We start from the raw sequence: 55463 nt of genomic DNA, 5'->3' as shown, positions 1-55463 counted from the left end.
CGGGCGGCACGCAGACCGTGCCGATCACCGGCTCGGGGCGCTACGTGCGCGTCGACTGCACGGCGCGCGCCACACAGTACGGCGACTCGCTCTGGGAGTTCCAGGTCTACGGCTCCTGATCACGCGTCGCCGCATCGCGGCGCCGCCCGGCCCCGGCCACCGCACCGCCGGGACCGGGCGAACGCACCGTTGACATGGCCACCACCAAGTCTTACCTTCCGCGAATGCTGAATACGGTGTTGCGGCAAGCGCGCGGCCTCACCAGGGACCAGCGCAACGCGTTCATCGCCGCCTATCTGGGCTGGTCGATGGATGCCTTCGACTACTTCCTCGTCGTGCTCGTCTACAGCGAGATCGCGGACGACTTCCACGTCTCGCTGACCGACATGGCCTTCCTGACCACCGTCACGCTGATCATGCGGCCGGTAGGAGCCTTCCTCTTCGGCCTGTGGGCCGACAAGCGCGGCAGAAGAACGCCCCTGATGGTCGACGTGCTGTTCTACTCCGTCGTCGGCTTCGCCTGCGCGTTCGCGCCCAACTACGCGGTGCTGCTGGTGCTGCGCCTGCTGTACGGCATCGGCATGGGCGGCGAATGGGGCCTCGGCGCGGCGCTCGCGCTGGAGAAGATACCCACGGAGAAGCGCGGCTTCTGGTCCGGCATGCTGCAGGGCGGCTACTCCTTCGGCTACCTGCTGGCCGCGCTCGCCTTCCTGTTCATCCAGCCCACCTTCGGCTGGCGCGGCCTGTTCGCGTTCAGCCTGATCCCGGCGATGGTCGCGCTGTTCGTACGGAGCAGGGTCGGCGAGAGCGAGGCATGGCAGGAGTCGGCGAAGCGCAACACCACTCCGGCGCGGAAGATCTTCCGCAACCCGGTGGTCCTGAAGCGGTTCGTCTACCTGGTCCTGCTGATGACGGCGTTCAACCTGATGTCGCACGGAACCCAGGACGTCTACCCGACCTTCATCAAGAAGGGCCTCGGGATGACGCCCGACACGGCCATCGTCATCGCGCTCATCTACAACGTGGGCGCGATGATCGGCGGGCCGCTGCTCGGCGCGTACTCGGAGCGGTTCGGGCGGCGCAGGATGATCGTGTTCGCGGGCATCGCCGCGCTGCCGCTCGTGCCGTTCTTCGCGCTGTCGCGCACGGCGGGCCTGCTCGCGCTGAGTTCCTTCCTGATGCAGGTGTGCGTGCAGGGCGCGTGGGGTGTCATCCCCGCGCACCTCAACGAGCTCAGCCCCGACGCGATCCGCGGCTTCTACCCGGGCGTGACCTACCAGTTGGGCAACTGCATCGCCGCCCTGAACCTGCCGCTGCAGGAGTCGCTCGCCGGCCACTACAGCTACTCGACGGCCCTGATGGTGACGGTGGCACCGACGCTCGTCCTGATGGTGGTGCTCACCCTGCTCGGCACGGAGGCACGGGGGCGGCGCTTCGGCGCGGACGACCCACCGGACGCCGCGCCGTCCGCGCCACCCGCGACGGGAGGCGCCCCGGCCCCTTCGAGCGCGTGAGCACCGGTCGAGTGCATCACCACACCGGCGCGCCCCCGCGGTTCCACGTGAAACATCGTTGAGCCCTCAGGGGCGCGCCGGCGGGTCGAGCAGCTCCAGCGCCTCCTCCCAGCGGAACTCCGGCTCGCAGGAGCCGATCCGTACGCCCATCGACCGCAGCCGGTCCAGGCTCTCCCGGTACGCGGGGTGCGCCGCCTGCGCGCTGTTGAGGCAGGGCAGGGCGGCGATCGGTACGCCCATGCCGTAGGCCTCGCAGAGGATGCCGACGGCGAGCGTGTCGGACATCCCCGTGGCCCACTTGTTGATCGTGTTGAACGTGGCGGGCGCGACCGCGATCGCGTCCGGCGGCGGCAGCGGTCGCGGATCGCCCGGCTTTCGCCAGGCGGAGCGGATGGGGTAGCCGGTACGCGCCTCCACGGCCGCCTGATCGATGAACCCGAGCCCCTGGGGCGTGGCGACGACCCCGACGTCCCAACCGGACTCCTGGGCCGCGGCGATCAGCCGCCCCACCTGCCCGGCGACGCCCGCCGCGCACACGACCACGTAGAGGAAACGCTTCCGCTCCCTCGGCTCCCCGCCCATCACAACGACCCGCTTCCTTCACCGCTGTACCTCGGCCCGTCGTGCCCCGGCCGTACCCCGGCCGTACCCCGCCGCCTGCCGAATACATCGCACCACGGCGCGGCGCGGAACACCGGGCGCGGTCCGGCGGTTCGATGAGGCATGGCAACTCTGGCACTCATCGGCAGTGGACACATCGGCAAGACCCTGGCGCGACTCGCCGTGGACGGCGGGCTCGACGTGGTGCTCAGCAACTCGCGAGGGCCCGCGACCCTGGCCGATCTGGCGGCGGAGCTCGGCCCGCGCGCCAGGGCGGCGACCGCGGCCGAGGCAGCCGGGGCCGGCGACTGGGTCGTCGTGACCATCCCGTTGGTCGCGTACACGCAGGTGGAGAGCGAACCACTCGCGGGCAGGACCGTCATCGACACGATGAACTACTACCCGGACCGCGACGGGCAGTTCGAGGCCCTCGACGACGGAACCACGACGAGCAGCGAGCTCCTCCAGCAGCATCTGGGCGCGTCGGCGCATGTGGTCAAGGCGTTCAACAACATCTTCTTCCGCCACCTCGCGGCGCTGGGCAGGCCGGCGGGCGCCGCCGACCGCACCGCGCTCCCGATCGCCGGTGACGACGCGGACGCCAAGCGCCATGCGACGGAACTGCTCGGGATCCTCGGATACGACGCGGTGGACGCGGGCCCGCTGGCCAGGGGCCGGCAGTTCCAGCCGGGGACGCCCGCGTACGGGGCGCCGTACGCGAAGGACAAGGAAGCGCCCTTCGCGCAGCAGGACGCGGGCCCTGCCCCGGCGGCGCTGGTACGGGAGTTCCTGGCGCGGGCCGGGGCCTGACCGCGCGGCCGGCTACGCCACGTCCGCCGCCTCGACCGCATCGGCGCCCGCGCCGGCCTCTCCCGAGGGCGGCGCTTCGGCCGCGACGGCCGCGATGCCCAGCGGTGACGGCAGCCGGACCCGCGCCGCGGCCGTGCCCGCGCCGGTGAGCGTCGGCGGGAGCCAGCGCGGCTCGGGACGGTCCTCCAACAGGTCCGACTCCCTGTACCGGTGGCAGCCCTCGTGCCAGGCGAGGATGCCGGACAGCCAGTTCTCCAGCTCCTTGACGTAGCCGTCGAGCGCCGCGCGCGCGTCCGCGTCGAGGTCGAAGTCGTCGCGGACGACCGGCAGCTCGTTGGCCACCAGGTGCTGGAACTGGCGCATCCTGCCGTGCATCAGGTCCACCACGATGCGCAGCCCCGTCGGGTAGTCGCAGCGGAAGAAGTTCTGCACGACGAGGACGCCGTTGTGCACCTCGCCCTCGAACTCGATCTCCTTCTGGTACGAGAAGACGTCGTTGAGCAGGCACGCGTAGTCCTGCGCCGCGTTCTGCAGCGCCTGTACCGGGCCGCTGTCGAGCACCTCGGGCGGGATCGTGTCGCCGAGGCCGATCCGGCACAGGCTCATCGTCATGTCGGAGCCGAAGGTCCTGCGCCGCATCTCGATGTAGTCGACGGGGTCGGGCACGCGGTTCTGCGTCTGGTTGGCGAGCTCCCACAGCCAGCTGTCGATCATGTCGTCGACGGCCTTGCGGAACGCGTGACGCCCGTGGTCGTCCATCGGGCCCGCCGTCCGTCTCCACAGGTCGGCGAGGCCGCGCTCCAGCGCGTTGCCCGGCGGCGCGGTTTCGCCCGCGTCCAGCGGCATGAACAGCCGCAGGCGCTCGTTGCACGCCTTGGCCCCCGCCACGTCGCGTGCCGTGCCGAAGACGACGGGGTAGTAGTCGTCCCCGTACGTGCCCCACGTCAGCCAGTCGGACGTCAGGTCGAGGCCCTCGGGCGTCGCGTCCGGGTGGATGCCGGCGGCGCACAGGGGCAGGTCGATGCGGCGCAGCCGCCGCTCGTCCCACACGCCCGAGTTCGGCACGCCGGGCTGCTCGGTCAGGATGCCCATCCGGTGCGCCCACTCCACGACGTGCTCGCGCGAGGCGTCCAGGTGGGGGCTGAGGCTCGCCCCGAACGGCATCCCGAGATCCGGCACCACGGACGGGCCGACCTTCTGGAACGGCACATGGGCGTGGCTGCGCAGGCGCGCCTCGCCACCCGCCGTGAGCGACTTGAGGTAGTCGGACGCGGCCGTGCCGAGCCCTGCGGGCGTCATCGCGAACCGCGCCCCGTAAAGACCGGCGAGGCCGCCACCGGGCAGCGGCGGGTACGCGTCCTTCGGGCCGCCGCCGTTCATGTAGCGGCTGGAGCGCATGTGCCACTCATGGCCCCCGGCCTGCCAGTCCTGGAGGCCCTTGACGTACGCGAGGGTGTCGGCGACGCCCTTCGGACTCGTGGACCTCTCGGCGAAGAGGGGCCCCAGTTCCGTCAGGGCCGTGTTGTCGAACTGCTGGAGGCGTGACGTCAGCAGGTCGTTCACCGCGTCGGCCGCCTCCTGGGTCGTGCAGCCGAGGAACGTCTCCAGGACGAGGACGCCGTTGCTCAGCTCGCCCTCCTCCTCGACCTCGCGCTGGTACGAGAACAGGTCGTTGCGCAGGTGGACGCCGTCGGAGAACGTGTCGCGAAGCACCAGCAGCGGCCGTGTGGAGGCCAGCTCGGCGGGGATCTCGGCGCCGGCCGCGTACTCCACGATCCCCGCGGACCAGGGCGCGCCGCCGACCTTGCGCCGCATCTCGATGTACTCGACCGGGTTCGACACCCGCTCTGCGTCGATGTTGGACAGCTCCCAGAGGGACTCGTTGAGCAGGTTCTCCGTGCTCTTCGCGAACCGCCGGCGCCAGTCCATCGACATGCTGGGGACCGTGCGGGCCCACAGGTCGGCGAGGCCCGCCTCCACGGGGTTCGTCGGCTCGGGGAACCCGTCGGCCAGGTCCATCGGCATGAACGCCGGCATCCGGTCGAGGTACGCCTTGCCGCCCTCGCGGTTCCTGTCGCGTTTGAACGCCTCGAGGAAGTGGTCGTCGAAGAAGAAGACCCACACGTACCAGTCCGTCACGAGCGACAGCGCCGGGCCGTCGCAGTCGGGATGGGTGTAGGCGCACAGCAGCCCGTAGTCGTGGGCCTCCAGGTCCTTCTGCTCCCAGATGCCGGAGCCTTCCAGCATCCCCATGTCCCTGGCCCAGTGCCTGGTGTGCTCCCTCGCCTCCTCCAGGTGCGGGTTGAGTCGGGCCGGATACGGCATGTAGAAATCCGGCAGTTCAAAAGGCTGTGTCACGGGCGAGCGGCCTTTCCCGAGGATTCCCGGAGGTCAGGTCCCGGGAATTCCTCGAATTCCCGGGTCGGCTGAGCACTACCCGCACCCGCTGTCCGCCATCCGCCCTACAAAACAGTCATATGAACACATCGAACTCCCGCGTTCTCCGCGCCGTGCGGCGTCCGGAGTGCCCCGGAGTGCCCGGAGGATTACCGGAGGGCTGGGTTCCGTTATTTTCTCCTATCCATTAGGCGGCATATGTCACCATTGCTCACTGGCGCGATGGCTGCGCCGTGTGCCGCTTGCCCGGTAGGCTTTCCGTGTGATCTTCAAGCGCATCGGAAACGGGCGGCCGTACCCCGACCACGGCCGGGAATCCACCCGGCAGTGGGCGGACGTCGCGCCGCGCCCGGTCCGCCTCGACCAGCTCGTGACCACCAAGGGCCAGCTGGATCTGGAGACGCTGCTCGCCGAGGACTCCACGTTCTACGGCGACCTCTTCGCCCACGTCGTGAAGTGGCAGGGCGACCTCTATCTGGAGGACGGCCTGCACCGCGCGGTGCGCGCCGCGCTCCAGCAGCGCCAGGTCCTGCACGCCCGCGTGCTGGAGCTCGAAGCGGGCTGACGGCGCGTCCGCGGGGGCGGCCGCTGGTCCTTTCGGGGTCATTGACCACTCCACCCGAGCGATCCGTTGATCGTTTAGTAGGAAACACCCACCGCGCGCACTACGCTGCGCACATGAGCATGCTCACTCCCCCTGGGCTCGGCGGGAAGTACCGCATCACGGGCGACAAGTACCCACGCATGCGCCGTCCCCGCCGCCGTGGCCGGGTCGTGTTCGCCGTCGTCACGGCCGTGGTCGTGCTGGGGCTCGTGGGGTGGGGGACGCAGCAGCTGATCCACGTGTTCTCCGGCGACGCGAGCAAGGCGGTCGCGGCGAAGAAGCCGGACTGCGCGCGCCCCGCCACGGCGGCGAAGACGCTGCCGAAGCCGGCGCAGATCACCGTCAACGTCTACAACGCGACGACGCGCAGCGGCCTCGCCCAGCGGACCGCAGACGCGCTCAAGAAGCGCGGCTTCGTGGTCGGCAAGGTGGGCAACGCGTCGGCGCAGTACGACAAGAAGGTGGCGGGTCCCGCCGTCCTGCTGGGCGCGCCGTCGGCGGCCAACGGCACGTTCAAGGTCCTCGGCACCCAGATCAAGGGCGCCGCGCCCAAGACCGACACCAGGACGGGCAAGGACGTCGACCTCATCATCGGCACGGGCTTCACGGCCCTGACGGCGCAGAAGGTCGCGGACACGGAACTGGCCTCGCTGTCGAAGCCGGCCGCCAAGCCCGGCTGCCCCTCGGCCGGCAAGCGCGCGGCGAAGACCGGCGCGAAGGCGGAGTCGGGCCCCGCCTCGCACGGCTGAGCCACCGGCCGAAGGCGCGCCCGCGCACACCCGCGCACCCCCGCCGGCCGGCCGGGGCCCGTGCGGCTCAGGCCGAGCCGTACAGGCGGTCGCCCGCGTCGCCCAGGCCGGGCACGATGTAGCCGTGCTCGTCCAGGCGCTCGTCGACGGCGGCGGCCACCACCGTCACCGGCGCGCCCGCGAGCTCGCGCTCCATCGTCTCGACGCCCTCGGGCGCCGCGAGCAGCACGACGGCGGTCACGTCGTCGGCGCCGCGCCCGATCAGCTCGCGGATCGCGGCGACCAGCGTGCCGCCCGTGGCCAGCATGGGGTCGAGCACGTAGACCTGGCGGCCGGAGAGGTCGGACGGCAGGCGGTTCGCGTACGTGGATGCCTGCAGCGTCTCCTCGTCGCGGACCATCCCGATGAACCCGACCTCGGCCGTGGGCAGCAGCCGGACCATGCCGTCGAGCATGCCGATGCCGGCGCGCAGGATCGGCACGACGAGGGGCCGCGGGTACGACAGCTTCACGCCGGTCGTCGCCGTCACGGGCGTCTCGATGTCGACCTGCTCGGTGCGTACGTCCCTGGTCGCCTCGTAGGCGAGCAGGGTGACCAGCTCGTCGGCGAGGCGCCGGAAGGTGGCCGAGTCGGTGCGCCGATCGCGCAGGGTGGTCAGTTTGTGCGCGACCAGTGGATGGTCGACGACGTGGATCCGCATGCCGAAAAGCGTAACCGGAGGCCAAGGCGTCACGCGTCGGCATCATCCACCCCGGCACGGGAACACGTACGGCAGCGATCCCCGCCGCGTACGCAGGAGGTGGCGCCGATGTCCGAGCAGGACGACCGCCGCCAGAGCGGCGCCGACGGCCCCGGCGCGGACGGCCCCGGCGCGTTCCGCCCCGACGCGGACGGCCCCGGCGCGCCGGAGACGGACGCCGAGAGGCGCCGCAGGCGCGCCCGCTTCCTGCGCGAACTCGCGGAGGCCAAGGCCCTGCGCGAGCGGGTGCGCCCGCAGCACGCGCGCGCGGAGAGGCTGCGCAGGCACTTGCGGATGCGTTCCTTCCGCTGGTAGCCCCGGGCAACCGCTACCACTGCGGCGCGCTGCCGCCGAACGGCCGCCGCCGCGTGGCGAACGGGCGGCCAATAAAACGCGCGCACGACGCAACGGCCGAAGACCTCTCGCGGAGCGCCGGTTTCTGCCACGATTCCGGGTGGGCGGGCAAGCGCAGCACGCCGCCCGATCGTCACACCTCTATCCAGTGGGAGAGTCACGGTGTACTTCGCCGCACTGCTCGCGCGCACCGAAGACGGGTGGGAAGCGAGCGATACAGACCTCGACGACGTGGAAACCCTCTCGGACCTGACGGATCTGGCCCGTGAGGCATCGGTGGACGAGGACACGGTCCTCCTGTTCATCGAGCAGGAGGACGCCTGGTTCGGCATCATCCGCGTGGAGGGCGAGGACGACCCGCGCGTCTACGTCTCCGACGCGGCGGCCGCCGCGCGCTCCTCGTACGGGGAGATCCTCGTCGACGAAGTGGTCGGCGGCGACGAGGACGACGCCGCGACCGACCTCGACACGCTCGACCTCGACGGCACCGAGGACGGCGAACCCGAACCCGAAACGGACGACGAGACGGAGGACACGGGCGACGCCCTCGCGGGCCCCGGCCCGGGCGACCACCCGGCAGGGCCCGTCGGGGACCGCGACATCCTCACCGACCTCGGGGTGGCGGAGCCGCAGCTCCTCGCGGTGGAGACCGACGCCATGGCCGAGATCGCCGACGCGCTCGGCGCCTCCGACGTCCTGGAGGCCGTGCGCTAGTGGAGCCACGCGGACCGGACGGACCGGAAAGACCCGGCGTCCCGGCCGATCCGGTGCGCGACCCGTGGGTCACGTGGATGCGCCGCGCCCTCGACGAGGCGGCGGGTGCGGCGCTGACCGGTGACGTGCCGGTCGGCGCCGTCGTCCTGTCCCCCGCCGGGACGGTGCTCGCCACCGGCCGCAACGAACGCGAGGCGACCGGCGACCCGACAGCACACGCGGAGGTGCTCGCCCTCCGCGCCGCCGCCGCGCGCGCCGGCGCGTGGCGGCTGACCGGCTGCACGCTCGTCGTCACGCTCGAACCCTGCACGATGTGCGCGGGCGCGCTGGTCCAGGCGCGCGTGGACCGCGTGGTCTACGGCGCGCGCGACGAGAAGGCGGGCGCCGCCGGCTCGCTGTGGGACGTGGTGCGCGACCGCCGCCTCAACCACCGTCCCGAGGTGATCGGGGGCGTCCTGGCCGACGAGTGCGCGGCCGGGCTCCGCGCCTTCTTCGCCCTGCGCAGGACCACGGAGGTACCCGCCCCAGGTACGGCCGCGGATACGGCCCCGGATACGGATTTCTGACCACGGCCCCACGTGGGCTAGGATCTCTCCCGGTAGCGTGTCCGAGCGGCCGAAGGAGCTCGCCTCGAAAGCGAGTGTGGGGAAACTCACCGAGGGTTCAAATCCCTCCGCTACCGCAGGTGGGCGAAGGGCCCGGTCCTCAAGGACCGGGCCCTTCGTGCTGCTCCCACTCGCGCGGCTCTGGGAGAGTGAACCTCGCGACCGAAAGATGTAGTGACCAACAGGAAGCCCGTGGACAGCAGTCAGAGCACCGAAGGCAGCTCCGGGACGAGCGACGTTCCGGCCATACCGGCGGCGGCGGCCGGCGCGCCGGTGGCGGAGCCGTCCCGCGACCGCCGCGGCTGGCGCCGCTTCGCGATGGACACCCGGCCGCTGCGCCATCCGCCGTTCCGCCGGCTCTGGTCCTCGACGATCGTCACGGCGGTCGGCAGCCAGCTCACGGCCGTGGCGGTGCCGAAGCAGATATTCGACATCACCGGATCCTCCGCGTGGGTCGGCTACGCCAGCCTCGCCGGGCTCGTGCCGCTGGTCGTCTTCGCGCTGTGGGGCGGCGCCATCGCGGACAGCATGGACCGCCGCAAGCTGCTGCTGATCACCAACTGCGGCATCGCCGGCACCTCGTTGCTCTTCTGGGCGCAGGCCATCGCGGGTCTCGACTCGGTCGTGGTGCTGATGGCCCTGCTCGCGCTGCAGCAGGCCTTCTTCGGCCTGAACTCGCCGGCGAGGACCGCGTCGATCGCCCGGCTCGTCCCGGCCGGCGAGCTGCCCGCCGCCAACGCACTCAATTCGACCGTCATGCAGACGGGCCTGGTGGCCGGGCCGCTGCTCGCGGGCTCGCTCATACCGGTCATCGGCCTGCCCGAGCTGTACCTCATCGACGCGGCCGCCCTGTGCGCCACGGTGTGGGCCGTCTTCCGGCTGCCCTCGCTGCCGCCGCTCGACGGTTCGGCCACGAGGCGGGCGGGGTGGCGGCAGATCGCCGAGGGCTTCCACTACATGTCGCAGCGCCGGGTGCTGCTGCTGTCCTTCCTCGCGGACATCATCGCCATGGTCTTCGGCATGCCGCGCGCCCTGTTCCCGCAGCTGGCCTCCCAGACGTTCGCGCCCTACGGGCAAGGTCTCGCCCTCGGCCTGCTGTACGCGGCGATCCCGATCGGCGCGGTGGTCGGCGGCCTGTTCTCCGGCACCTTCTCGCGGGCCAGGCGGCACGGCCTGATGGTCGTCGGCGCGGTCGTGGCCTGGGGCCTCGCGGTGGCCGGGAGCGGGCTGAGCGGCAACCTGTGGATCGCGGTGGCGCTCCTGGCCGTCGCCGGCGTCGCGGACATGGTCTCCATGGTGTTCCGCGGCGCCATCCTGCTGTCCGCGGCGACCGACGAGATGCGCGGCCGCATGCAGGGCGTCTTCACGGTCGTGGTGGCGGGCGGGCCGCGCCTGGCCGACGTGCTGCACGGCACGTCGGGCTCGGCGCTCGGGCCGCGGGCGACGGTCGCGGGCGGCGGCCTGCTGGTCGTCTTGATCATGCTCGCCCTCGCGGCCGCGGTGCCGGAGCTGCGCCGTTACCGGATCTGAGGCGTCCGCGAAACCGTGGTCGATCATTCCTCTGCGCCGAGCCAGGCGAGCGCGGCGACCGTCAGCGCCGTGATGCCGGTGTCGAGGGTCGGCTGGATGACGGGCGCGAAGGACGGGGAGTGGTTGACCGGGACGTCCTGGGCGACCGTGCCGCGCTCGGCGGCCGCGCGGTAGGTGTCCGGGTCGACGCCGCCGATGCCCCAGTAGGCGAAGGGCGCGCCGAACGCCTCGGGGATGCGGCTGAAGTCCTCGCTCGCCGTCTGCAGGCCGAAAGTGTGCGCGTCGTCGCCGAAGTGGTCGCGGAACGCGCGGTCGACGCGGTCGGCGACCTCGTCGTCGTTGACCGTCGGCGGGAACGCGTTGAGCCGCTCGACGAGCGGCTCGCGCGGCGCGTTCGACGCCTTCGCCTCGGCGTCGACGCAGCGGCGCACGGCGTCGAGCACCTGCTTGCGCGTGGCGTCGTCGTACGTGCGGACGTTGAGTTCCATGACCGCGGTGTCCGGGATGACGTTGGGGCTCTCGCCTGCCCTGATGCTGCCGACGGTGAGCACGGCGGGCGTGGTCGCGGCCGGTTCGCGCGAGACGATCGTCTGCAGGCGCACCACGCACATGGCCGCAAGCACCACCGGGTCCACGCCTGCCTGCGGCATCGACCCGTGGGCCCCGCGCCCGAGGCCTTCCCCGCCGGACCCGCCCGTCCTCGGGGTGGCACGGACATCGCCCGAATGCCCGGGAAACGCGCCGGACGGAGGGCGCGAGGTCAGCGGTGCTCGGCCGCACCCTCCGAGGCGCCGTCGGCCGCGCCCTCCGAGGCGACGAAAGCGCGGATGGCGTCGAGGACCTGCCCCGGCTGCTCGATCTGCGGGAAGTGCCCGGCCTCGGGCACCGGCCGGAACGTCGCGCGGGGGAACGCGTCGGCGAGGGCACGCTCGTACGCGAGCGGGACGATCCCGTCCTGCTCGCCGGCGAGCACGAGCACCGGGACGGTGACCCGGTGCAGGCGGCCCGCGAGCTTCGGGTCGTAGCAGAACGGGTCGCCCGCATAGAGCGCGAGGGTGCGCTGGTTGGCGGCCATGGCGGCCTTGCGCTCCTCGCTCAGGGCAGCGGGGTCGAGGCGGTACTCGGGGTTGTGGAAGGCCAGTTCGCCGGCCTTGGCAGGGCCGAGCCGCGCGGGGTCCGCGATCTCCAGTGGAGGCTCGGGCGTGATGCCGGTGGCGCCGAGCAGGACGAGCGAGCCGATCCGGCGGTGGTTGTCGCGCGTGCCCATCTCGGCTGCCAGCCAGCCGCCGACGGAGTTGCCCGCGACCACGACGGAGCTCAGGCCGAGCACGTCGAGCAGGTCCAGGTAGGCCACGGCCAGGTCGGCGATGGTGTCGGTCGGCTCGGGCCGCGGCGTGCCGTCGAAGCCCGGGTGGGTCGGAACGGCGACGTAGCCGTGGACGGACAGCGCGGCCGCCAGGCCGGCGACCGAGCCAGGACCGGCCCCGCCGTGCAGCACGAGGGCGCCCGTGCTCGCGGCGGTGGCGTCGCCGTACTCGTCGACAGTGACGGTGACGCCGCCGGGGAGGCTGATCGTGCGGGTGGTGGGGGTGGACGGGGCGGGCGCGTGGACGGTCATGTTCGCGGGTTCCCTTGCGGCCTTCGTGAGAGCTGACTCTCACGAGGGTAGGCAGTCAACTCTCTTCATGCAAGTGAGCTCTCACAAAGGATCCGAACCGCCGCGTCAGGCGTCGCCGCCGGGGGCGAACTCGCCGGCCAGGGCGGTGTCGTAGCGGGCCATCACCTCGCCGACGCCCTCCGCGGTCGCGGCGCGGCCGTCGGCGATCGCGTCCCGCAGGTCGCGGAAGTATCCGACGTAGAAGTCGGGGGTGAAGGTGTTGATCATGACGAGCGGCTCGTCGCCGGGGTTGGCGAAGCCGTGCGGCACGCCCGGTGGCACCATCGCGAGCGCGCCGGGCGGCGCGTCGTACGCGGTGGGCCCGACGGTGAACCTGGCCGTCCCCGACACGACGTAGAATCCCTCGTCGTGGCGCGCATGGCGGTGCTGCGCGGGACCCTCCGCATGCGGGGCCAGCGTGATCTCGACGATCCCGAGTCGGTGCGCCGTGGCGCTCCCGTCCTCGATGACGCGGATCCTGGCCGCTCCGAGTTCGACCACCTCGCCGTCGCCGGGACCGACGACCTGGACATCACTCATGGTTCTGCTCCTTGCTCGACCTCGACGCGGCACACACCCATCCAGTCATGCAAGTAGACTCTCATGATGGGAGCGCACTTGCTACGATGGTTCCATGCAGAACGGCGAACCGAGGGCCGAGCGCACGACGACCGGCCGCAGCAACCAGAAACTGCGCACGCGCACCGCGATCCTGGGCGCCGCCGCCGATCTGATGCGCACCGGCGGCGAGGTGAGCATGCCCGCGGTCGCCAAGGCCGCCCTGGTGTCCGAGGCCACCGCCTACCGCTACTTCCCCGACCTGCCGAGCCTGCTGAGCGAGGCCATGTCAGGGCAGTGGCCCACCCCGGCTCAGGCCCTGGAGGCGGTGGCCGGGTCCACGGACCCCGTCGCCCGCGTCGCCGCCGCCACCGAGCACCTGCTGCGCCACGTGCTGAGCGTGCAGGGCGCGACCCGTGCCATGATCGCGGCCACCATCGCCAGGCCCGAGGCCGCCTCCGCCCGGCCGGGCCTGCGATTCGGCCTGATCGACCACGCGCTCGAACCGCTCGCCCGCACCCTCGGCGCCGACGACCCCGCCGCGCTGGAGCAGCTGAAGAAGGACCTCGCCGTCGTCGTCAGCGCCGAGGCGCTCTTCACCCTGACCGACCTGTGCGGCCTGGACGCCGAGGACGCCGTCGCCAGCGCGGTGCACACGGCCACGACGCTCACCCGCGCGGCGCTGCCCGCGGTACGACGTCACGTCGGCGAGTAGCGGCTCGTCGTCGACGACCAGCGGCGCACGCCGTCGACCAGCCGGCGCGTCTCGCGCAGGTACCAGCCGGCCTCCGGGTGGTGTGCCGCGAGCCGGCTGCGCAGGATGTCGCTGCGCAGGCTCAGCCGGTCGATCTCGGCGCGCACGGTGGAGATCGCCGCGTCCCTGCTCATGCGCTGCTCGCGCCGCAGGACCGTGATCATGTTGAACGGCGCGCACCGCGGCTCCTCGTCGAACGGTGCGCACTGCCGTTCCTCGCGCTCCAGCGAGTAAAGGTCGTTGACGAGCGTCGCCGTGTCCGCGATGTGGGCGCGCAGCAGCCGCAGTTCGGGCTCGGCGTGCACCTCCTCGGGGAGCGGGTTGCCGCGTACCCACTCCAGCATGTTCGTGAACGGGTAGAGGCAGCTCGCGTGGCGCCGCAGCAGTACCGCCTGGCGCACCGTCGGCGTGGTCGCCGCCGCGCGGTGCCCGGTCTCGGTGACGAACGTGGTCAGGCAGCGGGCCCAGTCGCGTGCCGCACGGCGCGACCAGGCCACCGGCATGGCCGCCCGCTGCCTGTGCCACAGGTCGCGCCAGGCCGCGGGGAGGTCGGCCACCCCGGCGGGTACCGGGTCGCCGGCCGGCGGCGCGGGGTCCATGGCGTCGAGGAAGGAGCGGATCAGCCCGCGGGCCGCCGCCGGGTCGCGGCCCGCCGGCCCGTCGAAGTGGTCGTCGATGATGGTGAACCAGCCCAGCATGTCGACGAGCAGGCTCAGCCCCTCGTGGCCCGCCTGCGGGTAGGCGTCCGCGATCAGGGCGGGCAGCGCGTACGAGTGGTGGCGCTCCAGCGCGTCCTCGGGCACGAGGCAGTAGCGCAGGAGCCAGGCGGTGTGGGCGTCCGTCACCGCGCCCTGCGGGGCGCCTGCCGTCATCACAGGTCCACCGCCGCGTCCGCGTCGGTGCGCGGGGCGAATGCCATGGCCAGGCCCTGCGCCTGGACCGTGGTCCACACGACCTCCCTGGCCTCGCGGCCCGGCACCGGGACGAGGCGCAGGGTACGCAGGATCGTCGCCGCGGCCACCCCGAGCTCCGCCCATGCCAGGTTCTCGCCGACGCACTTGTGCTTGCCCGCGCCGAACGGCATGGCCGCACGCCGCGCCGCCGCCCCCGCCGGCCCCTCCGCGTCCCAGCGGCCGGGGTCGAAGGTGTGCGGGTCGGGGAAGAAGTCCGGGTGGCGGTGGAGGGCCGTGAGGCTGAAGAGGAGCTCGGTGCCGGCCGGTACGCGGTAAGGGCCGAGCGTGACGTCCCTGCTCGCGGTGCGCATGAGGAACGCGTTGGGTGTGTGCAGGCGCACCACCTCGCGCAGGGTGTTCGCGGTGTAGGGCAGGTGGTCGAACATCTCCGGCGTGAGGGCGTCGGACGCGGCGCCTGCGACCGGGCCGAGCCGGCCGTCCAGTTCGGCGACGACGCGCGCCAGGACGTCCGGGTGGCGCGCGAGCTCGTGGAGCAGCCACGTCATGGTCGTCGAGACCGTCTCCGTGCCCGCACCGAACATCGTGATGGCCTCGGCCCGTACGTCGTCCTCGGTGAGGGGAGCGCCCGTCGCCGGGTCGACGGCCGCACGCAGCAGGGACAGCAGGGTGGGCTCCCGGCCGTCGTCCTCCCCTTCGCGGGCCCCCTCGCGGACCCCTTCGCCGAGCCCTTCGCGGCGCTCGCCCACCGCCCTGTCCACGACCTGGTGGATGACGCGGACCGCCTCGTCGAAGCGGCGGTTGACCGGCAGCGGCAGGCGCACGAACGCCGGGTGGGGCGCCAGGGAGTGCACGATCTGGCCCTTGACCAGGTCGGGCAGCGCGCGGTGGAACGCCGCGGCGAGGTCGTCGTCGAGACGGGCGCCGAAGAGGGTGCGGGTCACGACGTCGAGCGCGAGGTGGTTCATCTCCCGCTCCACGTCGACGAGCCGTCCGTCGCCCCAACCGGCGATACGTTCTTTCACCACGCTCTGGATGATGGGCACGTAGTCGGCGACACGCGCCTTGGTGAACGCCGCGCCCATGCTGCGGCGGCGGTCGCGGTGCGCCTGGCCGTCGGACATCAGCAGGCCGTCGCCGAACGCGTCCTTGAGGGTCTGCTGCACCGCGCCGCGCGGCGCGTCGTGCGCGAGGGCGACCAGCAGTTCGTGGACGAGTGCGGGCGCCGTGACGACGCGGACGCGGCGCGGGCCGAGCCGGGTCTCGACCACGCCGCCGACGCGGGACAGCGACTCCATGAACCCGAGGGGGTCGCGCAGCAGCGGCACCACATGGCCCAGTCCAGGCACCCCGCCGGGGGCCCGGGGGGTGGGCGCCGTCGGACGGGTGCGGTCCGAACGGCCGTCGGAGTGAGGAGCCAGCGTGGCCACGTCATCAACCTTCCGTGGGCGAGGGGCGGTTCCTGCCGGCGACCGGCAGACAGGACGCCAGCATCTCACGCTTCGCTTATGAAAATTGACTGAGCGTAGTCGTTTCGCGGATCTGCCTCGACCCGAAACGCCCCCGCGCGGAAATCACCCGGACAGACGGTGGACGTCCGGTATGCGGCCACCCTCAATCACCGGCGATCGGCATTCGTATGGTTAAACTCACGGCTACTGCACATGGCCCAACGGAACAGCCGGCGGGGAGGGTGAGGCCGATGGCGACCGCACGGAAGGTCATCCTCTATGCGATTGTCATCTTCATCCTCTATACGATCATCACGTCCCCGGCCAGGGCGGCCGACCTGGTGCAAGTAGGGTTCGAGGGGATATCCAGCGCCGCGCAGGGTGTCGGGCAGTTCTTCACCCAGCTGATCCAGTAGCCCAGGGGCCCTCGGCGCGGCATGTCGTCCCCCCGGGAGTGTGTACGCCGTGATCCGCCATCTGGTCCTGTTCAAGCTCAACGAGGGCGTCTCCCACGACGACCCGCGCGTCGCCGCAGGCGTGGCGGCGTTCACCGCGCTCGGCGGACGGGTGCCCGAGGTCGAGTCGTGGGAGTTCGCACGGAACCTCAGCGACCGGTCGAACGCGTACGACTACGCGATCAACGCCGCCGTCGCCGACGCCGACGCGCTCCGGCGCTACGCCGACCACCCCGACCACCAGGCAGGCGTGGCCCTGTGGCGCGAGTTCGCCACCTGGGTGATCGCCGACTACGAGTTCTGACCCTCCGCCGGCTCGGGCCCCACGTCGGGATGACGTGGGGCTCTCCGCGTTTAAGCGGCAAACAGGTGCCAACACGGAGTTATCGGGTGCTTGCACATCGTGCACATGTCTTGTGATGCTATGACCGCTTTTGACCGATGAGTTGACCGAAAGTTGACGAGGGGTGGCGTGACCGTGCCGGCCAGTACAACGCCTCAAGCACCACCCCAGGAGTCACCGCCCGCCGCACCCCGGGGCGGGGGCGCGCCCCGGGGCGACACGGCGGACGGGGGCGACGGGGGCGCCGGGGCCGCCGGGACGCCGACCCAGGGCGGCGCGCGCGCACAGGGACGCCCGCCGACCGCCGGGCAGAGCAGGGCGGCCGACACCCGCGCCCTCACCCAGGTGCTCTTCGCCGAGCTCAAGACGCTCGAACCCGGCACCGAGGCGCACCACCGCGTCCGCGCGGCGCTGATCGAGGCGAACCTCCCCCTCGTGCGGTACGCCGCCGCCCGCTTCCGCAGCCGCAACGAGCCCATGGAGGACGTCGTCCAGGTCGGCACGATCGGGCTGATCAACGCGATCGACCGGTTCGACCCCGACCGGGGCGTGCAGTTCCCGACGTTCGCCATGCCGACCGTCGTGGGCGAGATCAAACGTTACTTCCGGGACAATGTGCGCACCGTTCACGTGCCGCGCCGCCTGCACGAGCTGTGGGTCCAGGTCACCGGCGCCACCGAGGACCTGACGACCGCTCACGGCCGCTCGCCGACCACGGCCGAGATCGCCGAGCGGCTCAAGATCTCCGAGGACGAGGTGCTCGCCTGCATCGAGGCGGGCCGCTCCTACCACGCCACGTCGCTCGAGGCCGCGCAGGAGGGCGACGGGCTGCCGGGCCTGCTCGACCGCCTCGGGTACGAGGACCCCGCGCTCGCCGGCGTCGAACACCGCGACCTCGTACGGCACCTCCTCGTACAGCTGCCCGAGCGCGAGCAGCGCATCCTGATGCTGCGCTACTACAGCAACCTGACGCAGTCGCAGATCAGCCAGGAGCTGGGGGTCTCGCAGATGCATGTGTCAAGGCTTCTTGCCCGAAGCTTTGCCAGACTTCGATCCGCAAATCGGATCGAAGCCTAACCCTCGCGGTTACTCCCTGAATTTCCGTCACCCTCCGTCCCAGCCGCTCCAGATGGCCGTTTTCCTGCGTTGACGTCGCCCTCCCATGTCGACATGTCACTACAGCGCGTTGCCGACATGTGACATTCTGCGGATACCGCGTTTGGCACGGGTCCGCCGCCGGTATTCAGGTGGAGGCTGCGTTCATCGAATAGAACGCCCAACGCGACCGTCCGCGACCTCAAGGGGGTGGCATGTCCGCAGAACAGGGCAGCCCTAAGGTGCTCACGCTCACCAAGAGCGCTCCCGCGCCCGACGCTCTCGACACCGTGGTGGCCCAGCCGCCGGTGCCGTCACAGCCGGAGGCCATCGATACCCGTACCCTGTCCCGCTCCCTGTTCGTGCGGCTCGCCGCGCTGGACGCGGAGGGCCGGGAAGGTGCGGACGGCCCGGAGCGCACCTATGTGCGCGACACGCTCATCGAGCTCAACCTCCCGCTCGTCAGATACGCGGCGGCGCGCTTCCGCAGCCGCAACGAGCCCATGGAGGACATCGTCCAGGTCGGCACGATCGGCCTGATCAAGGCCATCGACCGGTTCGACTGCGAGCGCGGCGTGGAGTTCCCGACGTTCGCGATGCCGACAGTCGTCGGCGAGATCAAGCGCTTCTTCCGCGACACCTCGTGGTCGGTGCGCGTGCCGCGCCGCCTCCAGGAGCTGCGGCTCGCGCTGACGAAGGCCAGCGACGAGCTCGCGCAGAAGCTGGACCGCTCCCCGACCGTGCCCGAACTGGCCGCCGTGCTCGGCGTGTCCGAGGAGGACGTGGTCGACGGGCTCGCGGTGGGCAACGCGTACACGGCCTCGTCGCTCGACTCGCCCTCGGCGGAGGACGACGGCGGCGAGGGGTCGCTCGCCGACCGCCTCGGCTACGAGGACCTCGCGCTCGAAGGCGTGGAGTACCGGGAGTCGCTGAAGCCGCTGCTGGCGAAGCTGCCGCCGCGTGAGCGGCAGATCATCATGCTCCGCTTCTTCGCGAACATGACGCAGTCGCAGATCGGCGAGGAAGTCGGCATCTCGCAGATGCACGTCTCGCGCCTGCTGACCCGCACCCTCGCGCAGCTGCGCGAGGGCCTGATCTCCGACTGAGACCGACGGGGAACCAACGGGGAGAAGAGAGCCGGCCGGTCCTCGCGGACCGGCCGGAAAGGACAGGGAAGTACTCGCTCGCTCAGCCGAGCGCCAGCCAGGCCACGACGGCCAGCACGACCACGACGAGCACCACGCCGACGATCACACCGACCTTCGGCCCGCCGCTCTGGCGCACGGCGGCCGTCGGCTGCCGCTGCGGCTCGCCCTCGTCGACGAAGGCGCGGAACATCTGGGTGCTGCCCGCGGGGTCGGGGTTGCCAGGTGTGCCCTGAGGGCCCTGCGGGGCATGAGGGTTGTGTGCCATGGTGCGAGACCCTAGCGAACCACCGGGTTCCGCCCAACCCCGGGCCCGGAAAGGGTTGTCGGGTGTTCACGCGGTGGACGTGAGAAGAGCGTGACGGCCACGCACACGAGTGTGCGATCGAACGCATGCGCAAGCATATTGATCATTCCGATGTGAAGATTTTGTTATTCCGTGGTCCGTGCCGTACGTTCTCTATTTGCCTGTAGCAACCAACAGGATTATGGTTGCCTGGAGCAACGTATTCGTCGGGAGAGCCCATGGCCACACAGAGCCGGTACAGGGAACTGGCGCGGCACATCACCGCCCTCGGTGCCGTCAAGCGCGCCCTGACCCGCTCGCTGCCCGCCGAGTGCCCCGGCGGCCCCGCCGTCGTGCTCTCACTGGTCAACGCCCACGGCGAGATGCGGATGAGCAGGCTCTCCGAGCTGCTCGCCGTCGACGTGTCGGTGACCAGCAGGCACGTCGCGCACGCGGCGCAACGCGGCTGGCTGGAGAGGCTGCCCGATCCGGCGGACGGCAGGTCGCGGCTGCTGCGGCTGACCCCGGCCGGACGCGACATGCTCGCGGCCATGGCCGAGGCCGCCGTCGACATGATCGCGACCACGCTGGCCGACTGGTCCGACGAGGACCTGGAGGCGCTGACGACGATGCTCGGCAGGCTCCGCGAGGACTTCGGCGACTGCCGTGCGCCGCACGGCGACCACCCCGGCACAGGCCACCGCGCACCCGCGGTCCGGACTCCACGCCCGGCGGACACGCCGGCGAACGCACCGTGACGAGCCCCCCGGCCCGGCACACGCCCCCGGTGAGCGGCGGCTCGACACGCGGGTGACATGCCCGAAACAGCCGGTGCGCCCGGTGCGGCGCACCCACCGGCCGACCCGTGACCCTCACCCCCACAGACGCAGGACAAGGAACCAGACCAGATGGCTACATCCACACCGACCGGTGTGCGGGGCGGCCACGCCAAACACGGCGGCGAGCCAGCCCCAGCCCCCGGCACCGGCGCGCCGATGACGCACCGCGAGATCATGCAGGCCCTGTCCGGTCTGCTCCTCGGAATGTTCGTCGCGATCCTCTCCTCGACGGTCGTGACGAACGCGCTGCCGCACATCATCTCCGACCTGGGCGGCGGGCAGAGCTCGTACACCTGGGTGGTGACCGCCTCCCTGCTGGCCATGACGGCGACCACCCCGCTGTGGGGCAAGCTCGCCGACCTGTTCAGCAAGAAGCTGCTGGTCCAGCTCGCCCTGAGCATCTACGTGACCGGCTCGATCATCGCCGGCCTTTCGGTGAACTCCGAGATGCTGATCGCGGTGCGCGTCTTCCAGGGCATCGGCGTGGGCGGCCTGTCCGCGCTCGCCCAGATCGTGATGGCCGCGATGATCTCCCCGCGCGAGCGCGGCCGCTACAGCGGCTACCTCGGCGCGACCTTCGCCGTCGCCACCGTCGGCGGCCCGCTGATCGGCGGTGTCATCACCGACACGTCCTGGCTGGGCTGGCGCTGGTGCTTCTACGTCGGCGTGCCGTTCGCGGTGATCGCCCTGATCGTGCTGCAGAAGACCCTGCACCTGCCGATCGTGAAGCGGAAGGTCAAGGTCGACTGGGGCGGCGCGTTCTTCATCAGCGCCGCGGCCTCGCTGCTGCTCGTCTGGGTGACGTTCGCCGGCACCAAGTACGACTGGCTGTCGTGGCAGACGTACGCGATGGTCGGCGGCTCGATCGTGCTCGGCCTGCTCTTCCTGCTGGTGGAGTCGAAGGCCAGCGAGCCGATCATCCCGCTGCGGCTGTTCCGCAACCGGACGATCTCCCTGGCGTCCGCGGCGTCCCTGTTCGTCGGCATCTCGATGTTCGCCGGCACGGTCTTCTTCAGCCAGTACTTCCAGCTGGCGCGCGGCAAGAGCCCGACGATGTCCGGCGTGATGACCATCCCGATGATCGCCGGCCTGTTCGTGGCGTCGACCGTCACGGGCCAGATCATCACCCGAACAGGACGCTGGAAGGTCTGGCTCGTCACCGGCGGCTTCCTGCTGACCGGCGGCCTCGGCCTGCTGGGCACCATCCGCTACGACACCACGTACTGGCACATGTCGATCTTCATGGCCGCCATGGGCCTCGGCATCGGCATGATGATGCAGAACCTGGTGCTGTGCACGCAGAACCAGGTGCAGGCCAAGGACCTCGGGTCCGCCAGTTCCACGATCACGTTCTTCCGGTCCCTGGGCGGCGCCATCGGCGTCTCCGCGCTCGGTGCCATCCTCGCCAACCACGTGACCAAGTACGTCACGGACGGGCTCACCGCGCTCGGCCCGCAGGGCAAGGCCCTGGCCGCCAAGGCGGGCGGCGGCGGAGGGGGGATCCCCGATCTCGGCGCGATGCCCGCACCCCTGCGTCACGTCATGGAGGTCGCTTACGGGCATGGTGTAGGTGACATCTTCCTGTTCGCGGCGCCGTGTGCACTCGTCGCGTTCCTGGTCACCTGGTTCATCAAGGAGGTTCCGTTGAGGACACGTGCTGTCGGCGACCCGTCGCAGGACCCGCAGGAGACGGCCGCCGCCGTCACCGGACCCGCCGCGCAGGCCCAGGCGCCCGCCGCCTCCTACTCGGACATACCCGCGGACACGACCGGGCGCACGGAGCCGCTCGCCGGCCTCGCCGCGACCGGCGCCACCGGCGGCGCGGACGGCTCGGGCGTGCCACCGCTGCCCGAGGGCACTCCCGTGCACGGCCTGGTACGCAGCGCCGAGGGCGCCGCGGTGTCAGGCGCCGCCGTCACCCTCATCTCGCTCGGCGGCCGGCAGCTCGGCAGGTCCGTGGCGCGCCCCGACGGCGTGTACGTCGTCGAGGCGCCCGGCGCGGGCAGCTACGTGCTGATCGCGGCCGCCGACGGGTTCCAGCCGCAGGCGTCCACGGTGGTCGTGGGCGACGAGCCGCTGCCGTTCGACATCCTGCTGTCCGGCACGAGCGGACTCGCGGGCTCGGTGCGCGGCGCCGACTCCGGCTCCGCGATCGCGGACGCGATGGTGATCGTGACCGACATCCGCGGCGACGTGCTCGCCACCGGCAAGTCGGACGCCATGGGCGAGTTCGCGTTCGGCGAGCTCGTGCCGGGCTCGGTGACCGTCGCCGTCAACGCGTCGGGCTACCGGCCGCTCGCCCTCCCGGTGGAGATCGGCGGCCAGGGCGTGACGCGGATCGAGGCCGTCCTCGACTCGGGCGCGCTGGTGCAGGGCATCGTGCGGGCGGGCGCCGACCGCCGCCCGCTGCACGACGCGCGGGTCACGCTCGTGGACGCGGCGGGCAACGTCGTCGCCACGTCCACGACCGGCGAGGACGGCGCGTACGCCTTCGCCGACCTGGACTCGGGCGAGTACACGGTCATCGCCACCGGCTACCCGCCGGTCGCGGGCTCGTTGACCGTGGGGGGCCGGGGCGTCGACGGGCACGACATCGAGCTCACGCATCCCGTCGAGTAGCAGGCGCGCGGCGGACGGGACACGTCCGCCGCGCCGCCCCGTCACACAGCAAGACCAAGGAGAGAACGCGGGATGGGACTTCGCGCACAGGTCAGGACGCGGGACGGCTGGGCCGTGCAGCACGCGGTCGTGACCCTCACGGACACCAACGGCAGCCAGGTGCTGCGCGCCGACGCGGACGCCGACGGCGTCGTCACCGCGCCCGACACGCTGGCCCCCGGGCCCTACACGGTGGTCGTGACCGCCATCGGCTACACGCCTTCGGCCGCAACTGCCCTGGTCACCGCCAGCGGCCGCGCGGACATCGGCACGGTCGTACTCGCCCGGCAGGGCGGCTTCGAGCTGCCCCCGCCCGGCTCGTGGTCCATCGACCCGGCGCACTCGACGGTGAGCGCCGTCGCCCAGCACCTCGGCCTCGCCAGCGTGCACGGCAGGTTCAACGAGTTCGGCGGCACGATCGAGATCGTCGAGGACGGCGGCGAGTACATCGGCTCGCACGTCGAGGCGACCATCGCGGCGGCGAGCATCGACACCGGCAACGGGCTGCGCGACAAGCACCTCAAGTCGCCGGACTTCCTGGACGTCGAGGCGTTCCCCGACATCACGTTCCGCAGCACGTCCCTCGTGCCGGCCGGGACCGACCGGTGGACCGTGCACGGCAAGCTCGCCCTGCACGGCGTGGAGCGCGACGTCGACCTCGCGCTCTCCTACCTGGGCAGCGGCTCCGACCCGTGGGGCGGCGTGCGCGCCGCCTTCAGCGCGACGACCGAGCTGCGCCGCGAGGACTACGCGATGAACTTCAACCAGGTCGTGCAGGCCGGCGTCGCGATGGTCGGCGCCGTGCTGAAGGTGGAGCTGCACATCGAGGCGGTCCAGGGCGAGCTGCCGCCGATGATGTGACGCGCCGCGTCCGCCGGGCATCGCGACGAGAGCCCGGCGGGCGGGTGGCAGCCCCCGGCGCGCACCCGCCGTAGGCTGCCGCCATGGCACCGAACATCGCAACGAACACCGTCGTCGACCGCGAGGCGCTGCTGGAGTTCGTCCGGCCGCGGCACCGGGCGATCCTGCTCACCACGCGCTCCGACGGCCGCCCCCAGGGCTCCCCGCTCACCTGCGGCGTCGACGACTCCGGCCGGATCGTCGTGTCGACCTACCCGGAGCGCGCCAAGACGAGGAACGCGAAGCGCGACACGCGCGTCAGCGTGATCGTCCTGTCCGACGAGTGGAACGGGCCGTGGGTGCAGGTCGACGGCGTCGCCGAGGTGCTCGACGTGCCGGAGTCCGTCGAGCCGCTCGTCGAGTACTTCCGCAACATCTCGGGCGAGCACCCCGACTGGGACGAGTACCGCGAGGCGATGGTCAAGCAGGGCAAGTCCATCATCCGCATCACGCCCGAGCGCTGGTCCCCGCTGGCCACCGGCGGCTTCCCGGCGCGCCTCGCCCCGGAGTCCTGAGCCCTGAACCCTCAGGGTGTGGCGGCGGCGCCCCGCACCCGCAGGGCCTCGATGCCCGCCACCAGCAGGTCGAGGGCGATCTCGAAGTCCCGCTCGCGCATCTCCTGGACGGTGGAGGCTCCGCGCGCCTCGACGGGCTCGCCCGTGGAGGCGAACGCCGCCCTGAGGCGGGGCTGTTCGTCCATCGTGCCCATGGCGAGCCGGTAGTACTCGTCCTGGCTGAGCCCGGCGTCCGCGCACCGCTGCACGTAGTGGCCCTCGATGGTGCCGAAGCCGTACACGAACTGGAAGACGGCCGAGATCGCGCCGCGCTGCACGCGCGGCGGCAGGCCCATGCGCCGGACGACGGATCGCACGGCGCTGGAGAAGAGCGTGGCACAGGGGCCGATGTTCAGGTACTTGCCGATGAGCGGCGACGCCCACGGGTGGTCGACGAACACGGAGCGGTAGCTGGCCGCGAGCGCGCGCAGCTGGTCAGGCCAGTCCTCGTCCGTCGCGCCGGCGACCTCGGGCACGCTCGCCTCGCCGAATACGTGGTCGAGGGAGAGTTCGAGCAGGTCGTCCTTGGTGTCCACGTACCAGTACAGCGACATCGCCGTGACTCCGAGCTCGGAGGCGAGCCGCCGCATGGAGAACCTCTCCGGGCCCTCAGCGTCCAGCAGGCGGACGGAGACCTCGGTGATGCGGTCACGGTCCAGGGCCGTGGAGTCGCCGGCCGCGGCCTGCGGCGCGCCCGCGGCGGGCGGTGACTGGTCCGGCCGCTCGTGGCGCCGCCCGCGGACCCTCGGCTTCCCCTCAAGCCACACGCTCGTCCGTGCGGGACGCTTCGCGCGGTGGGCTCCGGCGACCATGGGCCAGCCTCCTCGGTTCCATCCGGCCGGGCGGGTACCGGACCTTCGGCGGGTTGTACGGGCCGTGCGGCGGGTGCGCTGAGCGCCCGCGGGCGGACGGCGGCCCCGCGGGCCTCCTCCCGTACGCCTTCCCGTACCGGTCCCATGATCCACCCGGTTGAGGATGTTATGCCGTGGCTGGTGGTGATCCTTCCTGCCGGTAGCTGTGAACGGGCCATCAGCGCACTGTGCCCGGCTCCCCCGGCTTGATCAGGTAACCGGCTCCGCGCCGCGTGTGGATCATCGGCGGGCGGCCGACATCGATCTTGCGCCGCAGGTACGAGATGTAGAGCTCGACCACGTTGGCCTGCCCGCCGAAGTCGTACGACCACACCCGGTCGAGGATCTGCGCCTTGGACAGCACCCGGCGCGGATTGCGCATCAGGTAGCGCAGCAGCTCGAACTCCGTCGCCGTGAGGTGGATGGAGTCGCCGCCGCGCGTCACGTCGTGGCTGTCCTCGTCCAGCGTGAGGTCGCCGACGACCAGCATCGACTCGCTGCGCACGGTCGCCACCCCGGAGCGGCGGATCAGGCCGCGCAGCCGGCCCACCACGTCCTCCAGGCTGAACGGCTTGGTGACGTAGTCGTCGCCGCCCGCCGTGAGGCCCGCGATGCGCTCCTCGACGCCGTCCCTGGTGGTCAGGAAGAGCACCGGCACCTGCGGGAGCTCGGTCCGCAGCCGCCGCAGCACCGCCCTGGCGTCGGGCGCCTGGGCCACCGCGCCGCCCCCGCCGGGCTCGCCTGCGGCGCTTCCCCCCGCCGAGACGCCCACCGTGGACAGCGAGACGTCCCATATCACCGCGTCCGGCGCGAAGTCGCGCGCCGAGTCCATCGCGGCGGAGCCGTCGCCCGCGCTGAGCACCTCCCATCCCTCGTACCTGAGGGCCATGGACAGCAGCTCGGTGAGCGACGCCTCGTCGTCGACGACGAGTACGCGGACGGGGCTCCCGTCCGGCTTCAGCATTTCGGTGCGCCCGCGGGGCGAGGTGATCGTCATGCTCCTCACCCTGGGCAGAGCCTCTGAGAGCCGTCTTGCGCCTTTCTGTGAATTGCCTGAGAAATTCCTCTCAGGAACCGGTGAGACCCGCGTCCTCACCCTGCGCGACACCCGGCGCACCGGCTGCCTCGTCAACGCCGAACAGCGCCGCCGCGTTCCCGTAGCAGACCGCTCGCAGCCAGTGCCCGCCGAGCCCGAGCCGTTCGAGCGCCTCAAGCTGGTGCACGTACGGATACGGGATGTTGGGGAAGTCCGTGCCGAGCAGCACCCGGTCCCCGAGGCCGGCGAGGCGCGCGAGCGCGTCCCCGCCGCCCGGGAAGGGGGCGAGTTCGGCGGTGAAGTCGGTGAACGCCATGGTCGTGTCCAGCCGCATCTCCGTGTACTTCTCCGCGAGCGCCAGGAAGTCCGTGTACTCGGGCATGCCGAGGTGCGCGACGACCAGCCGCAGGCGTGGATGGCGCGCCATCAGCTCCCGCACCGGCCCCGGCCCCGTGAACTTCCCCGGCACGGGCCCCGAGCCGCAGTGCGTGACCACGGGCACGCCGGCCTCCGCGAGCAGCCCCCACACCCGATCGAGGAGCGGGTCGTTCGGGTCGTACCCGCCGACCTGGACGTGCGCCTTGAAGACCCGCGCCCCGCCCGACACGGCCTCCCGCACGTACCCCTCGGCGCCGGGCTCGGGGAAGAACGTGGCCGTCCGCAGGCAGTCGGGCGTACGGGCGGCGAAGCCGGCGGCCCAGCCGTTGAGCCACTCGGCCATGCCCGGCTTGTGCGGGTAGATCATCGATGTGAACGCGCGCACGCCGAACCCCCGCAGCAGCGCGACGCGTTCGTCCTCCTCCTGCCGATAGGTGATCGGCCACACGCGCCCCACGAGCGGACCCGCGCTGTCGAAGTACGCCCACACCTTGCGCAGCACGCGGTCCGGCATGAAGTGCGTGTGCACGTCGATCAGGCCTGGCAGCCCGGCACGCTCACGGAACGCCCGCACGGCGGCCCGCTCGTCCACCCCTTGATCGCTCATGGCCCCACTCTCGGCGCACACCCCGAAAGTGTCCACAAGGCCCTGGCCTCAGAACAGTCCGTCCTGCACGTCGCCACGCACCTGCCGTACCGGCAGGTCGAGCCACGACCCGCGCCCCTCGCGTCCCTCACTTCCCCCGCGCCCCGACTGCTGCCCCGTATGCCCCAGCCGCCACCCCTTCATCAGCCGGGTGTCCACCACGACGACGCCCTCACCCTCGACGTCCACGTGCAGGTCGGGGCCGGCCGCCGCGACCAGGCGTCCCGCGATGGACCCGCCCGCCACCAGCTCCGTCACCACCGCTGCCGGCGGCAGGCCGCCGCCACCGCCCGCACCCGTACCCGCCCCGTCTTCGAGGCCGAACACGGCCGCGTGGTCGACGGGGGCGAACGGAGCCCGCTCCAGCGACTCCGGCCAGCCCGGCAGCGCCACCGCGCGGGCGTGCAGCTCCGCCAGCGCGGCGGCGCGCTCGGGCCGCGGCGGCAGCCCGGCACGCGCCGCGCGCTTGGCCGCGTACGGGATACGGTCCGGCACCCCGAGCGCGGCACGCAGCAGCTCCTCCGTGCGGCGCGCCGCCATCAGCGGGCCGCGGCCGAGCCAGCTGAAGGCGATGGCGCCCTGCTCGAGCAGCCGGGCGGAGCCGCGCGCCTCCGCGGTGATGCCGACTTTCCGCATCCCCGGACCGAACCACGCCAGATAGACGCGGTAGGGACGCGGATCGTCGGCCATCGTGTCGGCGGCGACGGAGCGCATACGGTCGAGGCGCGCACACTCGGGACACTGGGCCCCCGTGCTCCGGGCCGGCACCTCGGCCGCGAGGGGGCAGCGCCCGCGTCCCGCGCCGGTGCACCGGCGCGTACCGACGGCGTGAAACCCCAGCTCGCGTCCGTACGCCAGGGCGCTCACGCGCCCCGCTGCTCCGCCGGGCCCACCACCGGGCCCGGCGCCGCTATGCCTCCCGCCATACGCACCCCCGTTCTCCCCCACCTCTTCGTGGGACTCCCGAGTTCCGTGGAACTCCCAGGCTCCGTGGAACTCCCAGACCAGTCCGGGCCCGGCAGGGCAGCCGTCGACGCCACCACTCCACCGCAGTCCGGCACACCGCCATGTGTCCGACACCTCTCCGAGCGTAGGGGCCACCACTGACAATCAGCCGTGCTCGCTAAGCTCGCCCGTCATGACAGCCCCGCAGCCCACCGTCCTCGCCACCTCCGGCGGCCTGCGCCAGGGCCGCCGGACGGCGGTCGCCTTCGGCGCCCTGGTGCACCACGCCGTCGAACTCTCCGGCGCGCACGGCCGCAGGCCCCGTGTCATGTACGTCGGGACGGCGATCGGCGACGCGGAGGCCTTCACGGCCAGGGCCGCCGAGGCCGCCCGCGTGGCCGGCTTCGACATGACGCCGCTCCAGCTCTTCCCCATGCCCAACATGGACGACATCGAGGGCGCGGTCATGGAGCAGGACGTCGTCTGGGTGATGGGCGGCTCGGTCGCCAACCTGCTGGCCGTCTGGCGGGTCCACGGCCTCGACGGGATCCTGCGCCGCGCATGGCGGGCCGGCGTCGTGCTCAGCGGCGTGAGCGCGGGCTCGATCTGCTGGTACGAGGGCGGCACGACGGACTCGTACGGTCCCGAGCTGCGCCCCGTGACGAACGGCCTCGGCCTCCTCCCGTACGGCAACGGCGTGCACTACGACAGCGACCCAGGACGGCGCCGCCTGGTGCACGAGCTGGTGGCGGCCGGCACTCTCCCGGAGACGCACTGCACCGGCGACGGGGTGGGGCTCGTCTACCACGGGACGGAGCTGACCGGGGCCGTCGCCGAAGTCCCCGACGCCCTGGCGTACCGGGTCACGCGCGAGGGCGACGAGGCGGTGGAGACGCCTCTCGCCCCACGCCTCCTCCGTTCACCGCGCTCCTGACGGAGGCCAGGAGCCGTCAGGCCACCGGAACCCGGGCGCCCTCGCGCGCCGCGAGCGCTAGTATCCGGGCCATGGCGCTGACCAGGAACCATGCGGACCGGTTCGAGGCCTCCATGCCCCGCCTGCAGGCCATCGCCTACCGCCTACTCGGCTCGGCGAGCGACGCCGAGGACGCCGTGCAGGACACGTTCCTGCGCTGGCAGGCCGCCGACGTCGACCGCATCGAGGTCCCCGAGGCCTGGCTGACGAAGGTCCTCACCAACCTGTGCCTCAACCAGCTCACCTCGGCCCGCGCCCGGCGCGAGACCTATGTGGGCCAGTGGCTGCCCGAGCCGCTGCTCGCCGGCGACCCGATGCTCGGCCCCGCCGACACCGCCGAGCAGCGCGAATCCGTCTCGTACGCGGTCCTCACCCTCATGGAGCGCCTGTCCCCCAACGAGCGTGTGGTGTACGTGCTGCGGGAGGCGTTCGCCTACCCGCACCGGCAGATCGCCGAGATCCTCGACATCACCGAGGCCGCCAGCCAGCAGATCTTCCATCGGGCCGGGAAGCACGTCTCGGACGGCAAGACGCGCACCGAGGTCGACGAGGCCGCCGCGCGGCGGATCGTCGAGGAGTTCCTCGCGGCCGCCACCAGCGGAAGGACCGAGCCGCTCGTACGGCTGCTCACCGACGACGCGGTCGCGATCGGCGACGGCGGCGGGAAGGTGCCGGCCCGCGCCAAGGCGTTCGAGGGCGCCATCGCGGTCGCGAAGTACCTGCGCGGCCTGTTCAAGCCGGGCAAGGCCCAGCTCGCCCTCGCGGGCGGTGCCTACGAGGTCTACGCGACGACCGCCAACGGTGTGCCGGCCGTCGTGGCGCTCGTAGAGGGCCGGATCATCGCCGTCATGTGCCTTGAGGTCACCGGCGAGGGCATCGCCGCGTGCCGTGCCCAGGTCAACCCGGACAAGCTGGAACGCGCGACCCGGCGGTGGGCGGCCGCCGACCACGGGGAGCCCCTGTTCCGTACCTGACGTGACACGCATCACACGACCTTCCTGTCAGGAAACGGCGCGCTGCCCGGTTCAAGGGGCGAATCCGCGCGAGACAGGAGCCAGGACATGCAGCACCGCATCATCGTCATCGGAGCCGGATACGCCGGAGCCACCGCCGCCGGGCGCCTCGCCAAGCGGCTGCACGGCGAGGACGTCGCCATCACCCTCGTCAACGCCGCGCCCGACTTCGTCGAGCGGGTGCGGATGCACCAGATCGCGGTCGGCCAGGACCTGCGGCCGCGGCCGCTGCGGGAGATGTTCGCGGGCAGCGGCGTCGAGTTGAGGGTCGCGAACGTCACCGGCGTCGACGTCGCCCGCCGCGCCGTCACCGTCAACGGTGCCGGCGCGGCGGGCGCCGGCACCGAGGAACTGCCGTACGACACCCTCGTCTACGCCCTCGGCAGCGGCTGGAACACCCAGGGAGTCCCCGGCACCGCCGAGCACGCGCACGAGATCGCGAGCCGCCCCGGCGCGCTCCGGCTGCGCGAGCGCCTGGCGGCCCTGGACGCCGGCGGGACCGTGGTCGTCGTCGGCGCCGGCCTCACCGGCGTCGAGGCCGCGACCGAGATCGCCGAGACCCGCACGGACCTCGACGTCGCTCTCGTCGCCAGGGGCGAACTCGGCGACTGGCTCTCCCCCAAGGGCCGCGCGCATCTGCGGAAGGTCTGCGGCAAGCTGGGCATCGCCGTGCACGAGCACACGGCGGTCACCGACGTGGCGGCCGACCGGGTCACCACGGCCGACGGCGCATCCCTCCCGTCCGCCGTCACCGTGTGGGCCACCGGCTTCGCGGTCCACCCGATCGCCGAGGCCACCGCCCTGGAGACCACCGGCACGGGCCAGATCGTGGTCGACGCGACCATGCGCTCGGCCTCCCACCCCGACGTGTACGCCGTCGGCGACGCGGCCATGGCGATGGGCCCCGGCGACAAGCCGCTGCGCATGTCGTGCGCGTCCGGCGTCCCCATGGCCTGGCAGGCGGCGGACGCCATCGCGGCACGGCTCACCGGCCGCAAGCTCCCGAGCACGGCCCCGCGCTACTACAACCAGTGCATCTCGCTGGGCCGCAAGGAAGGCATCATCCAGTACGTCACGGCCGACGACCGAGCCGTCAAGGCGGCCCTGACCGGGCGGCCTGCCGCCTTCTACAAGGAGGTGGTCTGCAAGGGCGCGGCCTGGGGCGTCGCCAACCCGACGCTCGGCATCCCGGCCCGCCGGCACCGCGTCGAGCAGCCGCAGCCGGCCCCGGCGGAGACACCCGCGGAGGCCTCCGCCTGACGGGCCGCGCCAACGTGACGAGATCGCGCGCGAACCCGCGACCTACCGGCCGGAAACGACCGGTGACATGATCACACAGGTGGACAGTCATGCTGAGTTGTCGTTGCGGTGGCAGGGGAGATCCGCACGCTGGTGGACAGCGTTCGCCGCGCTGGCCGCGGTCGCGGCGGGGGTCGCGGCAGGCCTCGGCGCTCCGGACGCCCAGACGTTCGAGATCATTTCCCTGATCGTGGGCGCGTCAGTGGTCGGTGGCGCGGTCGGACTGTTCAGGCGGCGGGTGGAGGCGGGCCCGGACGGATTGCGGTACCGCGCGGTGGCACGGTGGCGGCGCCTTGCATGGGCGGACATCGCCCGCTTCGAGGACCTGCAAATGAATGATGTCGGATGGCGGACCCGTAGTACGGAACTGCGCGTCGAGGCCAAGTTGCGCGACGGCTCCAGCGTCTCGCTGCCGGTGCCGTGGATGGGCCCCGCCGAAAGAAGCGTTTTCGACAAGCAGTTGTTCCAGCTGCGCTCGCTGCACCGCCGCTACGCGCCCCACCCGCGCGTCGCGCCTCCCCGCTCGGGAGACCGGCGCGCGGACGCGCGCGGAAAGGCCGGGCCTCCGCAACGCGGCGACCATCACGACGCGTGACGCTCACAAGCCCGTCTGACGAGTGCCACTCGCCCCGTCTGGGAGGCGTTGCTGCCACATGCAGCGGGAACAACTGGAACAGCTGCTGGCTGCCGATGACCGAGAGGCGTCAAGGGCTGCGCTGTCGGCTCTAAACGCCGGTGCCTCTCATGTTGTCTGGGACGGCGTTCGGCGGACGCCAACCGAATCATGACGCCTTCAAGGATGGGTGGGACCGTCTCCGTACGGGCAACGAAAAGGACCCCGATACGAATCTCGGGGCCCTTGACCTATGTGCACTCGGAGGGATTCGAACCCCCAACCTTCTGATCCGTAGTCAGATGCTCTATCCGTTAAGCTACGAGTGCTCGCCCGGCGGGATCTTGTGTCCCTCCTGCGGTGCGAGGACAACTTTACATGACCTGCGGCTCCAGGTGAAATCCGTTACTGCCACCCGGGTGACCTGCGGAAACAGTGCCTCTTCAGCGGCCGGGAGCCCCCGCGCCGCCCTACGCGACGTCGACCGTCTCGTGCAGGCGCAGCCGGCGGTTGAGGCTACCCGCCACCCGCGCCGTCACGGTGCGCGGCAGCAGGCGTCCGGGCCAGGTCAGGGCGCGGTTGACGGGGCGCCCCGGGTAGGAGACCGGGCGTCGCCTGGCGTAGTCGTCCAGCGTGCGGGCCGCCACGGTGGCCGGCTTGTCTGCGGCCCGGGGGTGGATCGTGGCAGTGGTGCCGTCGAAGAAGCCCGTGGCGATCGCGCCGGGGTGCGCGGCCATGACGTGGACGCCGGTGCCGCGCAGCTCCTCGGCGAGCGCCTCGGTGAAGGAGAGCACGAAGGCCTTGGTCGCCGCATAGCTGGCCTGGTAGGGCATGGGCTGGAAGGCCGCCGTGGACGACACGTTGATGATGCCGCCCGAGCCGCGGGCGACCATGTCCGCGCCGATCGCGTGGGTCAGCGCGAGCAAGCCGCTGACGTTGAGCCCGACGGAGCGCAGCTGCGGCTCGATGGGGCGGGCGAGGAAGGGGCCCGCGCTGCCCGCGCCGGCGTTGTTGATCAGCAGGTCGACGGCCGGGCCGCGGTCGCGCAGCTCCCGCAGGATCCGCTGAGGGCCTTCCGGGGTGGACAGGTCGCCGGTGATCACCTCGGCCTCCTGACCGCCGTGCCGTTCCCGTATCTGGGCCGCGAGCTCCCGCAGGTCGCCGTCCGAGCGGGCCAGGAGGATCACCCGCGCTCCCCGGCGCGCGAGCTCCAGCGCGTACGCACGTCCCAGCCCTTTGGACGCGCCCGTGACGAGCGCGGTCAGGCCGCGATAGCCGTCGTTCTTCACCCGATCCTCCTCCAGTGCTTCGAGTCTCGAAGTACATTCGATGTCGACGCTAGCACGATCCTTCGAGACTCGAAGGATAGGTAGGATGGGACACATGTCCACGCCCGAGCTCACCGCGGTGGTTGCCGCCATCCACGACATCTGGATGCGGACCAACGACCTCCTCGGGCAGGCACTGACCGCGCACAACCTGACGCCGGCGACGTTCCAGGCGCTGTGGGTGCTCGACCCGGCCGAGCCGCCCCCCTCGATGAAGGTGATGGCCGAGCGCCTGTACTGCAACGCGCCGAATCTGTCCTTCATCACCAACCAGCTCACCGACCGCGGTCTGGTGGAGCGCGCCGTGGACCCGGCCGACCGCCGCTCCCGCGTACTGCTCCTGACCGGCAAGGGCCGCCGTGTGCGCGACGAGCTGGTGCGGACGGCGCTGGAGAAGACCCCTCTCGCGGGGCTCAGCGACGACGAACTGCGGCAGCTCAAGCCCTTGCTGGAGCGTGCCGTCGCGTCCGGTTGATTTCGCCGAAGAGGTCCTGAACGCGACTCAGGGAGCCCAGCCCACGACGGGCCGAACTCCCTGATCAAGGTGCGGAGGCGGAGGGATTTGAACCCTCGATGGGCTTTAAGACCCAAACCGCATTAGCAGTGCGGCGCCATAGACCGGACTAGGCGACGCCTCCAGCGCCCACGCATGCGAGGGCGGCTTGTGAAGATGATGGCACACCCAGGGGCGCGCTCACCAATCGCTCCACACCGTACCGGGCGGGCCGTCGGCATGGCAAAGCGCTTGCCAAGCGCAACGTCGCGGGCGCTGCTGCGTTGGTAGGGGTGAGTGTCCGGGATCCCGCCCTGCTGGAGTTGCCTTGCTGCCTCGCGTGCGTCGCCTCGCATCCCTCGTTCCCTGCGTCCCCTCTGTCCGCTCTGTCCGCGTCACCCCCGTCGCCTCCCTCGTGCCGCTGGCGCTCGCGGGCCTCGTCGCCCTCGCGCCCGGCGCGTCCGCCGCCACGCCCGGCGCCGAGCCCGCCACCGCGCTCACCGTCACCGTGTCCGACCCGTCGGGCTCCGTGCCGTCGGCGACGTACGAACTGCGGTGCGCACCCGCCGGCGGCACGCACCCGCGCGCGGCCGAGGCGTGCGACCGGCTCGGCGTACTCGACCGCGACGGCGCCGACCCCTTCGCCCCCGTGCCCGCAGGCCGGATGTGCACGCAGATCTACGGCGGGCCCGCCACCGCGCACATCACCGGCACCTGGCGCGGCCGCGCCGTCGACGCCGCCTTCGACCGGCGCAACGGGTGCGAGACCGCCCGCTGGCACGCGCTCGTGCCCGTGCTGCCGTCCCTCGGCTGACGGGCGAACGCGGGGCGAACGCCTCGCGGACGACGCGTCGGCGAGCGCCCCTGGATCCCACCGGCGCACGCGGGCGCGAGCAGGCGTGGAGGCGGCGTGCGCACGCCATGACGATCCTGTCGCGCCGCTCCGGCACGGCCCGCACGCCGTCCGCACATCCTCGATCCCCCGTCGCCCGGACATCCCAAGACCGTAGACTCCCTCCCGTGACAGGCCGGGCCCCGGCAGGCAAGATGGGCCTCGCGGCAGGTCCGCAAAGCGCAGTGGGTCAGGGAGGAACGTTCGTCGTGAGCAGCAGGCCATCCCGAGGCGCTGCTCGCCTCGCAGCCATACTCGACGCCCTGCCCGACGGCCTCGTCCTCGTCAACGCGAACGGCACCGTCGTCAACGCCAACGCCATCGCGCTGGAGATGTTCGAGGCGCCCGGCACCGCGCTCGTCGGCCGCGGCCTGCTCGACCTGCTGCCGGAGTTCGACTCGAAGCTCATCCCCGGCTCGATGCGCCGCCCCGAGTCCACCGACGCACGCGGCCGTACGAAGCCGACACGCATGGCCGCACGCCGCACGGACGGCGCCGAGTTCCCCGTCGAGGTGACGAGCGCGGGCCTGGAGGACGGGCGCGACGCGTACCGCGAGCCGCACGGCGGCTACACCGGCGACGAGTTGCTGATGCTCGTCGTCAGGGACCTCGCCGGGACCGTCGACACCGAGGCGGAACTGGCCCGTTCCCAGCGGCAGACGGAGATGATCCTGCGGGCGGCGTCCGAGGGCGTCGTCGGCACGGACACCGACGGGCGCGTCGTCCTCGTCAACCCGGCGGCCGCGCAGATCCTCGGCTTCCGCGCCACCGACCTCGGCGGCCGCGAACTGCACACACTCATCCTGCACTCGCGGCCCAACGGCGACCCGTTCCCCTACGACGAGTCGCCGCTCGCCGACACGCTCCGCTCCGGCCGCAAGCACCGGGTGCGCGGGCAGGTGCTGTGGGCAAAGAACGGCTCGGCCGTACCCGTCGACCTGACGACCGCGCCCGTGCGCGACGGCGACCAGCTCGTCGGCGCCGTGATGACCTTCACCGACCGGCGCGCCCACGAGGAGCTGGTCAAGAGCCACGCCGACGAGCTCAAGGCGGCCAGGGACGAGGCGGCCGCCGAGCTGCGGAGCGAGACCGGGCGGCTGACCGCGGAACTCGACGCGACGGAGCGGCGGCTGACCGGCGAGCGCACGGAGGTCGAGGAGCGGCTCACGGAGCGGCTGCGCGAGACCGAGGAGGCCGCGGCGGCCGAACTGGCCGACCGCAGCGACCGGTACGCGGCGGAGATCGAGGAGCTGTCCGAGCGCGTCGCGTTCGTCTCGGCGCGCCACGCACAGCTGACCGCCGTGCTCGGCGAGGCGCTGCGCGGGCCGCTCGACGAGCTGCGCGGCGAACTGTCCGCGCTGGCCGCGGACCCGGCCGGGCAGCTGTGGCCCGAGGCCAACCAGATCCTCCACCACCTCGCCGCCGGATACGCGCGCATGACGACGCTCGTCGACAACGTGCTCGGCTACCAGCGCCTCGACGCGGGCACGGAGCGGCTGACCAAGGTGAAGGTCATGCTCGACGGGGTCGTCGCGGCGGGCGTCGACGGCGCGGTCGAGCTGATCGGCCCCGGCCGGGCGCAGTTCGCGGTGCACGCCCCGGCCATCGAGGCCGAGGTCGACCCCGGCCGCCTCGCGACGGCGCTGGCGCACCTGATCGCGGACGTCGCGGGCGTGGACGCCACGGGCCGCACGCGCCAGCAGGTGCCGGCGCAGGCAGGCGGGTACGTCGACTCGACGATCGTGGTGGCCGCGGCGCAGCGCGACAGCGTCGTACGGATCGAGGTGCGCGGGCCCTTCGCGGGCGGCGACCCGGTGCACGAGCCGCTCGTCGCCGGCATCGTGCGGGCGCACGGCGGAGTGCTGCAGACGCACCAGGTGCCGGGGACGAACGGTCGCGCCTTCGTCCTCGAACTGCCGCTCGGCGAGGGCGGCGGCACGGTGCAGGCGCAGCAGGCCACGCCGTACCAGGAGGCGACGGGCGCCCCCGGCACGACCGCGGGCGGCAGCAACGGCGGACGCGGGCGGCGGCGCGCGCGGCGCGCGTCCACCGACGCGTTCCTCGCGTCCGCGGCCGACGAGGCGCCCGCGGAGCAGCCGACGGGACGGCGCAGGGCGCGCCCGGCGGCCGACGACGGCACGCAGGCCGGTGGCGGTGACGCCGGGACGGGTGAAGTCGGGACGGGTACGACCGGCGCCGGCGCGGGTGGTGCCACCGCGGGCGGCCAGGGCTCGGGAACCGGGCGCCGTCGCGGCAGGCCGAGCAGCACCGAGAGCGGCGCCGTCGTCCCGTCGCGCGGCGCCACGGGCAACAGGCGCGGGACGGCCGTCCCGCCGCAGGGCGTGCCCGCACGCCACCACGCCGCACAGGCAGCGGCGGGCGCGCAGAACGCCCTGCCCGCGCTGCCCGCGGGGCCGATCGCCCCTCAGCCGGCGCCCGCGGACGCCCCGGCGCTCGCGCCCGTGCCGGCCGGCGCGCAGGGCGTGCCCGCGCACGGCGCACACGGCGCACACGGGAGCTCCGCGCAGGATGACTTCGCGCACGGCTACGGCCAGCAGGCGTACGGCGTGACGCCGCAAGCGGCTCAGACGGCTCAGACGGCTCAAGCGGCGGACGCCGTGCAACAGCAGCAGCCGACGGGACGCCGTGCGCGCCGCGCGCTCGGCCAGGCCCAGGAGCATCCCGCCGAACCCGCCACCGCTCCCCCCGCCGAGAACGGACGCCCGACGTTCGCGCTGCCCCCGGCCGCCGCGGACCAGGTCCACGCCGACGACTCCCTGCCCGGCCGACACGACGCCGCCCGCACCGCGCCCGACGAGGACCACACGCCGCCCCAGCCGCACCCGCTCCCGGGTGCCGGACGGCAGGACCCCGGGCAGCAGGGGCCCGCGGGCGCGCACCGGCCGCGGCCCGTCGCGCAGCCGCTGCCGGACGAGACACCGCCCGCCGGGACCGCCACCGGGCGCGACACCCAGGGCCGGGCGTTCAGCGTGCGCACGCTCGGGCAGGGCGTGCCGTTCGCCCGCCCGGCGCAGCCGCACGGCGGCCAGGGCACGGGTCCTGCCCCCGCGAACCGCAGGCGCAAGCTGGGCAACCGCACGGAGCAGGCCTCAAGCCCCGGCGCCGGCACCGGGTCGCACCCGCACTCCCAGCCCCACTCCCAGCAGCGGCCCCAGCCGCCCGCCACCCCGGCCACCCCCGATCCGTCCCAGGGCCGTCCCGCCGCGCAGGCGCACACGCAGAACCCGGCAGGCCGTTCGTACGCCATCGGCGCGCCGGACGACGGCGCCGAGGGCCCGGAGCCGCTGGACGGCCCCGGCGGCGCGGTCGAGGTGGCCAACCGTCCCCAGCCGATCCCCGTCGACGACGAGTTGCCGCCCGAGCCGCTGGACAACCCGCGCCGCCTGCTGGTCTGGCCCGCTCCCGACGTCTCCACGCAGCAGGCGCTGAGCGACCGGGGCTACCGGCCCGTCGTCGTGCACTCGCGCGAAGAGGTCGACGCGCAGATCGCCGCGTTCCCCGCCGCCCTGTTCGTCGACCCGCTGACCGGGCCGATCACCCGCACCGCGCTCCAGTCGCTGCGCCAGGCCGCCGTGGCGGCCGAGGTCCCCGTCCTGGTGACGGCGGGGCTCGGCCAGGCCAACCGCGAGGCCGCGTACGGCGCCGACCCGGCCGTGCTGCTCAAGGCGCTCGCCCCGCGCGACAGCGAGCAGCACCCGCCGCGCGTGCTGCTCATCGAGGAGCACGAGGAGATCGCGCTCGCGCTGACGGACACGCTGGAACGGCGCGGCATGCAGGTTGCCCGCGCGGTGGAGGACGGCCAGGCCGTGGCGCTCGCCGGCCAGATGCGGCCGAACCTCGTGGTCATGGACCTCATGCGGGTACGGCGCAGGCGCGCCGGGATCATCGACTGGCTGCGCGCGAACGGCCAGTTGAACCGCACGCCCCTCGTCGTCTACACGTCGGTCGGCATCGACGCGGCGGAGCTGCCGCGGCTGGCGTCGGGCGAGACGGTCCTGTTCCTGGCCGAAAGGTCCACGAGCGACGAAGTCCAGGCGCGCATCGTCGACCTCCTGGCGAAGATCGGCACGAACTGACCCACGCGGCGCGCCCGGCCGTCAACGCATCCGGCCGTCAACGCCCGTCCGGCACCCACCCGTACGCGTAAGTCAACGGCAGCCGGACCAGCAGCCGCCGCTCGTCCACCATCGCCGCACGGAACTCGGCCCAGTCGGGGTGTTCGCCGCGCAGCGCCCGGTACTGCGCGACGAGGGCGTCGGCCGACGCGTCGTCCGGTGCGAGGGCGACGGCGCCGAGTTCCGCGACGCCCTCGCCGACCGCGTACGCGCCGAAGTCGGGACTCGTCACGTAGAAGCTCGCGCGCGGGTCGCGCCGCAGGTTGCGGGTCTTGGCCCGGTCGTCCGTCACCGAGATCAGCAGCGAGCGCGCCCCCGGGTCCCACAGGTAGGAGACGTTCGACAGCTGCGGCCCGCCGTCGCGCTTGCGCGTGACGAGGGCGCCGGTGGGCGTCGTACCGAACAGGCTCCAGGGATCGTTCACGTATCTCTCCTCGAACGGGTGGCGGCCAAGACGGCTGGAACGGCTCCTACAGCTGCGTCACGTCCAGCTCGCCGTTGGCGTACTGGCGCCTGATCACCTTCTTGTCGAACTTGCCGACGCTCGTCTTCGGCACCGACTCCACGAGCGCCCACCGCTCCGGCAGCTGCCACCGCGCGACGCGCTCCGCCAGGAAGTCCTTCAACTCCGTGTACAGCTCGGGGCAGTCGGCCGACACACCCTCCTTGAGGACGACCGTCGCCAGCGGGCGCTCCCCCCACCTGCCGTCCGGGACGGCCACCACCGCGGCCTCCGCCACCGACGGGTGCCCCATCAGCACGTTCTCCAGCTCGACGCTGGAGATCCACTCGCCGCCCGACTTGATGACGTCCTTCGCGCGGTCCGTCAGCGTCAGGTACCCGTCCGGGCTGATCACCCCGACGTCCCCGGTGCGCAGCCAGCCGTCCGGGCTGAACTTGTCCTCGGGCGTCAGCTCCTGGCCGTCGCCGCCGCCGTAGTAGGCGCGGGCCACCCAGGGGCCGCGCACCTCGAGCTCGCCCGCCGACTCGTTGTCCCAGGGCAGGAACTCGCCGCTCGGGCCCGCGAGCCGCGCCTCGATCCCGACGGGGAAGCGGCCCTGGGTCACCCGGTAGGGCCACTCCTCCTCCGGGGTGAGCCCGGCCGGCGGGAACGACGTGGTGCCGAGCGGCGACGTCTCCGTCATGCCCCAGGCGTGCAGGAGCCGGACACCGAGCTTGTCGTACGCGGCCATCAGCGACGGCGGGCAGGCGGAGCCTCCGATGGTGACGCGGGCCATCGACGTCAGGTCCCTGGGGTGCTCGGTCACCTCGGCGAGCAGGCCCTGCCAGATGGTGGGCACAGCAGCGGCGTAGGTGGGACGTTCCTGCTCGATCATGTCGGCGAGCGGCGCGGGCTGCAGGAAGCGGTCGGGCATCAGCATGTTCGCGCCGACCATGAAGGCCGCGTGCGGCACGCCCCACGCGTTCACGTGGAACTGCGGCACGACGATCAGCGCCAGGTCCCGCTCGGTGAGGCCGAGCGCCGCCGTGGTGTTCGCCTGCAGGGAGTGCAGGTAGACGGAGCGGTGCGAGAAGACGACGCCCTTGGGGTCGCCCGTCGTGCCGGACGTGTAGCACATGGCGGCGGCCGTGCGCTCGTCCAGATCCGGCCAGTCGAACGCGTCGAAGTCCGGTGAGTGCCGGGCGAGCAGCTCGTCGTAGTCGTGCACCTGCGCGTCCGCGTCGGCCAGCACCGAGCGGTCGCCGGGGCCGCTGACGATGACGTGCTCGACGGTCGGCAGGTGCGGGAGGGCCGGCGCGAGCAGGGGCAGCAGCGACCCGTTGATGATGATCACGCGGTCTTCTGCGTGGTTCGCGATGTAGATCAACTGCTCGGCCGGCAGCCGCAGGTTGAGGGTGTGGAGGATGGCACCCATGGCCGGGATGGCGAGGTACGCCTCCACGTGCTCGGCGTTGTTCCACATGAGGGTTGCGACACGCTCGTCGTCCGTCACGCCCAGGTCCTCGCGCAGCGCCGAGGCCAGCTGGACGGCGCGCCCGCCGACCTCGGCGAAGGACCGCCGCCGCGGCTCGCCGTCCCCGGTCCAGGTGACGATCCGGGAACTGGCGTGGATCGTCATGCCGTGCCTGAGGATGCGGGTCACGGTCAGCGGTACGTCCTGCATCGTGCTCAGCACGGCGTCCTCCCGAGGGGGTGGTTCCACGGCGCCGGGTGGCGGCTGCGGGGGATGCTCGGATTCTGCTCGGACACCGGCGGAAAAGTCACTACCCAAGAGTAGGCGTATGGGTGTTTGGCCCGCGGAAACCGGGCTCACGCGGCGCGCGGGGCAGGGCGCAGAGGTGGACAGTGACGCACGGGCGAGGGCGCGTCACGCTGCGTGCGGATCCACGCGGGCGTGGCTCCCTCTGGGGGTGTCAGCGTACGGGCGCGAGTTCCGGGTCCTCGCGGAGCTTGCCCAGGGCGCGCGAGACCGCGCTCTTGACGGTGCCGACGGAGACCCCCAGCACCTCGGCGGTCCGTGCCTCGCTCAGGTCCTCGTAGTACCGCAGGACGACCATCGCGCGCTGCCGGGCCGGCAGCCGGCTGATCGCGCGCCACATCGCGTCGTGCAGCACCTGGCGATCGGCCAGGTCGACGTCGTGGACGGCACCCGGCTCCGGCACCTCGTCGCACGCGAACTCGTCCACCTTGCGTTTGCGCCACTGCGACGTCCTGGTGTTGACGAGTGCCCGCCGCACGTAGCCGTCGAGGGCGCGATGGTCCTCGATGCGGTCCCAGGCGACGTACGTCTTGGTGAGCGCGGTCTGGAGCAGGTCCTCCGCGTCCAGGGGGTTGGCGGTGAGGGATCGGGCGGTGCGCAGGAGGACGGGCCCCCGCGCCCGCATGTACGAGGAGAAGGACGCGTAGGGCGCGTGGCCGTGGCTCGTGGCCCTGGAAGCGCTCGTACGGACAGGCGTGGTCATGTGCTCCACGCTATGAGCGGCGGCCTCCGCGGGGATCGGCCCCAGGTCGCGAAGCGCCCTCCCCCTCAGGGTGTAGGGCCCGGGCGGGCCCCACCTCCTACGGGTGGAGGGCGGTACGCGGGCGTCATCAGGGTCGCCCCTGAGCGGTGACGGGGGACGACACGAAGCCGCGACGGCCTGCGCGTGGTGCTCCCGCACCTGCCGGAGGCTCTCGCACTCCGCCGCGCAGACCGCCGCGTCTCACCGCTCGGTCATGCCCCGATCAGCCCGATCAGCCCGATCGGTCTCATCGGTCTGATCGATCTGATCGGTCTGTCTCACCAGTCCGATCGGTTCCCCTGTTCCCCCTGCCGGACCTGGCCGGTCACCACAGGTGGTGGAAGGCCACCGTGACGTTCTCGTTGTGCTGGTCGATGGCGGTGAACGCCGAGCCGATGACGTTGGCGGTGTTGTTCTGGTTGGACGCGCCGGCACCCGTCGCCACCTGCTGGGTGGTGGTCGAGTTGCCGTAGTTGTTGTGCCCCACGCCGCTGCCGGACAGCGTCGCGACCGTCGCGTTCGATCCGTGGCCGGCGATACTGCCGTTGTCAGCCGAGGCGACCCCCGTGAACAGCGCAGCAGCGAGAGGGAGTGCGGCAACAGCGGCGATGACGCGCGCGGTGCGGATGCTTGCCATTTCGATTTCCTCCAGAGACACGATGTGCTGCTTGAAGTGCTGCTTTTCCCGAGGCAGTTGGCCGGCCGCCTCGGAAGTTGATCCCGACGTCGCGAGATCAGAATTGCCCACCGAATCCCTGGCGAACCAGCCCGGACGGGGGGATTCCCTCGCAAGCGTGAGGACTTGTCGATAAACCCCCATCACGACTCGGCGGGCCCGCTCCCGAGGCGCGCGACCGGCCCGGGACCCCGCCGCGCACGGGGTGAACCGTTCCGGCAGATTTCCGGCGATCCACCCGCACATCGGCGTGCCGTCGACCGCGAACCGACGACTTAAACGAACAGACAATCGAATATCTCTTCCGCCGCTTCGAACGTTCGTGCGAACATAGGAGACATGGCCACCACCGTCAGGCACACCGCCGCCCTGGCTCTCGCGCACGCGCTGTCCGCCGCCGAGCGCGGGCTCCCCGTCTTCCCCCTGTCCCCCACCAAGCTCCCCGCGCTGCGCTCGCCCCACCGAGGCCAGCCGGAACCGGTCCTGTGCCGCGGCGAGTGCGGCCTGCCCGGCCACGGCGTGTACGACGCGACCACCGACACCGAGGCCGTACGTGCCCTGTTCGCCGCGGCGCCGTGGGCGACCGGGTACGGGATCGCGTGCGGGCGCCCCCCGTACAACCTGATCGGCATCGACCTCGACATCAGCGGCTACGAGCCGGCGGAGGGCACCACGCCCGACTCCGTGGCCGCACTCCAGCAGCTCGCGTTCGAGCACCTCTTCACGCTGCCGGAGACCGTCACGGTGCTCACCCCGAGCGGCGGCCGCCACATCTGGCTGAGCGGGCCGCCCAACGTGGTCGTGCCGAACTCCGCCGGCCGCCTCGCGCCCGGCATCGACGTACGGGGCGCGGGCGGCTACCTCGTCGGCCCCGGCTCGGTCACCGCGCGCGGCGCGTACCGCCTCGCCGGCGGGACGGCGGACCTGCGGCCCGCGGCCTGCCCGCGCGCGCTGCTGCGTCTCCTGACGCCACCGGCGCGCCACGGGCACCCGCGGCCGGGCCGCCCGTCACGGCAGGGCGAGGGCCTGGTGCACTTCGTACTCGCGGCACACGAGGGGCAGCGCAACACGCGCCTGTTCTGGGCCGCGTGCCGCGCGTACGAGCACGGTTTCGGCGACGCGCTCGCGGAGACGCTGGTCGAGGCGGCGCTGCACACCGGGCTCACCGAGCAGGAGGCGCGGGCGACGATCGCCTCGGCGTCACGGCTGACGCGGGGGCGGTGAGCACACGCGGCGGCGCGCGGCCGGGGGGCGGCGCGCCGCCACGGGCCCCATGACGACCGTGCACTCTCCGCCCTCTCCGCTCTCTCGTGGCAGCGGCGTGGGCCGCGACGTCCAACACGTCGCGGCCCACGCCGTTCCACTGACCGTACGCACAGTCGGGTCGGCCGGGCGGCTGCCCGGCGGGCCGCCTCCCGGTCGACCCGACTCGATCGCGTCAGGACCGGTCAGGACCGGGGCATCCCGCCGCGGCCACCGCGATCCTGGCCGGACACGTGCCCCTTCGTCCCGTCCGGAGCCTCCGTCTCGGCCTCGATGCGCTCCTTGCGCACGGTGCCGCTGACGGTCTGCTGCTCGACCTTCTCCTCGGTGGTCAGCCGGACGCGCTCCACGGGCTCGGTGTGCATCTCGACCACCGGGCGCTCCTCGTGCAGCGTGACCTCGTGGTCGGCCTCGGAGATGTCGGCGCCCCGCATGGCGGCGTCGCGGTTCTCCGCGGTGATCGGCTCGCGTACGACACGCACTTCCTCGTGGCGCACGGGGATGGTCTGCTGCTCCTCCTCGGTGACCACGTACTTGTGCAGCCTGGCCCTGGCGGACTCGTGGCGCTCGGTGCCGACCGTCATGTGCTCCTCGGAGCGTGTCATGGCGATGTCCTCGGCTCGCTCGTCGGCACGCGCGGTGCTGGTGGGGCCGCGGCTCGCCGTGTCCCTGCCCATGGCCTCCTTGTCCAGGTCGAGCGCCGAGGCGTCGCCGGGGGCCATGGCCGCGGTGCCCGCGCTGCCCGCTTCCGCGGCGGAGTCACGCCGGTTCGCCGTCCCTGCCGCACCGGCCGCGCCCACGGCACCGGCACCGCCCATGGCGGCCATGCCGCCCTTGGCGTCCGGGCCGCCACCGGTCTTGGCGTGCTTGCCGCCCTGCCGGTCGTCGAGGCCGCCATCGAGGCCGTAGTACTTGTACAGGCGGTGCTCTTCCTGCTCGGAGAGGTGCCCGCCGGCGTCGATGTCGACGTTGGGCGCGTCCTTGATCTGGTCCTTCCCGTAGGGGACTTCCAGGTGGTCCTGGACGAGACTGGCGTCGTGCGTGGGGATGAAGGACTCGCTCGAGCCGAACATCCCGGTCTTCACGGTGACCCACTCGGGATTCCCCGTGGCGTCGTCGTAGAAGACGTGCTTCGCGCTGCCGATCTTGTTCCCGCCGGAATCGTAGACGGGGTGGTCCAGGACCGCGGGGATCTGTGCCTGTGTGATCATCGCGATTCCTCCTTGGTTCGCGGTTCGAGCACCGGGTATCCACTCACAGCCTCAAAACCACACAAACCGGGATTAATCGCAAGAATTCTGATCACGCCCACATCACCGCAGGTCGAAGCCGCGCGCCTCGCGCGCCGCTCACCCCGCTCGCGTCCGGCGACCCGACCGGCCGCTGACGACTCGTCGAAACCGGTGCACTTTCGGTCACGTCACGCACACGTCGGGTAGCGCCACCCGACGGCCTCTGCCGCGCATGAACCCCCGATAGGCTGCCCGCATGGGCGAGAAGTGGGACTCGACGGACGGGATCCTGCGGTTGCCCTCGGGCGCGCTGGTACGCGGCCGGGGTTTGCGCCACCCGTTGCCCGCGGGACCGGCACCGTCCTTCGCGGTCTACCTGCTCGGTAAGCGGCCTCCCCGCACGGAATGGGAAGCCCGCTGGCTGCGGTGGCCCGACTTCCGCCTCCCCAAGGACCGCCGGGAAGCCCGGGAGGTATTGGCGGAGGCGCTGACCCGGGCACGGAACGCACGCGTCGAGGTCGCGTGCGGCGGCGGGCGGGGACGGACGGGAACAGCCCTGGCATGCATGGCTGTCCTCGACGGGGTCCCGCCGGACGAAGCCGTGGCGTACGTCCGCCGGCGCTACCACCACCGCGCGGTGGAAACGCCCTGGCAGCGACGCTTCGTACTGCGCTTCGGGGACGCGTAGCGCGTGCCTGGCCTGCCACGCGTGCCCGTTGACCGGGAGGCGGCTCGCGGGACCTTGCCTCGCCCCACGCCCGCACCCTGACTCTCCCACATTGGCCCGACGCAGCTCGATAGCCGTTCTCAGCAGCGCTCACCGGTCATGACGACACCGAAGACGACGGCCTGACCGTTCGCCTGGCCGCCCTTGGACGGCTCCTGCGCGCAGACCTTCCAGTCGGCCTCGTCGGTGACGTCACGGTGCCGCCCGCTGACGTCGACGAAGCTGACGGGATGTGCCTCCGTGTCGATCTGCGCGCGGACACCTGCGGCGTTCCCGCCGATGAAGGTGCTCCCATCGAACGGCATATCAATGCGCACGCCCGCCGATGTGTCGGTGGGCTGGGCAGAGGCTGTCTGCTGTCCAGCGCCGTGGTCGGGCTCGCTCGGCCGGGATGAAGCGGTGCAGGCACTCACACCTGCGAGCAGCAGGACGACGAGAACCGGCTTCCATCTGCGCATGAGCATGTTTCCCCCGAGGCCGAGTGCGACGGCCGCGCGTCGCGCACGAGACAGTAAACACGGGAAAGTTACGCCCCCGAGGGCCAGGGCGCGCCTGCGATCAGCTCAACGACTTCTCGATGGCCTCGAAGATGTCCGCGTCGGTCTCCTGCTGCCAAGACGGCAGGTCGGGCCAGTCGGCCACGTAGCCGGGCTTCGGATCCCCGAAGTGCTTGAACATCTGAGCGGTCCAGCACGTCGCGACGAAGCGGCTCTTCTGCTCGCGGGACAGTCGCGACGTTGTGCCGTGGCTGATCTCGACGAAGTGACGGACCTGCTCGTAAACGGAGCCGGCCGCCTCGCGCTCCCACTGCGGGGTGTCGTCCCACGGCGTGACGTAGCCGACCTTCGGCTCCCCCTGGAAGTGCTGACGGACCCCCGCGATCCAGGTCACCCGAAACAGTCGTGCACCCTCGGTCTGCGGCATACCCACCTCTCTCGTCGCGGCGTTCTCTGCATCCAACTCCGCCATGCGGCGCTCGCAGCTCAACGGCCCGAACTCGCCTCTCAGAGCTGGGAGTCTACGGGCGACATACCCGAGGCGGAGGCTCACGCGCAGGCAGACGCACGACCCGGCGGGTACTCCTGCGTGATCAAGTTCGGCACGTAGTACTCACATACGATCGCCAAGCACTTCCCGCCTACTCCCAAGCCGATCCCTGCGATCCTGGAAGCCGATCGAGAGGGGCGGCAGCGATGCAGTGGAAGATCCACGGGGAACGTCCGATCTACGAGAACAGCTGGGTGAACCTCTGGCTCACCGACGTCGAGACGCCGGACGGGAATCGCTGGGAGCACCACGTCGTCAAGCTACGGCACCTGGCCGTGGCCGCTGTTATCAACGAACGGCGCGAGGTCCTGATGATGTGGCGGCACCGCTTCATCACGAACGCGTGGGCGTGGGAGCTGCCCATGGGGCTGGTCGAGGAGGGGGAGACGCCGGCTGAGGCTGCTGCCCGAGAGGTGCTGGAGGAGACCGGTTGGCGGCCCGACCCGGTCGAGCCCCTGATCTACGCCGAGCCGGCCAACGGCATCACCGATTCCCAGCACCACATCTTCCGGGCCGATGGGGCGACGTACGTGGGTCCGCCGACCGAGAAGAACGAGTCGGACAGGATCGAGTGGATACCGCTGGCCGACGTGCGGGGCATGATCGACCGACGCGAGGTCGTCAGCAGCGGGTCCCTCGTCGGGCTGCTCTACCTGCTCATGGACGAGGCGATCCGCTGACTCAGCCGGGCAGTACGTCCCGAAGCTTGGCCTCGTACGCCACCACGGCCGGTTCCCGGCGGAACGGCTCCAACTGCGCGTGGAACTCCCGAAGGTGGCCGACGACTCGTTGCGAGCTGACGGCAGCCGCCGGAACCAGGGCGTCCATGGCCGTGTGACACGCTTCGTCGAGTTTGCCGCGCTGGAGTTGGGTCCGCGCGAGCCAGAAGGCGTGAAAGGCGCGGCCCCGGTGGTTCGTCCGCTCCTCTCGGCGGAGGGCTTCCGCGATGAGGGGCTCGGCAAGGGCGGCTTCGCCCAGGCGGCCGTGCGCGATGCCGGTGTCCACGATGAGCTTCGGCTCGTTGAAGTAAGCGACCCAGGCCGGGTCGGGATCGCCGGTACTGATCCGGCCGAAGTGGGTGTGAGCTTCAGAGATCGCGATGTGGGTCGCATCGTGGTCGACCAGCGTGGCGTGGGCGAAGGCCTCACGCATCGCGAGCATGGCCAGTACGCGCGGTGTCGTCCCCAGGAGCGCTCTGGCCTGGTCCTGTGCCGCGTTGACGAGTGCGAGGGCGTCGCCGGGCTTGTCCTGGTAGGTGGCCTGCAGGCTCATGCAGGCGAGGACGTTGGCCATGAACGTGTGGTCGCCGATGGCCTTGGCCAGGGCAAGGGATTCGGTGAAGTAGGCGCGCGCCTGGTTGTATTGGCGTGCGTCGAAGTAGGTCCAGCCGGTCAGCCTGGCCAACTCGGCCGCGATGCTGTGCAGGCCGTCCCGCAAGGGAGCGGGCTGCTGTTCCTTGAGGAGATCGACGACGTAGCGGAGCTGGCCGACGACCGCCGGCCGTAAGGACTCGCCACCGTGCTCGTCGTCCCGGCGCCAGTAGTCCGCGATCGATGAATGCAGTGCGTCCAACGTCGACGGGCTGAGATCCCGCTCGGCCGCGAGAGCGAGGATGCTGTCCACATCGGCTCCTGGCAGCGCGGCGGTCAGCGGCTCGTCCGGCGGGGTCGGTTCCTCGGTCGGTTCTCGGGGCGTGACCGTCAGACCGGCGGGCGCCTCCCAGGCGCGCCGGGCAAGGCCGAGCATGTGCCCGGGGATGTGCAGGCCGTCCGAGATCCGCTCGATCACGTCCATGTGCAACAACTGTCTTCGTCCGGCGATCACTTCGCCCACACGGCTCGGGGTGAGGTCGCAGCGGCGCGCGATCATCGACGGATAGATACCCGCTCGGGCTTTTAGCAGCTTGAAGATACGGCCGAAGTCTCTGGCCCGGCACGCCCCGATCATTGCTGGATCCGTGAGCAGGCCGACCGGGAGTTCCTTCGAGCGAGGTGGCTTGGGCATCGGAGACGCTCCGGAATGACGACTACGGATAGCTGACATTGGCGAACCAAGAGTGATATTACCCACGTTGGGTAATCCGCTTGGCCTTTCTGGCCGAGCCCGCGCATCGCGATGCTCCTGACCATGGCGAACGGACAGGACGACGTACGGATGACGCTACGGGTCTCCCAGGACTCCGGACGGACGTGGGGGCCTCTCACGGAGGTGCGCGTGGGGGCCGATCCACTGGTCCCGGACAACCCGGGCCGCTACCCACCGTGTGCCTGTCGCCGGTGCGTGCGGCGGCAGCGGTACTCGGTCGCGTCCATCCGGACGGTGTCGTGATGCGCTGCACGCACTGGCGCTCGGTGCCGTTGAACGTGGCGCGGGAAGCGCGGGAGAGGTCGGCAGCGGAGTGCGTCGACAGGGCCGTGCGGTGCCAGTTGCCCACGCACGGCGAGGACACCGAACACTTCGGCCTGATCGGTGACCTGGACGAGTACGGGACGGCGCTGTGGCTTCGCTGGCAGGGGAAGTCCGAGGTGGACCTGATCGTCCTGCCGGACTGCCAGATTTCTGCCCCCGGACCTGACGGCGAGGGCTGCTGCCTGTTCGTCGGCCACACCGAGCAACACACCTGGGAGGACGCCCCGGAGGAGGGCTCGTGCATGAGCTGACCGCGAGCTCTGCCCGGTGAAACCGAACCACCGACCTAAGTAGGACGACTCAGGATGGTCACCGCCGCCGTAGGCAATGATCGGTACATGACGGTGACCAGGACGATGAAGGTCCAGCGCGGGGCACTGCCGCTGGCGATGCTTGCCCTACTGACGGCAGGCTGCGGAACGCAGCGACCGGAGAGCGCCGGCGACGCGTACCGGAGCAGCCACCCCACACCGACCGGGATATCGACGCCGAGCACGCCGGCGAACTTCCCGTGCCCCGGGGAGACGGCCACGCCCACACCGACGACCTCGGCCAATTCGGTTTCGGCCGCGCCGGGCGACCATTACGCCGAGAACCATGGGTTCCGGATCCCCTTCCCCCTGTACGGGCAGAGCCGCTGCGACGGACTCGCGGCCGTCGGCCGTATCGAGAAGGCGCTCGAACCGCTGCGCAAGCGCGGCGACTTCGCCCCGGCAAGCACCCGCAGCGCGCTCACCGGCCTTGGTTACCCCGCCGACTCGGTGGAGTCGTATCAGAACGGTCCTACCGGGGTGAGCTTCCTTGTCGAGGTCAATGCCTCCCCGGTGTGCGTCGAGGGCACCATGAGCCGCGACGTCACGCAAGCGCACGCCTTCGGCGGCTACCCCGACCACTCCGGCTGCGACATCCCCAGTGGCGGCCACTGACCCGCGGTACTGAGTGCGCGCCCCGCTCCTCCGCCCTGCGGCCAGAGCCATCATGGGATCACTCATCGCCCGTTGGCCCTCTGCGGACCAAGCGCAGCCCCCGTCTTCACCTGCCGAGGGCCCCCGCTCACCGACCCTGCGTCTTCTGCGGCTTCGGCTGGATCGTTTGGGACCCGCTGGAGCCCATGTCGAAGTCGCCGATGTACCACTTGCCGTCGATACGGTCGGCCTTCGCCTTGGCCCTGAACGACTTGGTTTCCACGCCCTTTGAGCGGGACACCAGGATCGCCCGGAGCCGCTGCCCGTCGACCTTGATCTTCACGGAGGGAACGGTCACCGAATCGCCCTTCGGCTCGGGCGCGTCCACCTGCACCTGCGGCGTGCCCGAGCTGCCCTTCGGGCTGAAGGCCTCGCTCATGCTCGGCAGCCCGACCTCCAGTTGCTTCAGCGTGGCCTCGGTGCAGGTCTGGGCAGTGGCGGGCTTCGGGTCCGACTTGCTGCCCGGCGCCACGGACAGCCGGCAGACCTGCTTGGCGTCCTTGGCGATGACCGCACTGACCCAGGATGCGACTACGCCCGAGGCCGTGGACTGGCCGTCCGCCGGCGTTCCCGATTCGCCGCCGGCCCCGGAGTCGGAGCCGGAGCCGGACGAATCGGACGGGCTGCTCGACACACTCGCCGAGGCGGACGGGGACGCGGCGCCCGAGGCGCTGTCGGAATCCCCGCCGCAGGCGGCCATCAGCGGCGCCGCCGCCAGCAGCGCGCCCGCGGCCAGCAGCCCCGTGGCCCTCTTCCCCAACTCCGGTCCTGCCATGGCTGTCCACTCCTCACGCATGCCGACCACAGCTCTCGCGTCTGCGTCTGTCCCCCGCTACGACAGGCCCGAGGACCGAGCGGTTGCAGGAACCCCACCACACCCCGGCGGTCCGCACCGCACCCGGGACCGCTCCCCTCACACCGCCCCCAACCCCCTCCACGCCCCCGTCACCCGACCCACACCCCTAAGCCCCCGTGTGCGCACCCTGGCACCCCACAGCTCCCTCTGGTCATGGGACAGTTCCGCGCCGGTCGAACGCCGTGGTTCCCCCCGGATCCCCGCCCGTTGGGGCATGCACGCGGTACGGGGTCCGGTGGGGTCAACCACCCTCGGTGGTCAGCCAAGCTTCCGTGACGCAGGCTTCCTCCGTGTGCCGCCACTCCTGATCAGTTCCGCGCTGGAGGAGCACTTTGATCTCTGCGAGGTTCGCTTCCGAGGGAAACTGGTCCGGTCCCGGTCATTGTCACTGGCTGCCCCTACGCTTCCTCGCAATCACCGACAAGCGACGGAGAGGCTGCCGTGACCACCGAGGACAGGACCATGAAGCGCATCGAGGAAGCCATGGCACTGCAGCAGGCGGGCGACCTCGATGGTGCCCGGCAGCGGTTCACCGAGATCTGGGCGGAAATCGCCTCGGACGGCGACCCGTTCCACCGCTGCGTCCTCGCCCACTACATGGCCGATCTCCAGCAAAACCTACGGGACGAACTGGCCTGGGATCTGCGTGCCTTGGACGCCGCCGCATCGATCACCGACGACCGGGCCAAGCAGCATGACTCCTCCCTGGCCATCCGCGGGTTCCACCCGTCCCTGCACCTCAACCTCGCCGCGGACTTCCACAAACTCGAAGACATCGCGCAGGCCCGCGCGCACCTGGCCCAGGCCCAAGAGCACCTCGACGCGCTCAACGATGACGCCTACGGACACGGCATCCGATCGGCGATACAGCGGCTCGCCGGCAAACTCGCCGGGGAAGACCCCACGACGACGCCGCCTCCGACCCCGCCATCTGGTCGTCACGACCGGGCCGCCGGACGGGCGTAATGCCGGGTAGCTACGCGCAGGCTCGCGTGGCCGAGCCGGTGCGCGGCAGCGGCCATCAGGCCGTGGATGGCGAGGAGCCCGAATCGATCGGCCTCGGCCACCACATCCACGACCTGCTGCCATGACTCGGCGAAGAGCGAGTCCTGCAACCAGGTGTAAGCATCCGAACTGGGGCTGTCCTCACCGTTGCGCCCTCGGATGTTCGTCGCCGTGCTCAGGCCGGGCCGGTGTCCTGGAGAGTGTCGGCCCCGGAGCCCCGTTCCGGGTCGTGGCCGGGACGGTCCTCGACCAGAGTCCGGTGCCCGGAACGTAGCGCCACAGCCGCGTACGCCCCTCCGGCAATCACCAGAAGTCCAGCCGCCGTGAAGATCGTGTCGATCCGGCCGAGGTGCAGTCCTGCGGGGCTCGAGTGGAAGTCGCGCAGGGGGCCGCTGGCGAGCCAGCCGGCCAGTGATACGCCGACCAGCGCGCCGATCTGCTGGCATGGATTGCATACCGCGATGACCCGGCCGAGGTGTGAGCGAGGGACTTCTGCCAGGAGGATGGGGGTGAGGGCGGTGTTGACCGCCGCGAGCGGCAGGCCGACAACCGTCAACGTGATGAGCGCGAGGCCCAGCGAGCCAAGCCGTGAATACACGACGATACCGACCCCGGTCAGCAGCAGCCCCAGCGAGAAGACACGCCGCGCACCGATCCGGTCCGCCAGCCGGGTCGCCAGCAGCGCACCGGCTATCAGCCCGAAACCCATCGCCATCTCCAGCGTCCCGTACCAGCGCGAGGCCGCGTGGAGGTTGTCGGACACGAAGAACACGTTGAGAGAGTTGAGGGCATCGGCGCCAACGGTGACCAGGACGACCGTCGTGATCAGCACGGTGACCGTGCGGCTGGCGGCTACGAGCCGTAGGCCAGCGGTCAACTCCGCGGCAAAACCTGCGAACCCCCGCCCGGCTCCAGGGGCAGCGGCGGTCGCGGGCCGGGCAGGTGGACGCACGGCGCGTATGGCGGCGAAGGACGCCAAGAATGAGAGCGAATTGAGCAGTAGCGCCCACTGCACACCGATCGTGAACAACAGGGGCGCTGCCAGTGGCGGCCCGGCGATGCCGGCGATGGCCTGAGTGGCCTGACCGATACCGGCGGCCCTCGCCCTGTCCTGCGAACCGACCACGTCGCCGATGAGGGCGAACCGGGCCGGGTTGAAGAACTGGGCGGCGCACGTAGTGAGCAGCACCGTCGAGTACGCGGCCACGAGGAGACCGGTCTCCGGCACAGTCCCGACGGGCAGGAAGGCCAGCACCGTCAGCACCGCGACGAGCGCTGCCCGTGCAAGATCCGCCGCGAGCATGGTGCGCCGGCGATCCCATCGATCGACGAACACTCCGGCGAGCGGCCCGACGGTCAGCGTGCCCACGGCTACGACCGCTACGAGTGCCGAGACGCCTGCGGGGGCGTACGACGTGTTCTTCAGCAAGACCGTGCCGATCCAGAGCGACAACGTCGTGCTGAAGACGAAGTCGCCGGACTGCGACACCAACTGGCCCGCCCACAGCCTCCGGTAGTCGTGATTGATCAGCATCATCGCGACATTGTGTCGGGACGGGCCGCCCCGTGGGAATGGTGCAACAGGCGCGTTGCCCCGTGCCCCCGTGCACCCCCATCCGTGCCTGATGGAGAGGGAAAGCAGGAGCACAGCAATGCCGGACGGGTACAGGTCATGACGACGGCCCCCGACCGTCTTAGCTGGTCAGGGGCCGTTCACCTGCGGTGGGTGTGGGATTTGAACCCACGGAGACGTTGCCGCCTCGACGGTTTTCAAGACCGTTCCCTTAGGCCGCTCGGGCAACCCACCTTGCCCCGCGACTTGCCTGCAGTGGGGCAGGCACAGCTTAACGTGTGGTGCGTCCTCGTGGTGGTGGCCTTCGGCCGCGTGCGCGGTCCTGGCGTCACGTGATGGGGTGGGTGCCTCGCGTTGCGAAGACCTTCTTGGCCACCGCCGTGGCGTTCAGGGCCCTGGGCATGCCGCAGTAGACCGACGCGTGGAGCAGGGCCTCGACCACTTCGTCCGGGGTCAGGCCGACGTTGAGGGCCGCGTTGATGTGCACCTCCAGTTGCGGTTCGCAGCCGCCGAGGGCCGTCAGCATGCCTAGCGTCACCAACTGGCGGTCGCGTGGGGCCAGGCCCGGGCGGCTGTAGATGTCGCCGAACGCCCAGGCGACCACCTGGTGGCCGAGTTCCGGGGAGACATCGGCCAGGGAGTCGACGACCTTGCGGCCCACCTCGCCGTCGACGCTGTCCAGCACCTCCATGCCGCGCTCGAAGCGGTCCTCGCGGGTCTCGGCGGTCGTGGCGCGGGCGGGGGTTTCGTCGCTCATGCTCGTCCTTCGTTGTCGCGGCAGGGGCTGCCCGAGAACGTAGGACCTGGAGTGCACTCCAGGTCAAGCTCTTCACGGCGCGCGGGGCGATCGTCCGTTTTATGGCGGTTCTGGTGATGCCGGGCGGGGGCTGGGGGCCAGGGGGCGGGGAAGGGCGTTGGTGAGTGCGTCGGCCAGTCCGTCGAGGGAGTGTCCAGGGCTGCCGGTGACGCCGCACAGAGTGCTTCCGGGGCCGTTCGGGGCGGCGGCCGGGGATGACCCGGCGTCCGGCGGAACGGGTCTCGGCGGTATCGGCGTGAGGACGACGGCCAGGGCTGAGTCCTGCGGGTCCTTACCGTTTGGTGAAACATGGCCGTACGGGCAGCCTGGCGGTCCCGGGACGCCGCGCGCCGAACTAGCGTGAGTCCGTGCTCACTTTGGTACTCATCGGACTTGTCGGCGGATTCGTCACCGGGATCTCCCCCTGCGTCCTTCCCGTGCTGCCCGTCGTCTTCATGACGGGTGGCGTGCGGCGGCGGCCGTATCTCGTCGTCGCCGGGCTCGCGGTCAGCTTCAGCGTGTTCACGCTGCTCGGGACGCTCGTCGTCAGCGCCCTGCCCGTGCCGCAGGACATCATCCGGTGGGCCGGGCTCGTGGTGCTCGTGGTGCTCGGCGTCGCCATGATGTTCCCCCGCGTGCAGGACCTGCTGGAGCGGCCCTTCGCGCGGATCGGGCAGCGGCGGGTGAGGGGCGAGCGCGGCGACTTCGTGCTGGGGCTCGCGCTCGGCGCTGTCTACGTGCCATGCGCGGGGCCCGTGCTCGCCGCGATCACCGTCGCCGGCGCCACGCACCGCGTCGGGGCCGGGACCGTCGCCCTGACGCTGGCGTTCGCCGTCGGCACCGCGGCGCCGCTGCTGTTCTTCGCGCTCGCGGGCCGCGGCGTCGCCGAGCGGGTCAAGGTGTTCCGCGAGCGGCAGCGCCGGGTGCGGTTCGTGGCGGGCCTCGTCGTGATCGGGCTGGCCGTGGCGCTCACCTTCAACGTCACCGACGCGCTCCAGCGGGCCGTGCCCGACTACACGGGCCGACTCAACCAGGCGCTCGACAAGTCGGGTGCCGTCGGCGCGCTGGGGCAGGAGCAGGCCGCCGGGCTGCAGCACTGCGCGATGCTGCCGTCCCCCGACCTCG

At 71.7% G+C, this 55463-nt stretch carries 57 protein-coding genes, 4 tRNA genes and 1 pseudogene (2 of these 62 cut by a window edge); 34 read left to right on the top strand and 28 right to left on the bottom strand.

The window, feature by feature from the left end; genetic code table 11:
• Positions 1-119 carry the final stretch of a discoidin domain-containing protein gene (locus IH48_RS37075; protein ID WP_078849862.1) on the top strand. 1756 nt of this gene lie to the left of the window's left edge, so the window shows 119 of its 1875 coding nt (coding positions 1757-1875); its start codon lies off the left edge, out of view; it ends in the stop codon at positions 117-119.
• A gap of 105 nt (positions 120-224) precedes the next feature.
• Positions 225-1514: an MFS transporter gene (locus IH48_RS0119600; RefSeq protein ID WP_051840163.1), complete on the top strand. Its 1290-nt coding sequence runs from the start codon at positions 225-227 to the stop codon at positions 1512-1514.
• Positions 1515-1580: 66 nt separating this feature from the next.
• Here the strand turns inward: IH48_RS0119600 and IH48_RS0119595 are convergent, their stop codons facing one another.
• The gene (locus tag IH48_RS0119595) at positions 1581-2096 is read right to left on the bottom strand and encodes a flavoprotein (RefSeq protein WP_030905935.1); all 516 of its coding nucleotides are present in this window, start codon (positions 2094-2096) and stop codon (positions 1581-1583) included.
• Between the two features lie 141 nt (positions 2097-2237).
• Between IH48_RS0119595 and IH48_RS0119590 the strand changes: the two genes are divergently transcribed.
• Positions 2238-2924 carry an NADPH-dependent F420 reductase gene (locus IH48_RS0119590; protein ID WP_037842532.1) on the top strand — a complete coding sequence of 229 codons (687 nt, stop codon included), beginning with the start codon at positions 2238-2240 and terminating at the stop codon, positions 2922-2924.
• Between the two features lie 12 nt (positions 2925-2936).
• On the opposite strand, the gene IH48_RS0119585 is transcribed toward IH48_RS0119590, so the two are convergent.
• Complete coding sequence (locus IH48_RS0119585; RefSeq protein ID WP_234434316.1) at positions 2937-5282, bottom strand: terpene synthase family protein; 2346 nt, start codon at positions 5280-5282, stop codon at positions 2937-2939.
• Positions 5283-5583: 301 nt separating this feature from the next.
• Here IH48_RS0119585 and IH48_RS0119580 point away from each other — a divergent pair, with 301 nt between their 5' ends.
• The gene (locus tag IH48_RS0119580; RefSeq protein WP_030905926.1) at positions 5584-5886 is read left to right on the top strand and encodes a type II toxin-antitoxin system VapB family antitoxin; all 303 of its coding nucleotides are present in this window, start codon (positions 5584-5586) and stop codon (positions 5884-5886) included.
• A gap of 113 nt (positions 5887-5999) precedes the next feature.
• Positions 6000-6674: a LytR C-terminal domain-containing protein gene (locus tag IH48_RS0119575; protein ID WP_051840161.1), complete on the top strand. Its 675-nt coding sequence runs from the start codon at positions 6000-6002 to the stop codon at positions 6672-6674.
• Between the two features lie 67 nt (positions 6675-6741).
• Here the strand turns inward: IH48_RS0119575 and upp are convergent, their stop codons facing one another.
• Positions 6742-7374 carry a uracil phosphoribosyltransferase gene (gene upp, locus IH48_RS0119570; RefSeq protein ID WP_030905919.1) on the bottom strand — a complete coding sequence of 211 codons (633 nt, stop codon included), beginning with the start codon at positions 7372-7374 and terminating at the stop codon, positions 6742-6744.
• Between the two features lie 108 nt (positions 7375-7482).
• Between upp and IH48_RS0119565 the strand changes: the two genes are divergently transcribed.
• From IH48_RS0119565 to IH48_RS0119545, 5 genes are all read left to right on the top strand, one after another.
• Entirely contained in the window at positions 7483-7728 is a 246-nt protein-coding gene (locus tag IH48_RS0119565) for a hypothetical protein (protein ID WP_030905916.1), read from the top strand.
• Positions 7729-7929: 201 nt separating this feature from the next.
• Positions 7930-8481 (top strand): hypothetical protein, encoded by a 552-nt coding sequence (locus tag IH48_RS0119560; protein ID WP_030905914.1) that lies wholly within the window; start codon positions 7930-7932, stop codon positions 8479-8481.
• Positions 8482-8558: 77 nt separating this feature from the next.
• A complete protein-coding gene (tadA, locus tag IH48_RS0119555) occupies positions 8559-9047 on the top strand; it encodes a tRNA adenosine(34) deaminase TadA (protein ID WP_078849886.1) in 489 nt (162 codons plus the stop codon).
• 31 nt (positions 9048-9078) lie between these two features.
• A tRNA-Ser gene (locus IH48_RS0119550) sits at positions 9079-9163 on the top strand.
• Positions 9164-9278: 115 nt separating this feature from the next.
• Positions 9279-10616: an MFS transporter gene (locus IH48_RS0119545; RefSeq protein WP_030905908.1), complete on the top strand. Its 1338-nt coding sequence runs from the start codon at positions 9279-9281 to the stop codon at positions 10614-10616.
• A gap of 23 nt (positions 10617-10639) precedes the next feature.
• On the opposite strand, the pseudogene IH48_RS0119540 reads toward IH48_RS0119545, so the two are convergent.
• From IH48_RS0119540 to IH48_RS0119530, 3 genes and pseudogenes are all read right to left on the bottom strand, one after another.
• A pseudogene (locus IH48_RS0119540) lies at positions 10640-11287 on the bottom strand (peptidase dimerization domain-containing protein); the annotation flags it as partial.
• Positions 11288-11376: 89 nt separating this feature from the next.
• Positions 11377-12234 carry an alpha/beta fold hydrolase gene (locus IH48_RS0119535; RefSeq protein WP_051840156.1) on the bottom strand — a complete coding sequence of 286 codons (858 nt, stop codon included), beginning with the start codon at positions 12232-12234 and terminating at the stop codon, positions 11377-11379.
• Between the two features lie 105 nt (positions 12235-12339).
• Positions 12340-12813, bottom strand: a complete 474-nt coding sequence (locus IH48_RS0119530; protein WP_030905902.1) for a cupin domain-containing protein — start codon at positions 12811-12813, stop codon at positions 12340-12342.
• Between the two features lie 94 nt (positions 12814-12907).
• Between IH48_RS0119530 and IH48_RS0119525 the strand changes: the two genes are divergently transcribed.
• Positions 12908-13546 (top strand): TetR/AcrR family transcriptional regulator, encoded by a 639-nt coding sequence (locus IH48_RS0119525; protein WP_037842530.1) that lies wholly within the window; start codon positions 12908-12910, stop codon positions 13544-13546.
• Here the strand turns inward: IH48_RS0119525 and IH48_RS0119520 are convergent.
• Positions 13531-14457 (bottom strand): terpene synthase family protein, encoded by a 927-nt coding sequence (locus IH48_RS0119520; RefSeq protein ID WP_030905896.1) that lies wholly within the window; start codon positions 14455-14457, stop codon positions 13531-13533. The genes IH48_RS0119525 and IH48_RS0119520 overlap by 16 nt on opposite strands.
• Positions 14457-15926, bottom strand: a complete 1470-nt coding sequence (locus IH48_RS0119515; protein WP_158710327.1) for a cytochrome P450 — start codon at positions 15924-15926, stop codon at positions 14457-14459. Before IH48_RS0119515 ends, IH48_RS0119520 begins: the two co-directional genes overlap by 1 nt.
• Positions 15927-16198: 272 nt before the next feature.
• Between IH48_RS0119515 and IH48_RS36630 the strand changes: the two genes are divergently transcribed.
• From IH48_RS36630 to IH48_RS0119495, 4 genes are all read left to right on the top strand, one after another.
• Positions 16199-16363 (top strand): hypothetical protein, encoded by a 165-nt coding sequence (locus tag IH48_RS36630; protein ID WP_199809973.1) that lies wholly within the window; start codon positions 16199-16201, stop codon positions 16361-16363.
• Between the two features lie 49 nt (positions 16364-16412).
• Positions 16413-16706 (top strand): Dabb family protein, encoded by a 294-nt coding sequence (locus IH48_RS0119505; RefSeq protein ID WP_030905890.1) that lies wholly within the window; start codon positions 16413-16415, stop codon positions 16704-16706.
• Positions 16707-16874: 168 nt separating this feature from the next.
• The gene (locus IH48_RS0119500; protein ID WP_420705510.1) at positions 16875-17822 is read left to right on the top strand and encodes an RNA polymerase sigma factor SigF; all 948 of its coding nucleotides are present in this window, start codon (positions 16875-16877) and stop codon (positions 17820-17822) included.
• A 233-nt stretch (positions 17823-18055) separates the two neighbouring features.
• A complete protein-coding gene (locus tag IH48_RS0119495; protein WP_030905884.1) occupies positions 18056-18946 on the top strand; it encodes an RNA polymerase sigma factor SigF in 891 nt (296 codons plus the stop codon).
• An 82-nt stretch (positions 18947-19028) separates the two neighbouring features.
• Here the strand turns inward: IH48_RS0119495 and IH48_RS0119490 are convergent, their stop codons facing one another.
• Positions 19029-19253 (bottom strand): hypothetical protein, encoded by a 225-nt coding sequence (locus IH48_RS0119490; RefSeq protein WP_030905882.1) that lies wholly within the window; start codon positions 19251-19253, stop codon positions 19029-19031.
• A gap of 257 nt (positions 19254-19510) precedes the next feature.
• Here IH48_RS0119490 and IH48_RS0119485 point away from each other — a divergent pair, with 257 nt between their 5' ends.
• The 4 genes from IH48_RS0119485 to IH48_RS0119470 all read left to right on the top strand — a co-directional run bounded on the left by IH48_RS0119485 (position 19511) and on the right by IH48_RS0119470 (position 24183).
• On the top strand, positions 19511-20029 hold the full coding sequence (locus tag IH48_RS0119485) for a MarR family winged helix-turn-helix transcriptional regulator (protein WP_030905879.1): 519 nt from the start codon (positions 19511-19513) through the stop codon (positions 20027-20029).
• Between the two features lie 150 nt (positions 20030-20179).
• The gene (locus IH48_RS0119480; RefSeq protein ID WP_030905876.1) at positions 20180-22729 is read left to right on the top strand and encodes an MFS transporter; all 2550 of its coding nucleotides are present in this window, start codon (positions 20180-20182) and stop codon (positions 22727-22729) included.
• Between the two features lie 72 nt (positions 22730-22801).
• Positions 22802-23629 carry a YceI family protein gene (locus tag IH48_RS0119475; protein ID WP_030905873.1) on the top strand — a complete coding sequence of 276 codons (828 nt, stop codon included), beginning with the start codon at positions 22802-22804 and terminating at the stop codon, positions 23627-23629.
• 83 nt (positions 23630-23712) lie between these two features.
• Positions 23713-24183 (top strand): PPOX class F420-dependent oxidoreductase, encoded by a 471-nt coding sequence (locus tag IH48_RS0119470; RefSeq protein ID WP_030905870.1) that lies wholly within the window; start codon positions 23713-23715, stop codon positions 24181-24183.
• An 11-nt stretch (positions 24184-24194) separates the two neighbouring features.
• Here the strand turns inward: IH48_RS0119470 and IH48_RS0119465 are convergent, their stop codons facing one another.
• From IH48_RS0119465 to IH48_RS0119450, 4 genes are all read right to left on the bottom strand, one after another.
• On the bottom strand, positions 24195-25034 hold the full coding sequence (locus tag IH48_RS0119465; protein WP_030905867.1) for a TetR/AcrR family transcriptional regulator: 840 nt from the start codon (positions 25032-25034) through the stop codon (positions 24195-24197).
• Between the two features lie 217 nt (positions 25035-25251).
• Positions 25252-26070 carry a response regulator transcription factor gene (locus tag IH48_RS0119460; protein ID WP_030905863.1) on the bottom strand — a complete coding sequence of 273 codons (819 nt, stop codon included), beginning with the start codon at positions 26068-26070 and terminating at the stop codon, positions 25252-25254.
• Between the two features lie 70 nt (positions 26071-26140).
• Positions 26141-27094 carry an amidohydrolase family protein gene (locus IH48_RS0119455; protein ID WP_051840151.1) on the bottom strand — a complete coding sequence of 318 codons (954 nt, stop codon included), beginning with the start codon at positions 27092-27094 and terminating at the stop codon, positions 26141-26143.
• 48 nt (positions 27095-27142) lie between these two features.
• Positions 27143-28000 (bottom strand): DUF2797 domain-containing protein, encoded by an 858-nt coding sequence (locus tag IH48_RS0119450; RefSeq protein WP_234434315.1) that lies wholly within the window; start codon positions 27998-28000, stop codon positions 27143-27145.
• Between the two features lie 271 nt (positions 28001-28271).
• Between IH48_RS0119450 and IH48_RS0119445 the strand changes: the two genes are divergently transcribed.
• From IH48_RS0119445 to IH48_RS0119430, 4 genes are all read left to right on the top strand, one after another.
• Positions 28272-29012: a peptidase E gene (locus tag IH48_RS0119445; RefSeq protein ID WP_030905840.1), complete on the top strand. Its 741-nt coding sequence runs from the start codon at positions 28272-28274 to the stop codon at positions 29010-29012.
• Positions 29013-29083: 71 nt separating this feature from the next.
• Entirely contained in the window at positions 29084-30025 is a 942-nt protein-coding gene (gene sigJ / locus IH48_RS0119440; RefSeq protein WP_030905837.1) for an RNA polymerase sigma factor SigJ, read from the top strand.
• Between the two features lie 87 nt (positions 30026-30112).
• Positions 30113-31324 (top strand): NAD(P)/FAD-dependent oxidoreductase, encoded by a 1212-nt coding sequence (locus IH48_RS0119435; RefSeq protein WP_030905834.1) that lies wholly within the window; start codon positions 30113-30115, stop codon positions 31322-31324.
• Positions 31325-31403: 79 nt separating this feature from the next.
• Positions 31404-31958: a PH domain-containing protein gene (locus IH48_RS0119430; RefSeq protein ID WP_158710326.1), complete on the top strand. Its 555-nt coding sequence runs from the start codon at positions 31404-31406 to the stop codon at positions 31956-31958.
• Between the two features lie 274 nt (positions 31959-32232).
• Here the strand turns inward: IH48_RS0119430 and IH48_RS0119425 are convergent.
• Both IH48_RS0119425 and IH48_RS0119420 read right to left on the bottom strand, forming a co-directional pair.
• Positions 32233-32305, bottom strand: a tRNA-Arg gene (locus tag IH48_RS0119425).
• A gap of 141 nt (positions 32306-32446) precedes the next feature.
• Positions 32447-33265 (bottom strand): SDR family NAD(P)-dependent oxidoreductase, encoded by an 819-nt coding sequence (locus IH48_RS0119420; RefSeq protein WP_030905829.1) that lies wholly within the window; start codon positions 33263-33265, stop codon positions 32447-32449.
• 94 nt (positions 33266-33359) lie between these two features.
• On the opposite strand from IH48_RS0119420, the gene IH48_RS0119415 reads away from it, so the two are divergent.
• A complete protein-coding gene (locus IH48_RS0119415; RefSeq protein WP_030905826.1) occupies positions 33360-33779 on the top strand; it encodes a MarR family winged helix-turn-helix transcriptional regulator in 420 nt (139 codons plus the stop codon).
• Between the two features lie 72 nt (positions 33780-33851).
• Here the strand turns inward: IH48_RS0119415 and IH48_RS0119410 are convergent.
• A tRNA-Ser gene (locus IH48_RS0119410) sits at positions 33852-33942 on the bottom strand.
• A 195-nt stretch (positions 33943-34137) separates the two neighbouring features.
• Here IH48_RS0119410 and IH48_RS0119405 point away from each other — a divergent pair.
• The gene (locus tag IH48_RS0119405; RefSeq protein ID WP_199809972.1) at positions 34138-34611 is read left to right on the top strand and encodes an SSI family serine proteinase inhibitor; all 474 of its coding nucleotides are present in this window, start codon (positions 34138-34140) and stop codon (positions 34609-34611) included.
• A gap of 287 nt (positions 34612-34898) precedes the next feature.
• The gene (locus IH48_RS0119400) at positions 34899-38786 is read left to right on the top strand and encodes a PAS domain-containing protein (RefSeq protein ID WP_030905819.1); all 3888 of its coding nucleotides are present in this window, start codon (positions 34899-34901) and stop codon (positions 38784-38786) included.
• 37 nt (positions 38787-38823) lie between these two features.
• Here IH48_RS0119400 and IH48_RS0119395 read toward each other — a convergent pair whose 3' ends face one another.
• The 4 genes from IH48_RS0119395 to IH48_RS0119380 form a co-directional block, all read right to left on the bottom strand.
• Positions 38824-39249 carry a PPOX class F420-dependent oxidoreductase gene (locus IH48_RS0119395; protein WP_051840148.1) on the bottom strand — a complete coding sequence of 142 codons (426 nt, stop codon included), beginning with the start codon at positions 39247-39249 and terminating at the stop codon, positions 38824-38826.
• 46 nt (positions 39250-39295) lie between these two features.
• On the bottom strand, positions 39296-40963 hold the full coding sequence (locus IH48_RS0119390; protein WP_030905813.1) for a long-chain fatty acid--CoA ligase: 1668 nt from the start codon (positions 40961-40963) through the stop codon (positions 39296-39298).
• Positions 40964-41201: 238 nt separating this feature from the next.
• Positions 41202-41750: a SigE family RNA polymerase sigma factor gene (locus tag IH48_RS0119385; RefSeq protein WP_030905810.1), complete on the bottom strand. Its 549-nt coding sequence runs from the start codon at positions 41748-41750 to the stop codon at positions 41202-41204.
• 364 nt (positions 41751-42114) lie between these two features.
• The gene (locus IH48_RS0119380; protein WP_030905807.1) at positions 42115-42426 is read right to left on the bottom strand and encodes a hypothetical protein; all 312 of its coding nucleotides are present in this window, start codon (positions 42424-42426) and stop codon (positions 42115-42117) included.
• Positions 42427-42804: 378 nt separating this feature from the next.
• Here IH48_RS0119380 and IH48_RS0119375 point away from each other — a divergent pair, with 378 nt between their 5' ends.
• A complete protein-coding gene (locus IH48_RS0119375; RefSeq protein ID WP_030905805.1) occupies positions 42805-43689 on the top strand; it encodes a bifunctional DNA primase/polymerase in 885 nt (294 codons plus the stop codon).
• Between the two features lie 224 nt (positions 43690-43913).
• Here IH48_RS0119375 and IH48_RS0119370 read toward each other — a convergent pair whose 3' ends face one another.
• The gene (locus IH48_RS0119370) at positions 43914-44939 is read right to left on the bottom strand and encodes a PRC and DUF2382 domain-containing protein (protein ID WP_030905802.1); all 1026 of its coding nucleotides are present in this window, start codon (positions 44937-44939) and stop codon (positions 43914-43916) included.
• 277 nt (positions 44940-45216) lie between these two features.
• Between IH48_RS0119370 and IH48_RS0119365 the strand changes: the two genes are divergently transcribed.
• A complete protein-coding gene (locus tag IH48_RS0119365) occupies positions 45217-45648 on the top strand; it encodes a protein-tyrosine phosphatase family protein (RefSeq protein WP_030905799.1) in 432 nt (143 codons plus the stop codon).
• A gap of 119 nt (positions 45649-45767) precedes the next feature.
• Here IH48_RS0119365 and IH48_RS36310 read toward each other — a convergent pair whose 3' ends face one another.
• Both IH48_RS36310 and IH48_RS0119355 read right to left on the bottom strand, forming a co-directional pair.
• A complete protein-coding gene (locus IH48_RS36310) occupies positions 45768-46145 on the bottom strand; it encodes a hypothetical protein (RefSeq protein WP_158710325.1) in 378 nt (125 codons plus the stop codon).
• Positions 46146-46245: 100 nt separating this feature from the next.
• The gene (locus IH48_RS0119355) at positions 46246-46611 is read right to left on the bottom strand and encodes a hypothetical protein (RefSeq protein ID WP_030905793.1); all 366 of its coding nucleotides are present in this window, start codon (positions 46609-46611) and stop codon (positions 46246-46248) included.
• Positions 46612-46880: 269 nt separating this feature from the next.
• Between IH48_RS0119355 and IH48_RS0119350 the strand changes: the two genes are divergently transcribed.
• Positions 46881-47414 (top strand): NUDIX hydrolase, encoded by a 534-nt coding sequence (locus IH48_RS0119350; protein ID WP_030905790.1) that lies wholly within the window; start codon positions 46881-46883, stop codon positions 47412-47414.
• Position 47415: 1 nt separating this feature from the next.
• Here the strand turns inward: IH48_RS0119350 and IH48_RS0119345 are convergent, their stop codons facing one another.
• Complete coding sequence (locus IH48_RS0119345) at positions 47416-48738, bottom strand: helix-turn-helix domain-containing protein (protein WP_030905787.1); 1323 nt, start codon at positions 48736-48738, stop codon at positions 47416-47418.
• A gap of 323 nt (positions 48739-49061) precedes the next feature.
• Between IH48_RS0119345 and IH48_RS0119340 the strand changes: the two genes are divergently transcribed.
• Positions 49062-49394 carry a hypothetical protein gene (locus IH48_RS0119340; RefSeq protein WP_030905784.1) on the top strand — a complete coding sequence of 111 codons (333 nt, stop codon included), beginning with the start codon at positions 49062-49064 and terminating at the stop codon, positions 49392-49394.
• 87 nt (positions 49395-49481) lie between these two features.
• Positions 49482-50069, top strand: a complete 588-nt coding sequence (locus tag IH48_RS36625) for a hypothetical protein (protein WP_030905781.1) — start codon at positions 49482-49484, stop codon at positions 50067-50069.
• A 127-nt stretch (positions 50070-50196) separates the two neighbouring features.
• On the opposite strand, the gene IH48_RS0119330 is transcribed toward IH48_RS36625, so the two are convergent.
• Complete coding sequence (locus IH48_RS0119330) at positions 50197-50883, bottom strand: hypothetical protein (protein ID WP_030905779.1); 687 nt, start codon at positions 50881-50883, stop codon at positions 50197-50199.
• 522 nt (positions 50884-51405) lie between these two features.
• Between IH48_RS0119330 and IH48_RS0119325 the strand changes: the two genes are divergently transcribed.
• Together IH48_RS0119325 and IH48_RS37390 are read left to right on the top strand one after the other, a co-directional pair.
• Complete coding sequence (locus tag IH48_RS0119325) at positions 51406-51930, top strand: hypothetical protein (protein ID WP_030905776.1); 525 nt, start codon at positions 51406-51408, stop codon at positions 51928-51930.
• A complete protein-coding gene (locus IH48_RS37390) occupies positions 51930-52055 on the top strand; it encodes a hypothetical protein (RefSeq protein WP_267885318.1) in 126 nt (41 codons plus the stop codon). Before IH48_RS0119325 ends, IH48_RS37390 begins: the two co-directional genes overlap by 1 nt.
• An 89-nt stretch (positions 52056-52144) precedes the next feature.
• On the opposite strand, the gene IH48_RS0119315 is transcribed toward IH48_RS37390, so the two are convergent.
• The 3 genes from IH48_RS0119315 to IH48_RS0119305 all read right to left on the bottom strand — a co-directional run bounded on the left by IH48_RS0119315 (position 52145) and on the right by IH48_RS0119305 (position 54299).
• On the bottom strand, positions 52145-53506 hold the full coding sequence (locus tag IH48_RS0119315; RefSeq protein ID WP_030905773.1) for an MFS transporter: 1362 nt from the start codon (positions 53504-53506) through the stop codon (positions 52145-52147).
• Between the two features lie 183 nt (positions 53507-53689).
• Positions 53690-53776, bottom strand: a tRNA-Ser gene (locus IH48_RS0119310).
• 94 nt (positions 53777-53870) lie between these two features.
• Positions 53871-54299, bottom strand: a complete 429-nt coding sequence (locus IH48_RS0119305; RefSeq protein ID WP_030905770.1) for a carboxymuconolactone decarboxylase family protein — start codon at positions 54297-54299, stop codon at positions 53871-53873.
• 407 nt (positions 54300-54706) lie between these two features.
• Here IH48_RS0119305 and IH48_RS0119300 point away from each other — a divergent pair, with 407 nt between their 5' ends.
• Positions 54707-55463, top strand: partial view of a cytochrome c biogenesis protein CcdA gene (locus IH48_RS0119300; protein WP_030905767.1) — the start only. Its footprint extends 896 nt past the window's final position; 757 of the gene's 1653 nt are visible here — the first part of the coding sequence; it begins with the start codon at positions 54707-54709; its stop codon lies beyond the right edge, outside the window.

Origin of the sequence: Streptomyces sp. NRRL F-5126 (assembly GCF_000721265.1) — a bacterium.
Lineage (GTDB): Bacteria > Actinomycetota > Actinomycetes > Streptomycetales > Streptomycetaceae > Streptomyces.
This window is presented reverse-complemented; position numbering and strand designations above follow the sequence as displayed.

Coding starts and splice junctions, on each gene's coding strand:
- IH48_RS0119600 (WP_051840163.1), top strand. CDS start 225: ATGCTGAATACGGTGTTGCGGCAAGCGCGCGGCCTCACCAGGGACCAG.
- IH48_RS0119595 (WP_030905935.1), bottom strand. CDS start 2,096: ATGGGCGGGGAGCCGAGGGAGCGGAAGCGTTTCCTCTACGTGGTCGTG.
- IH48_RS0119590 (WP_037842532.1), top strand. CDS start 2,238: ATGGCAACTCTGGCACTCATCGGCAGTGGACACATCGGCAAGACCCTG.
- IH48_RS0119575 (WP_051840161.1), top strand. CDS start 6,000: ATGAGCATGCTCACTCCCCCTGGGCTCGGCGGGAAGTACCGCATCACG.
- upp (WP_030905919.1), bottom strand. CDS start 7,374: ATGCGGATCCACGTCGTCGACCATCCACTGGTCGCGCACAAACTGACC.
- IH48_RS0119565 (WP_030905916.1), top strand. CDS start 7,483: ATGTCCGAGCAGGACGACCGCCGCCAGAGCGGCGCCGACGGCCCCGGC.
- tadA (WP_078849886.1), top strand. CDS start 8,559: ATGCGCCGCGCCCTCGACGAGGCGGCGGGTGCGGCGCTGACCGGTGAC.
- IH48_RS0119535 (WP_051840156.1), bottom strand. CDS start 12,234: ATGACCGTCCACGCGCCCGCCCCGTCCACCCCCACCACCCGCACGATC.
- IH48_RS0119530 (WP_030905902.1), bottom strand. CDS start 12,813: ATGAGTGATGTCCAGGTCGTCGGTCCCGGCGACGGCGAGGTGGTCGAA.
- IH48_RS0119525 (WP_037842530.1), top strand. CDS start 12,908: ATGCAGAACGGCGAACCGAGGGCCGAGCGCACGACGACCGGCCGCAGC.
- IH48_RS0119520 (WP_030905896.1), bottom strand. CDS start 14,457: ATGACGGCAGGCGCCCCGCAGGGCGCGGTGACGGACGCCCACACCGCC.
- IH48_RS36630 (WP_199809973.1), top strand. CDS start 16,199: ATGGCGACCGCACGGAAGGTCATCCTCTATGCGATTGTCATCTTCATC.
- IH48_RS0119495 (WP_030905884.1), top strand. CDS start 18,056: ATGTCCGCAGAACAGGGCAGCCCTAAGGTGCTCACGCTCACCAAGAGC.
- IH48_RS0119490 (WP_030905882.1), bottom strand. CDS start 19,253: ATGGCACACAACCCTCATGCCCCGCAGGGCCCTCAGGGCACACCTGGC.
- IH48_RS0119485 (WP_030905879.1), top strand. CDS start 19,511: ATGGCCACACAGAGCCGGTACAGGGAACTGGCGCGGCACATCACCGCC.
- IH48_RS0119480 (WP_030905876.1), top strand. CDS start 20,180: ATGGCTACATCCACACCGACCGGTGTGCGGGGCGGCCACGCCAAACAC.
- IH48_RS0119475 (WP_030905873.1), top strand. CDS start 22,802: ATGGGACTTCGCGCACAGGTCAGGACGCGGGACGGCTGGGCCGTGCAG.
- IH48_RS0119470 (WP_030905870.1), top strand. CDS start 23,713: ATGGCACCGAACATCGCAACGAACACCGTCGTCGACCGCGAGGCGCTG.
- IH48_RS0119465 (WP_030905867.1), bottom strand. CDS start 25,034: ATGGTCGCCGGAGCCCACCGCGCGAAGCGTCCCGCACGGACGAGCGTG.
- IH48_RS0119460 (WP_030905863.1), bottom strand. CDS start 26,070: ATGACGATCACCTCGCCCCGCGGGCGCACCGAAATGCTGAAGCCGGAC.
- IH48_RS0119455 (WP_051840151.1), bottom strand. CDS start 27,094: ATGAGCGATCAAGGGGTGGACGAGCGGGCCGCCGTGCGGGCGTTCCGT.
- IH48_RS0119445 (WP_030905840.1), top strand. CDS start 28,272: ATGACAGCCCCGCAGCCCACCGTCCTCGCCACCTCCGGCGGCCTGCGC.
- sigJ (WP_030905837.1), top strand. CDS start 29,084: ATGGCGCTGACCAGGAACCATGCGGACCGGTTCGAGGCCTCCATGCCC.
- IH48_RS0119435 (WP_030905834.1), top strand. CDS start 30,113: ATGCAGCACCGCATCATCGTCATCGGAGCCGGATACGCCGGAGCCACC.
- IH48_RS0119415 (WP_030905826.1), top strand. CDS start 33,360: ATGTCCACGCCCGAGCTCACCGCGGTGGTTGCCGCCATCCACGACATC.
- IH48_RS0119385 (WP_030905810.1), bottom strand. CDS start 41,750: ATGACCACGCCTGTCCGTACGAGCGCTTCCAGGGCCACGAGCCACGGC.
- IH48_RS0119380 (WP_030905807.1), bottom strand. CDS start 42,426: ATGGCAAGCATCCGCACCGCGCGCGTCATCGCCGCTGTTGCCGCACTC.
- IH48_RS0119375 (WP_030905805.1), top strand. CDS start 42,805: ATGGCCACCACCGTCAGGCACACCGCCGCCCTGGCTCTCGCGCACGCG.
- IH48_RS0119370 (WP_030905802.1), bottom strand. CDS start 44,939: ATGATCACACAGGCACAGATCCCCGCGGTCCTGGACCACCCCGTCTAC.
- IH48_RS0119365 (WP_030905799.1), top strand. CDS start 45,217: ATGGGCGAGAAGTGGGACTCGACGGACGGGATCCTGCGGTTGCCCTCG.
- IH48_RS36310 (WP_158710325.1), bottom strand. CDS start 46,145: ATGCGCAGATGGAAGCCGGTTCTCGTCGTCCTGCTGCTCGCAGGTGTG.
- IH48_RS0119355 (WP_030905793.1), bottom strand. CDS start 46,611: ATGCCGCAGACCGAGGGTGCACGACTGTTTCGGGTGACCTGGATCGCG.
- IH48_RS0119350 (WP_030905790.1), top strand. CDS start 46,881: ATGCAGTGGAAGATCCACGGGGAACGTCCGATCTACGAGAACAGCTGG.
- IH48_RS0119345 (WP_030905787.1), bottom strand. CDS start 48,738: ATGCCCAAGCCACCTCGCTCGAAGGAACTCCCGGTCGGCCTGCTCACG.
- IH48_RS0119340 (WP_030905784.1), top strand. CDS start 49,062: ATGCGCTGCACGCACTGGCGCTCGGTGCCGTTGAACGTGGCGCGGGAA.
- IH48_RS36625 (WP_030905781.1), top strand. CDS start 49,482: ATGACGGTGACCAGGACGATGAAGGTCCAGCGCGGGGCACTGCCGCTG.
- IH48_RS0119330 (WP_030905779.1), bottom strand. CDS start 50,883: ATGGCAGGACCGGAGTTGGGGAAGAGGGCCACGGGGCTGCTGGCCGCG.
- IH48_RS37390 (WP_267885318.1), top strand. CDS start 51,930: ATGCCGGGTAGCTACGCGCAGGCTCGCGTGGCCGAGCCGGTGCGCGGC.
- IH48_RS0119315 (WP_030905773.1), bottom strand. CDS start 53,506: ATGATGCTGATCAATCACGACTACCGGAGGCTGTGGGCGGGCCAGTTG.
- IH48_RS0119305 (WP_030905770.1), bottom strand. CDS start 54,299: ATGAGCGACGAAACCCCCGCCCGCGCCACGACCGCCGAGACCCGCGAG.